The 56,209-nt window shown below is 69.5% G+C and carries 53 protein-coding genes (2 of these 53 running past the window's edge); 18 read left to right on the plus strand and 35 right to left on the minus strand.

Annotation, left to right across the window (positions count from 1 at the left end; all coding sequences use genetic code 11):
- From G3I56_RS26505 to G3I56_RS26565, 13 genes are all read right to left on the minus strand, one after another.
- Positions 1–730, minus strand: the 5' portion of a protein-coding gene (locus tag G3I56_RS26505) for a rhamnogalacturonan acetylesterase (protein WP_164413123.1). It extends 71 nt beyond the left edge of the window; only the first 730 of its 801 coding nucleotides appear in the window; the start codon lies at positions 728–730; its stop codon lies off the left edge, out of view.
- Positions 731–841: 111 nt separating this feature from the next.
- A complete protein-coding gene (locus G3I56_RS26510) occupies positions 842–2,182 on the minus strand; it encodes a sugar ABC transporter substrate-binding protein (RefSeq protein ID WP_164413125.1) in 1,341 nt (446 codons plus the stop codon).
- A 53-nt stretch (positions 2,183–2,235) separates the two neighbouring features.
- Positions 2,236–4,242: a pectinesterase family protein gene (locus tag G3I56_RS26515; RefSeq protein WP_203690697.1), complete on the minus strand. Its 2,007-nt coding sequence runs from the start codon at positions 4,240–4,242 to the stop codon at positions 2,236–2,238.
- 33 nt (positions 4,243–4,275) lie between these two features.
- Positions 4,276–5,847, minus strand: coding sequence for a glycoside hydrolase 43 family protein (locus tag G3I56_RS26520; RefSeq protein WP_164413127.1), 1,572 nt, complete (start codon positions 5,845–5,847; stop codon positions 4,276–4,278).
- Complete coding sequence (locus tag G3I56_RS26525; RefSeq protein ID WP_239135104.1) at positions 5,844–6,701, minus strand: PmoA family protein; 858 nt, start codon at positions 6,699–6,701, stop codon at positions 5,844–5,846. Before G3I56_RS26525 ends, G3I56_RS26520 begins: the two co-directional genes overlap by 4 nt.
- The gene (locus tag G3I56_RS26530; protein WP_164413129.1) at positions 6,701–7,903 is read right to left on the minus strand and encodes a Gfo/Idh/MocA family oxidoreductase; all 1,203 of its coding nucleotides are present in this window, start codon (positions 7,901–7,903) and stop codon (positions 6,701–6,703) included. The genes G3I56_RS26525 and G3I56_RS26530 overlap by 1 nt, the downstream gene beginning before the upstream one ends.
- Positions 7,900–9,198, minus strand: coding sequence for a pectate lyase (locus tag G3I56_RS26535; protein WP_164413131.1), 1,299 nt, complete (start codon positions 9,196–9,198; stop codon positions 7,900–7,902). The genes G3I56_RS26530 and G3I56_RS26535 overlap by 4 nt, the downstream gene beginning before the upstream one ends.
- Positions 9,195–10,091 (minus strand): carbohydrate ABC transporter permease, encoded by an 897-nt coding sequence (locus G3I56_RS26540; RefSeq protein WP_343240056.1) that lies wholly within the window; start codon positions 10,089–10,091, stop codon positions 9,195–9,197. The genes G3I56_RS26535 and G3I56_RS26540 overlap by 4 nt, the downstream gene beginning before the upstream one ends.
- Positions 10,091–11,026: a sugar ABC transporter permease gene (locus G3I56_RS26545; RefSeq protein ID WP_164316283.1), complete on the minus strand. Its 936-nt coding sequence runs from the start codon at positions 11,024–11,026 to the stop codon at positions 10,091–10,093. Before G3I56_RS26545 ends, G3I56_RS26540 begins: the two co-directional genes overlap by 1 nt.
- A 122-nt stretch (positions 11,027–11,148) precedes the next feature.
- Entirely contained in the window at positions 11,149–12,888 is a 1,740-nt protein-coding gene (gene araD, locus G3I56_RS26550; protein ID WP_164413135.1) for an L-arabinonate dehydratase, read from the minus strand.
- A complete protein-coding gene (locus tag G3I56_RS26555) occupies positions 12,885–13,796 on the minus strand; it encodes a dihydrodipicolinate synthase family protein (protein WP_164413137.1) in 912 nt (303 codons plus the stop codon). Before G3I56_RS26555 ends, araD begins: the two co-directional genes overlap by 4 nt.
- Positions 13,793–14,461: a GntR family transcriptional regulator gene (locus G3I56_RS26560; RefSeq protein ID WP_164413139.1), complete on the minus strand. Its 669-nt coding sequence runs from the start codon at positions 14,459–14,461 to the stop codon at positions 13,793–13,795. The genes G3I56_RS26555 and G3I56_RS26560 overlap by 4 nt, the downstream gene beginning before the upstream one ends.
- A gap of 188 nt (positions 14,462–14,649) precedes the next feature.
- The gene (locus G3I56_RS26565) at positions 14,650–15,402 is read right to left on the minus strand and encodes an MBL fold metallo-hydrolase (protein WP_164413141.1); all 753 of its coding nucleotides are present in this window, start codon (positions 15,400–15,402) and stop codon (positions 14,650–14,652) included.
- 271 nt (positions 15,403–15,673) lie between these two features.
- On the opposite strand from G3I56_RS26565, the gene G3I56_RS26570 reads away from it, so the two are divergent.
- Together G3I56_RS26570 and G3I56_RS26575 are read left to right on the plus strand one after the other, a co-directional pair.
- The gene (locus G3I56_RS26570) at positions 15,674–16,411 is read left to right on the plus strand and encodes an alpha/beta hydrolase (RefSeq protein WP_164413143.1); all 738 of its coding nucleotides are present in this window, start codon (positions 15,674–15,676) and stop codon (positions 16,409–16,411) included.
- 195 nt (positions 16,412–16,606) lie between these two features.
- On the plus strand, positions 16,607–17,842 hold the full coding sequence (locus tag G3I56_RS26575) for an MFS transporter (RefSeq protein WP_164413145.1): 1,236 nt from the start codon (positions 16,607–16,609) through the stop codon (positions 17,840–17,842).
- Here G3I56_RS26575 and G3I56_RS26580 read toward each other — a convergent pair.
- Together G3I56_RS26580 and G3I56_RS26585 are read right to left on the minus strand one after the other, a co-directional pair.
- Positions 17,779–18,951, minus strand: a complete 1,173-nt coding sequence (locus G3I56_RS26580) for a hypothetical protein (protein WP_164413146.1) — start codon at positions 18,949–18,951, stop codon at positions 17,779–17,781. The two genes, G3I56_RS26575 and G3I56_RS26580, sit on opposite strands and share 64 nt — an antisense overlap.
- Positions 18,948–19,943 (minus strand): 5-dehydro-4-deoxyglucarate dehydratase, encoded by a 996-nt coding sequence (locus G3I56_RS26585; RefSeq protein ID WP_164413148.1) that lies wholly within the window; start codon positions 19,941–19,943, stop codon positions 18,948–18,950. The genes G3I56_RS26580 and G3I56_RS26585 overlap by 4 nt, the downstream gene beginning before the upstream one ends.
- 251 nt (positions 19,944–20,194) lie before the next feature.
- On the opposite strand from G3I56_RS26585, the gene G3I56_RS26590 reads away from it, so the two are divergent.
- The 8 genes from G3I56_RS26590 to G3I56_RS26625 all read left to right on the plus strand — a co-directional run bounded on the left by G3I56_RS26590 (position 20,195) and on the right by G3I56_RS26625 (position 28,054).
- The gene (locus G3I56_RS26590; protein WP_164413150.1) at positions 20,195–21,004 is read left to right on the plus strand and encodes an NAD(P)-dependent oxidoreductase; all 810 of its coding nucleotides are present in this window, start codon (positions 20,195–20,197) and stop codon (positions 21,002–21,004) included.
- Positions 21,005–21,329: 325 nt separating this feature from the next.
- Positions 21,330–22,097: a DeoR/GlpR family DNA-binding transcription regulator gene (locus G3I56_RS26595; protein WP_164413152.1), complete on the plus strand. Its 768-nt coding sequence runs from the start codon at positions 21,330–21,332 to the stop codon at positions 22,095–22,097.
- 133 nt (positions 22,098–22,230) lie between these two features.
- Entirely contained in the window at positions 22,231–23,601 is a 1,371-nt protein-coding gene (locus G3I56_RS26600) for a sugar ABC transporter substrate-binding protein (RefSeq protein ID WP_164413154.1), read from the plus strand.
- Entirely contained in the window at positions 23,598–24,530 is a 933-nt protein-coding gene (locus tag G3I56_RS26605) for a sugar ABC transporter permease (RefSeq protein ID WP_164413156.1), read from the plus strand. The genes G3I56_RS26600 and G3I56_RS26605 overlap by 4 nt, the downstream gene beginning before the upstream one ends.
- The gene (locus tag G3I56_RS26610) at positions 24,527–25,387 is read left to right on the plus strand and encodes a carbohydrate ABC transporter permease (protein WP_164413158.1); all 861 of its coding nucleotides are present in this window, start codon (positions 24,527–24,529) and stop codon (positions 25,385–25,387) included. The genes G3I56_RS26605 and G3I56_RS26610 overlap by 4 nt, the downstream gene beginning before the upstream one ends.
- A complete protein-coding gene (locus G3I56_RS26615) occupies positions 25,384–26,373 on the plus strand; it encodes a zinc-dependent alcohol dehydrogenase family protein (protein ID WP_164413160.1) in 990 nt (329 codons plus the stop codon). The genes G3I56_RS26610 and G3I56_RS26615 overlap by 4 nt, the downstream gene beginning before the upstream one ends.
- A gap of 174 nt (positions 26,374–26,547) precedes the next feature.
- Positions 26,548–26,769: a hypothetical protein gene (locus G3I56_RS26620; protein WP_164413162.1), complete on the plus strand. Its 222-nt coding sequence runs from the start codon at positions 26,548–26,550 to the stop codon at positions 26,767–26,769.
- A gap of 64 nt (positions 26,770–26,833) precedes the next feature.
- Positions 26,834–28,054, plus strand: a complete 1,221-nt coding sequence (locus G3I56_RS26625) for a TerD family protein (protein ID WP_164413247.1) — start codon at positions 26,834–26,836, stop codon at positions 28,052–28,054.
- 96 nt (positions 28,055–28,150) lie between these two features.
- Here G3I56_RS26625 and G3I56_RS26630 read toward each other — a convergent pair whose 3' ends face one another.
- Positions 28,151–28,642, minus strand: a complete 492-nt coding sequence (locus G3I56_RS26630; RefSeq protein WP_164413163.1) for an FBP domain-containing protein — start codon at positions 28,640–28,642, stop codon at positions 28,151–28,153.
- 70 nt (positions 28,643–28,712) lie between these two features.
- On the opposite strand from G3I56_RS26630, the gene G3I56_RS26635 reads away from it, so the two are divergent.
- Together G3I56_RS26635 and G3I56_RS26640 are read left to right on the plus strand one after the other, a co-directional pair.
- Positions 28,713–29,291, plus strand: a complete 579-nt coding sequence (locus G3I56_RS26635) for a TetR/AcrR family transcriptional regulator (protein ID WP_164413165.1) — start codon at positions 28,713–28,715, stop codon at positions 29,289–29,291.
- A gap of 20 nt (positions 29,292–29,311) precedes the next feature.
- Positions 29,312–30,520: a GDSL-type esterase/lipase family protein gene (locus G3I56_RS26640; RefSeq protein ID WP_164413167.1), complete on the plus strand. Its 1,209-nt coding sequence runs from the start codon at positions 29,312–29,314 to the stop codon at positions 30,518–30,520.
- Here G3I56_RS26640 and G3I56_RS26645 read toward each other — a convergent pair.
- The 5 genes from G3I56_RS26645 to G3I56_RS26665 all read right to left on the minus strand — a co-directional run bounded on the left by G3I56_RS26645 (position 30,517) and on the right by G3I56_RS26665 (position 37,602).
- Positions 30,517–31,533 (minus strand): 1-aminocyclopropane-1-carboxylate deaminase, encoded by a 1,017-nt coding sequence (locus tag G3I56_RS26645; protein WP_164413169.1) that lies wholly within the window; start codon positions 31,531–31,533, stop codon positions 30,517–30,519. The genes G3I56_RS26640 and G3I56_RS26645 overlap by 4 nt on opposite strands.
- Before the next feature lie 20 nt (positions 31,534–31,553).
- Positions 31,554–32,201 carry a GntR family transcriptional regulator gene (locus G3I56_RS26650; RefSeq protein WP_164413170.1) on the minus strand — a complete coding sequence of 216 codons (648 nt, stop codon included), beginning with the start codon at positions 32,199–32,201 and terminating at the stop codon, positions 31,554–31,556.
- Positions 32,202–32,332: 131 nt separating this feature from the next.
- Complete coding sequence (locus tag G3I56_RS26655) at positions 32,333–33,916, minus strand: TROVE domain-containing protein (RefSeq protein WP_164413172.1); 1,584 nt, start codon at positions 33,914–33,916, stop codon at positions 32,333–32,335.
- 470 nt (positions 33,917–34,386) lie between these two features.
- Positions 34,387–35,841 carry an alkaline phosphatase PhoX gene (locus G3I56_RS26660; protein WP_164413174.1) on the minus strand — a complete coding sequence of 485 codons (1,455 nt, stop codon included), beginning with the start codon at positions 35,839–35,841 and terminating at the stop codon, positions 34,387–34,389.
- Between the two features lie 270 nt (positions 35,842–36,111).
- A complete protein-coding gene (locus G3I56_RS26665; RefSeq protein WP_164413176.1) occupies positions 36,112–37,602 on the minus strand; it encodes a hypothetical protein in 1,491 nt (496 codons plus the stop codon).
- A 482-nt stretch (positions 37,603–38,084) separates the two neighbouring features.
- Here G3I56_RS26665 and G3I56_RS26670 point away from each other — a divergent pair, with 482 nt between their 5' ends.
- Positions 38,085–39,914 (plus strand): endonuclease/exonuclease/phosphatase family protein, encoded by a 1,830-nt coding sequence (locus tag G3I56_RS26670; protein WP_164413178.1) that lies wholly within the window; start codon positions 38,085–38,087, stop codon positions 39,912–39,914.
- A gap of 37 nt (positions 39,915–39,951) precedes the next feature.
- Here G3I56_RS26670 and G3I56_RS26675 read toward each other — a convergent pair whose 3' ends face one another.
- From G3I56_RS26675 to G3I56_RS26685, 3 genes are all read right to left on the minus strand, one after another.
- Entirely contained in the window at positions 39,952–40,707 is a 756-nt protein-coding gene (locus G3I56_RS26675) for an SRPBCC domain-containing protein (protein WP_164413180.1), read from the minus strand.
- Between the two features lie 5 nt (positions 40,708–40,712).
- Positions 40,713–41,393, minus strand: coding sequence for a winged helix-turn-helix domain-containing protein (locus G3I56_RS26680; RefSeq protein ID WP_239135105.1), 681 nt, complete (start codon positions 41,391–41,393; stop codon positions 40,713–40,715).
- Between the two features lie 129 nt (positions 41,394–41,522).
- Positions 41,523–42,230: an antibiotic biosynthesis monooxygenase gene (locus G3I56_RS26685; RefSeq protein ID WP_164413182.1), complete on the minus strand. Its 708-nt coding sequence runs from the start codon at positions 42,228–42,230 to the stop codon at positions 41,523–41,525.
- Positions 42,231–42,467: 237 nt separating this feature from the next.
- Here G3I56_RS26685 and dapA point away from each other — a divergent pair, with 237 nt between their 5' ends.
- Positions 42,468–43,370: a 4-hydroxy-tetrahydrodipicolinate synthase gene (gene dapA / locus G3I56_RS26690; RefSeq protein WP_164413184.1), complete on the plus strand. Its 903-nt coding sequence runs from the start codon at positions 42,468–42,470 to the stop codon at positions 43,368–43,370.
- Between the two features lie 158 nt (positions 43,371–43,528).
- Here the strand turns inward: dapA and dapD are convergent, their stop codons facing one another.
- The 3 genes from dapD to G3I56_RS26705 form a co-directional block, all read right to left on the minus strand.
- Positions 43,529–44,518 (minus strand): 2,3,4,5-tetrahydropyridine-2,6-dicarboxylate N-succinyltransferase, encoded by a 990-nt coding sequence (gene dapD, locus G3I56_RS26695; RefSeq protein WP_164413186.1) that lies wholly within the window; start codon positions 44,516–44,518, stop codon positions 43,529–43,531.
- Positions 44,519–44,699: 181 nt separating this feature from the next.
- Positions 44,700–45,239, minus strand: coding sequence for a TetR family transcriptional regulator (locus G3I56_RS26700; protein WP_164413188.1), 540 nt, complete (start codon positions 45,237–45,239; stop codon positions 44,700–44,702).
- The gene (locus G3I56_RS26705) at positions 45,239–45,559 is read right to left on the minus strand and encodes a multidrug efflux SMR transporter (protein ID WP_164413190.1); all 321 of its coding nucleotides are present in this window, start codon (positions 45,557–45,559) and stop codon (positions 45,239–45,241) included. The genes G3I56_RS26700 and G3I56_RS26705 overlap by 1 nt, the downstream gene beginning before the upstream one ends.
- A 212-nt stretch (positions 45,560–45,771) precedes the next feature.
- Here G3I56_RS26705 and G3I56_RS26710 point away from each other — a divergent pair, with 212 nt between their 5' ends.
- Positions 45,772–46,647 (plus strand): AbfB domain-containing protein, encoded by an 876-nt coding sequence (locus G3I56_RS26710; protein WP_164413192.1) that lies wholly within the window; start codon positions 45,772–45,774, stop codon positions 46,645–46,647.
- Between the two features lie 78 nt (positions 46,648–46,725).
- Here the strand turns inward: G3I56_RS26710 and G3I56_RS26715 are convergent, their stop codons facing one another.
- From G3I56_RS26715 to G3I56_RS26750, 8 genes are all read right to left on the minus strand, one after another.
- Entirely contained in the window at positions 46,726–47,058 is a 333-nt protein-coding gene (locus G3I56_RS26715) for a metal-sulfur cluster assembly factor (RefSeq protein ID WP_164316258.1), read from the minus strand.
- Positions 47,055–47,522, minus strand: a complete 468-nt coding sequence (sufU, locus tag G3I56_RS26720) for a Fe-S cluster assembly sulfur transfer protein SufU (protein WP_164413194.1) — start codon at positions 47,520–47,522, stop codon at positions 47,055–47,057. Before sufU ends, G3I56_RS26715 begins: the two co-directional genes overlap by 4 nt.
- A 98-nt stretch (positions 47,523–47,620) precedes the next feature.
- Positions 47,621–48,877 (minus strand): cysteine desulfurase, encoded by a 1,257-nt coding sequence (locus G3I56_RS26725; RefSeq protein ID WP_164413196.1) that lies wholly within the window; start codon positions 48,875–48,877, stop codon positions 47,621–47,623.
- Positions 48,874–49,641: a Fe-S cluster assembly ATPase SufC gene (sufC, locus tag G3I56_RS26730; RefSeq protein WP_164413198.1), complete on the minus strand. Its 768-nt coding sequence runs from the start codon at positions 49,639–49,641 to the stop codon at positions 48,874–48,876. The genes G3I56_RS26725 and sufC overlap by 4 nt, the downstream gene beginning before the upstream one ends.
- 7 nt (positions 49,642–49,648) lie before the next feature.
- Positions 49,649–49,978 (minus strand): non-heme iron oxygenase ferredoxin subunit, encoded by a 330-nt coding sequence (locus G3I56_RS26735; protein WP_164413200.1) that lies wholly within the window; start codon positions 49,976–49,978, stop codon positions 49,649–49,651.
- On the minus strand, positions 49,978–51,165 hold the full coding sequence (sufD, locus tag G3I56_RS26740; protein WP_164413202.1) for a Fe-S cluster assembly protein SufD: 1,188 nt from the start codon (positions 51,163–51,165) through the stop codon (positions 49,978–49,980). The genes G3I56_RS26735 and sufD overlap by 1 nt, the downstream gene beginning before the upstream one ends.
- A 60-nt stretch (positions 51,166–51,225) precedes the next feature.
- The gene (gene sufB, locus G3I56_RS26745) at positions 51,226–52,650 is read right to left on the minus strand and encodes a Fe-S cluster assembly protein SufB (protein ID WP_164413204.1); all 1,425 of its coding nucleotides are present in this window, start codon (positions 52,648–52,650) and stop codon (positions 51,226–51,228) included.
- Positions 52,647–53,423, minus strand: a complete 777-nt coding sequence (locus G3I56_RS26750; RefSeq protein ID WP_164413206.1) for a metalloregulator ArsR/SmtB family transcription factor — start codon at positions 53,421–53,423, stop codon at positions 52,647–52,649. Before G3I56_RS26750 ends, sufB begins: the two co-directional genes overlap by 4 nt.
- A gap of 238 nt (positions 53,424–53,661) precedes the next feature.
- Here G3I56_RS26750 and G3I56_RS26755 point away from each other — a divergent pair, with 238 nt between their 5' ends.
- The 3 genes from G3I56_RS26755 to G3I56_RS26765 form a co-directional block, all read left to right on the plus strand.
- Entirely contained in the window at positions 53,662–54,585 is a 924-nt protein-coding gene (locus G3I56_RS26755; protein WP_164413208.1) for an ABC transporter ATP-binding protein, read from the plus strand.
- Positions 54,582–55,364 carry an ABC transporter permease gene (locus G3I56_RS26760; RefSeq protein WP_164413210.1) on the plus strand — a complete coding sequence of 261 codons (783 nt, stop codon included), beginning with the start codon at positions 54,582–54,584 and terminating at the stop codon, positions 55,362–55,364. Before G3I56_RS26755 ends, G3I56_RS26760 begins: the two co-directional genes overlap by 4 nt.
- A gap of 96 nt (positions 55,365–55,460) precedes the next feature.
- A protein-coding gene (locus tag G3I56_RS26765; protein WP_164413212.1) for a COX15/CtaA family protein crosses the window boundary here: on the plus strand, positions 55,461–56,209 show its 5' portion. Its footprint extends 268 nt past the window's final position; 749 of the gene's 1,017 nt are visible here — the first part of the coding sequence; its start codon is at positions 55,461–55,463; its stop codon lies off the right edge, out of view.

Consider the following 56,209-nt stretch of genomic DNA (forward strand, 5'->3'; position numbering starts at 1 on the left):
GCGCCAGCACCCGGCGTCGCAGCAGCCCGGCGGCGACGAGCCGGGCCACGGCGATGGCACCGGGCGGATTGAAGTGCGTGTTGTCCTGCTCGGTGGCGGTCCAGTTGAAGTACTTCTTCGTCTCCTCGACCCCCAACTCCTGCCAGAGCGCGATCGACAGGGCCTGGATGTCGAGCAGCGCCACGCGCTCCTCCTCGGCGAGCGCACGCATCGCCGCCGGGTAGTCGCCGTGGGTCGCCACCGCGTTGCCGCTCGTGTCGAACTTTCTCCGCTCGACGGAGGTGGCGAGCACCGGCCGGGCACCCCGGGCCCGCGCACCGTCGACATACAGCCGCAGATGGTCCTGGTACGTCGTCCAGGGCTCGGTGTAGCGGACGGGGTCGGCGCTCTTCTCGTCGTTGTGCCCGAACTGGATGAGAAGGAGGTCACCGGGGGCGATCACCTCGAGAATGGCGTCAAGACGCCCTTCGTCGAAGAAACTCTTGGAACTACGCCCGTTCACCGCATGATTGGAAACTTCCAGCCCCTTCCCGAGAAAGAAGGGAAGCGCCATTCCCCACCCGGTCTCCGGGGCGGCGTCAGCGTATTTCTGGGCGGCGGTGGAATCACCGGCGATGTAGAGGGTGCGAGAACGGCGACCGGAATGCGCCGTGGCGCTCCCGGAGGATGCGGCGACAAGAGGAACAGCGGCAATAGCCGCCGCGGTCACTTGTCTACGGCTAAGAGACACGACGTTGTGCCTTTCCAGAGGGGTTGAGGCCCCGCGCCCCTGCTTTCTGGCCTTTAGGGGCGCGGGGAACTGCGCGACAAGCCACGGCGAACCCGCAGCCCAAGAACCGACCTAGCCCGCCTGCTCATTCCACTCAGCCTGCGCAGCGTTCAACTGCTCGGCCAGCGTGTCCAGGAATTCCTTCGCACTCATCTTCCCGAGCAGCACCTTCTGGTAATTGGGCTCGTTGTCCGCCTTGGAAAGGGTGTTCCAGTCAGGCAGGTAGTACGGCAGCTGCACGATCTTGGTGTCGGCCCCGTTCAGCGCCTCCGCGGCCAGCTTCGTCGGCTCGGCCTTCTGGATCCACTCGTCGTTCGCGGCCTCGGTGTTCGCCGGTATCTGCCCTGCGGACTTGTTGTACTTGGAGTTCTCCGCGCGCGAGACGGCGAACTCGACGAACTTCCAGGCGGCCGTCTTGTTCTTGCTGGACTTGAAGACGCTCAGCCCGTCCACCGGGTTGGAGATCTGCACCCGGCTGCCGTCGTCCTGGGTCGGGCTGGGGATGCCCCGGAACTTGTCGGCGCCCAGTGCCTTGAGGTGATCCTGATAGGAGCCGAGATTGTGGCTCAGCATCCCGATGTCACCGCTGTCCCACTGGGCGACCATCTTGGCGAAGTCGTTGTTGACGTCGGCCGACGGAGTGTCCTTCTTGTACAGGGCGACGTACTTCTCCAGGGCCGCCACCATCTTCGGGTCGTTGACGGTGGTCTTGTCGCCGTTCCAGAACGAGCTGATGCCTGACTGGCTGTACGCCGCGTCCAGGGCCGGCGCGATGGAGCCCTCTCCGCCGCGGATGGTGAAACCGAACTCGTTCTTGCCCTTGTTCGTGAGCTTGTCGGCGGCTTCGTAGAACTTCGTCCAGGTGGTCGGGGCGTCCAGGCCGGCCTTCTCGAACAGGTCGGTGCGGTACCACAGAGTGCCGTTGTTGGACGAGGTCGGGATCTGGAACAGGCTCTTACCGCCGCCCGCCGCCCGGCTGCTTTCCACCAGGTTCTGGCTCAACTTGCCGTTCAGCGCGCTCTCCTTGAGCCGGCTGTCCAGCGGCTCCAGTGCGCCCTGGACCGCGACCCCGGCGAGCATCGCTGTGCCCACCCCGCCGACGTCGGGCAGGCCACCGCCCTGGATGGCGGTGTCGTACTTCGACTGAGCACTCGCGGCGGGGATGCCGACGTACTTGACCTTGATGTTCGGGTTCGCCTTCTCGAAGTCCGCGATGATCTCCTTCCAGATGTCGGTGCGGACACCACCGTTGTTGTCCCAGAAGGTGATCTCGCCCTTGCCCGAGCCCTCGTTGCCCTTGTCCCCGGCCGCTCCGCTGCCGTCGTCGCCGCAGGCGGTGGCGGTCAGGGCGAGAACGGAACCGAGGGCCACGGCGATGGCCGCGCGCCTGCTTCTGCGGATGCTGATCTTCATTGGTCGGCACTCTCTCTTCTGGATCAATCGGAGACTATGAAGTTGTGGGGGGGTCAGCGGCGGGCGTGCGGGGCCCAGCCGTCCGTACCGTTCAGGTAGTCGGCGACGGTGTGCACGGCCGCGTCGGCGTCGCTCGACTGCGGGCGGTCGGCGGTCACTTCGGCACCCGGCCCGTAGGTCCGGTACTCGGCGAAGCGCGCGTCCCTCCATGAGAAGCCGCTCATGTCGGTCCATGGCGAGGTCTTGATCGCAGCGGGCAACTCGGTTTCCCGGAACAGGACTTGGGCCACGGCGTTCGGCTCGCCGCCCGGGTGCCAGGGCCGTCCGAGGTGGAAGGAGCCGGCAGGCGCGTCGCTCACGACCTTGGAGCGGGTGATCAGGAAGCCGTACGGATTGCCCGTCCAGGTCGAAGCGGCGGTGATGTAGCCGTTGTTGGTGGTGGATCCGCGGCTCAGCGCGCGGATCACCGACCGCTCGATGACGGTCGTCGCCCGCCCGTAGATGAAGTCGACGTCGCCCTCGATGTACGAGTCGCGGACGTAGACGCGGCTGATCAGGTCCAGCTTGGGGCTGTCGGTCATCAGGGTGTCCTGGTTGCCCAGGAAGGCGGTGTTCTCGAAGACGATCCGGTCGCCGGTCGTCTTCATCGCGAGCGCCTGCTCGCCCTTCAGCTCGACCGCGGCCTCGTCGAAGTCGTTGCTGAAGGTGAGGTTGCGAGCGGTGACGTCGTTCGCGGCGATCCGGACGGTCGCGCTGCCCGTCGAACCGCCGTACTCGGCGGGCGTGTTGTGGACGATGACGGTGTCGGAGCGGTTCCGGCCGGTCCCCTGGAGCAGGATGTGCGCCTTGCCGGCCGGGATGAAGACCTTCTCGCGGTAGGTGCCCGGCGCGACGGCGATGGTCACCGGGCCGGCGTTACCGGCGGGCACGGCGTCGACGGCGGCCTGAACGGTCGGATAGTCGGCGGGGACATGGAGCGTCACCGCGGCGCCGATCCGCTGCTGCGGCCCGGAGAAGCGCTTGACCAGCGCGGGTACGGCGGCGGCCGGGTCCAGCCGGTAGGGGTAGAAGTCGCGGGGCTCGAAGGCGGTGCCCCACGTGTCCGTCCGCCCGCTGACGTTCCTCAGGATCGACCCACGCTGCACCAACTCGGCGGTGGCGTCGGCCTGGTAGGGATGCTGGACACCGTCGTAGTAGCTGTTCTCGATGACCATCCTGGTCCTGCCGCGCGACCAGTTCCCGTACGTCCAGACGGGGTCGCCGTCGGCGACCTGTGCCGCCACGTAGTTGTTGTAGAGGTGCGCGTAGGCGCAGTTGTCGGCGGAGGGGTTGCGCTGCTTCGTGCCGGTGAACCAGTTGTGGTCGATGGTGATCTGGGTGAGCACGTTGGGCGTCCAGCCGATCCCGAACGCCTTGTTGTGGTTGGTGAACTGATTGCTGGACACGGTGATGTACTGGCTGTCCTTGCGGATGTCGAGCAGTCCGTCGCCCATGTGCGTGAAGCGGTTGTGGTCGATCCAGACGTGGTCGACGGTGTCCATCTGGATGGCGTCGAAGTCGGTCGTCTTGCCGTCCCAGTCGCCCTCGACGTACGAGTCACGGATCGTCAGGTTGCGGATGATCACGTTGCTGGTGCCCGGGTTGAGGTGCAGCTCCCCGTGGACGATCTCGCCGGTGTCGTCGACGCCGATGAGCGTCTTGTTCGAGGTGACGACGACATCCGATCCGAAGGGCGCCACGTCGATCGAACCCGCGACCCGGATGACGTACGGCTCCTCGGCCGCCGCGTACTTCACCAGCGAGGCCTGGTCGGTGACCGTGACGACCTTGCCGCCCGCTCCGCCGGAGGTGCCGCCGGCGAGCGAGGCGAAGCCATGGGCCCGGTCGGTCCAGCGGGGGGCCGCCGTGGTCGTGCCCTTGGTCGCGGAGGCAGCGGCCGTCGCTTCACCGGCCGCCCCGAGGGCCAGAGCGGCCACCAGGGCCACAACGGTCGCCAGGGTTCTGCCGACGGCGACTGGGCCACCGGCAGCCGGTAAGCGCTTGCTAGGGAAGTGCGTCATTGCGGCTCCCAACAGGCATACGAATAAAATGAGTTACGGAGAAACGACTCTGAACTGCGTGAACGTGGCCGCGCCTGCGTGTCCCCCGCCGAAGGGCGCGAGCGCGAAGAGGCCGAGCAGGGCGCCGACCCAGCGCCAGGGGGTGGCGGCGAACACCGGCCCGGACGACTCCCAGCCGTCCCCGGCACCGAGGTCGTACGCGAACCGGCAGCGCGCCCCCGCCCCGACCGCGATCCGCAGCCGGACCCGTCCCCCGGGAGCCACCCGCGGCTGACCGGCGTCCCGCTCCCGGTCGGCGACGGACTCCGCGAACCGATGGACGAGCCGGACCGTACCGTCGACCGCCCGCTCCAGGCCGATCCAGCCGAAGGAGTCGCCCAGCACGGCGAGCCCGGCCCGAGCCCCCGGCTCCTCACTGTCGAGCCGCAGCTCCACCTCGACCACGCATTCGATGCCGGGCAGCCGCTGGGTGAGGACGTTCGGGAGCTTCCGCAGGTCATGGGCGTCGCTACTGCGTACGCAGCTCAGCCGTAGCCCGTCCCCCGAGTGCTGGGTGGCCCAGCCGTCCTGAGGGTTGGCCGTCCACTGCCACTGACGGCCGTACCGTCCACCGGGGAAGTCGTCGTCGGTGGCGGGCACGGCGGGCGGCTGCACCGGCAGATCGGGCTTGCGGTGTACGGCGACGGGGGTGCCTGCGTCGCCCATGACGGGCCAGCCGTCCGCACCCGCTGCCCCTTGCGTCTCCTCCGTCCCCTCCGCTCCGCCCCAGCTCATCGGCTGGAGGTGCACGACACGGCCGTACGGGCCGCGCTGCTGGAAGTGGAGGAACCAGTCCTCGCCTGCCGACGTGCGTACCCAGCCGCCCTGGTGGGGCCCGTTGACGTCGGTGTCCCCCTGCTCCAGGACGATCCGCTCCTCGTACGGCCCGAAGAAGTCACGGGAGCGGAAGGCGCCCTGCCAGCCGGTCTCCACTCCCCCGGCGGGCGCCAGGATCCAGAACCAGCCGTCGTGCCGGTAGAGCTTCGGGCCCTCAAGGGTGAACCAGCCGGGGATGCGGTCGCCGTCGACGATCACCTTGCCCTCGTCCAGAAGTCCCGTGCCCTCGGGGTGCATCCGGTGGCCGGTGAGCCGGTTCTTGATGCCCGACCGGGACTTGGCCCAGGCGTGCACGAGATACGCCTCGCCGGTCTCCTCGTCCCACAGCGGGCACGCGTCGATGAGTCCCTTGCCCTCCTTCACCAGGTGCGGACTGGTCCAATGGCCGCGTATCGCCGGGGAGTTGATCTGGAAGATGCCGTGGTCGGGGTCGCCCCAGAAGATCCAGAACCGGTCGTCGTGATGCCGGAGCGAGGGCGCCCAGACACCGCAGTCGTGGCGCGGGACCCTGAACTCGGCCGCCGGCCGCAGGCGTTCGAGGGCATGGCCGACGAGGGTCCAGTTGACGAGGTCCCGGGAGTGCAGGAGAGGCAGACCGGGCGCCCGGCCGAAGCTGGACGCGGTGAGGTAGAAGTCGTCGCCGACGCGGACGACGTCCGGGTCGGACCAGTCGGCGTTCAGGACCGGGTTGCGGTAGGTCCCGTCGCCGAGATCTGCACCGGTGATCACGCGCTCACCGCCTTCCGTACGAGAGCCGCGGCCTCGCCCCGGTCGAGGCGCCCGTCGGCGACGACGGTGACGATCCGGCGGACGACGGTCTCACCCGCGTCGATCGGCAGCCGCTCGTCGAACGCGAGCGACGAGCCGACCCCCGGGTACTCCTCGGCCCGGACGAACCACGGGTCGCGGCGCGTCTGTTCGGTGGCGCCGGCGAAGACGAGCGTCCAGTTGCCGCCGGCCAGGGCGAGCCAGTCGGCGCGGGTGCCGTGGACCGCCGACTCGCCCTCGGTGGCGGCCGTGAAGACGTCGGGAGTGCCCGCCTCCTTGCGCGCCCGCCAGAAGAAGCCGCCGTACGCCGCGCCGGGGCGGCCGTTGGTGGCCGGGCTGCCGATGGACAGGGGGGCGTCGGTGATGTTGGTGAGGGAGAAGGTGAAGTCCAACGCCCAGGCGGAGCTGGTGAGTTCGATGGCGGCGACCGTTCGGCGCTCGCGCAGCAGCTCAGCCCCGCCGACCATCCAGCGCAGTTCCTCGACGAAGCCGTCGGGGTCGCGGAGCTGGTAGGCGCTGTGCCGCTGGGAGCCGTGGTTGTCCAGCTCGGTCGGCCCCTGGTCCCGTACATAGGTGCGCCCGCCCCAGAAGTTGTTCCCCTCGACGTCGGGTATGGCGACACCGACGCCGAGGTGGTGGGTGTGGTCGGCGGGGCTGAGCTCGGTGACAGCGGTGCCGGCCAACGTGGTGACGGGGTGCAGATACGGTCGGGGCGCGTGGCGGAGCGGCAGCTCCGGCCGGCCGGTGTAGCGGCCGACCGGGCGGCCCGCGACCCGCAGGACCAGCGACTCGTTGGGCATCTGGTTCTGGTTCATCAGGTGCTCACCTCTTTCGGGAGCGCCCAGGAGGCGCCCAGCTCGGAGTAGAGGGAGAGGGTGTCGGCGGCGGCAGCGACAAGGCCGTCGATGCCGGGAACCACTCGGCGGGGGGTTCCTCCAGGCGCGAACTCCCAAGCTTCCGACGGGAGTTCAGCCGGGTCGGGGGCCTGCCGGATCGCCTCGACGACCCGCATGAACGCGCCGGTCACATCGGGCACGACCAGCAGTTCGGCGCCCTCGGTGAGGTGGTCGACGAGGTTCTCCAGCAGGTCGGTGCGGTCGTACTCGTACTCCTCCGGGCCGTGTCCGGAGCGCTGGAGGAGCACACGGTCCTGCTTGTACCAGAAGGTGATCCGGCCGCTGGTGCCGTGCACGAGAACGTACGGGTCGTCCGGGTGTTCGGCGCACAGGGTGGCGGCGACGGTGACGGGGACGCCGTTCGCCGTGCTGACGCGGACGCACGAGGTGTCGTCGGACTCGATGTCGTTGGCGCGCAGCAGCTCGGTCTCGATGCCGGTGACGTCCTCGGCGCGGGTGCTGCCGGCGAGGGCGAGTCCGGTGGCGACGGCGTGCGCGAGCGGGTTGGTGAGGGCGCCGTCGATGACGTCCACGCCGTTCAGCCTGCGCTTGCCCGCCCAGGGCGCGCGCCGGTAGTACGCCTCGTCGCGCGCCCACGCGCCCGCCCCGCCGACGCCGGTCACCGTGCCGATGGCGCCCTCGGAGATCAGTTCCCGGATCGCGGGCAGGGCGTGCGAGCCCAGCGACTGGAACCCGATCTGGCAGGCGACCCCGGCCGCCTCGACCCCGTCGGCCATCCGGCGGAACTCCGCGTACGAGGGCGCCGGCGGCTTCTCCAGCAGCAGGTGCACGCCCTTGGCTGCGGCGATGAGCGCGAGGTCGGTGTGGGTGGGGATCGGCGTGCAGATCACGGCGATGGCGGCGCCGGTGGAGTCGAGGAGCGCGCCGAAGTCGGCGGACTGCTCGGGAGTACCGAGGCCGTCCAACTCCTCGTCGGCCAGCGGGGTCAGCTCGCAGACACCCGCCAGCCGTACGAGCCCCTTGTCCTGGAGTCGGCGGATGTTCGCCAGGTGCCAGTGGCCGTGGCCACGCGCTCCCGCGAGAACTACCGGAACCGGCGTGACCAGCGACGAAGTGGCCGTCGGTGTGGCCGTCAATGCGGTCGTCGGTGTCGTGTTCATGTGAGCCTCCCTGCGCCCGCGCCGCGTGCCACCTCTCGGTCGGCCGTGTCGGCGCTGTCGATCTTTGTGTGCAGGGTAGGCGTCCAGCCGACGTCGGCCGTGAGGTCGCGCTCGCTGCCCGAGTTGTAGGCGTTGTAGATGGTCAGAAGATCGACGGGGAAGCCGTTGAAGAGGGTGCCGGTCTGGTGCAGGGCGGTGCCGTTCCAGCTCTTGACCAGGTCGGCGGCCTCGACGTGCCCGGGGGTGGTGAAGGCGTTGTTCTCGGCGTACACGGCGGACTCGGTGGAGACGCCGAGCGAGTAGCGGTAGTCGTCGCCGTGGTCGACCAGGTAGCGGTTGTTGTAGACGTGCACCTGTCCGAAGCGGACGCGCGGGGCGCGCTGGGTCACCGAGCGGAACTCGTTGTGGTGCAGGGTGACGCGGAGCTTCCCGCGGTCGCCGGTGGCCGTGTCGCCGCTGCCGATGAGCATCGCCTTGTCGTGGTCGGCGAACCGGCTCCAGGAGACGGTGACCAGGTCGGAGCCGTTGGTGATGTCCAACAGGCCGTCGTGGCGCAGGTAGTTGCGGGCGAAGTAGGTGGGCTCGTCGGCGTCCGGGTGGCCCTTGTCCGAGGCGGTGACGTGGTCGACCCACACATGGGTGGCGCCGTTCAGCCAGATCGTGTCGTACGCCGTCTTCCAGTCGCCCAGGCCACCGGAGTTGGGCTGCCAGACGGGGAAGCAGTCGTAGGCGTCGCGGAGTTCGAGGTTGCGGACGATCACGTTGTCCGCGTTCCTGATCTGGAGGCTCGCGCCCTTGAGGACGGCGCCCGAACCGAGCCCGAGGATCGTCGTGTTGGACCCGACGGGCAGCACGATCCGCTCGGCCTGCCGGGCCGCCGCGATCTGCCGGGCCTCTTCCTGCACCCCGCTCGGCTTGGCGGAACCCCAGGTGCGGGGGTCGTACGCGGCCAGGTATTTCCGCACCGTGTAGCCGGTCCCGGACGCGTAGTCACCACACCCCAAGCGCCCATCGTCATCAGCGGTGTTGGCATCAATGGCCCCCGCGATGCGGATGATCTTCGGGGTGGCGCTGCCGCCGTCGAGGGCGCGGACGAGTTCGGCTTGGCTGCGTACGGTGAACACGTGGGCGTCGTCCGCCGCCGCGCCGCCGGTGGTGCCTCCGTCGGCGGCGGCCCAGCCGTCGTTCGCGGGCAGGGTGTCGCGGCTGATGTCACGGGCGTCGGCACCGGCCGGGGTGCTCAGTACGGCACCCAACAGGCCTATCGTGGCGCTGACTTGAAGAAGGCGCCTCATCCCTTCACCGCCCCCGCGCTGAAGCCGGTGATCAGCCACTTCTGGATGAAGGCGAAGACGATCACCACGGGTACAGCGGCGATGATGCCGCCCGCCGCGAGGGCGCCCAGATCGACGCTGTCCGCACTCATCAGGGTGTTGAGGCCGACCGGGATGGTCTGCTTGCCCTGGTCGCTGAGGAACATCAGGGCGAACAGGAAGTGGTTCCAGGAGTGCACGAAGGCGAAGGAGCCGACGGCGATCAACCCGGGCCGCAGCAGAGGCAGTACGACGATACGGAACGCGGTGAAACGGTTGCAGCCGTCGACCCAGGCGGCCTCTTCCAGGGTGTACGGCACGTTCTTGATGAATCCGCTGATGAGGATCATCGACAGCGGGAGCTGGAAGACCGTCTCGGCGATGATGACCGCGCCCAGCGAGTTGATCATCTGCAGCTGGGCGAAGATCTGGAACAGCGGCACCAGCAGCAGGGCGCCCGGCACGAACTGGGAGCAGAGCAGGGCCAGCATGAAGGCGCGCTTGACCTTGAAGTCGAAGCGGGCCAGGGCGTAACCGCCGGCCAGCGCGACGAGCGTCGTCATCACCAGCGTGGCGAGGCCGACGAGGATGCTGTTCTCGAAGTACGTGCCGAAGGATCGCTCGGTCCACACCTTGTCGAAGTGGTCGAGGGTCATCGGCCAGGGGAGCAGGGAGGTCGAACCGGCCGGGCGCAGCGCGAAGAGGAGGATCCAGTAGAAGGGGATGAGGGTGAAGACGAGGTAGATCCCGAGGGGGAGGTAGATCTGCCAGCGCGGGGCCTCGTCCCAGGCGCGTCGCTGCTTCCTGGTCGGGCGCGGCGGCTCGGGAACGTCGTCCACGGGCGTGGGCGCGATCAAGGTGGCTTCCTTGGTGATCACTTGCTCTCCCCTCCGAACTTGCTGAGCCGCAGGTAGACGATCGAGAAGAAGAGCAGGATCACGAACGCGACCGTGGTGAGGGCCGACGCGTAACCGAAGTTGTGGGCGTCGACGCTGGTGTTGGCGATGTAGAGCGGGAGTGTCGTGGTCTCGCCGGCCGGTCCGCCGCCCGTGAGGGTGTAGAGGAGGTCGACGTTGTTGAACTCCCAGACCGCGCGCAGCAGCGTGGACAGGACGATGGCGTCCTTGAGGTGCGGCAGCGTGATGTGCCAGAACTGCTTGAACCGGCTGGCTCCGTCGACCTCGGCGGCCTCGTACAGGTCCTTCGAGACGGACTGGAGGTCGGCCAGGATGAGGATCGCGAAGAAGGGCACGCCTCGCCACAGATCGGCGACGATCGCCGCCGGGAACACGGTGGAGGTGTCCGACAGCCAGCTCGTCCCGTAGGTGCCAATGCCCGCGTCGGCGAGGTAACGGGTGATGCCCGTCTGGGAGTTGTAGAGCAGCACCCAGATCGCCGAGGTGAGTACGCCCGAGACGGCCCAGGGCGAGAAGACCAGGGCGCGGCCGATCGACCGACCCACGAAGGTCTGGTTGACGATCAGCGCGAGCGCCAGACCGAACATCAGCTGCAGGCCGACCTCGACGACGACCCACTTGCCGCTGAAGACCAGCGTGTCCCAGAACTGGGGGTCGTCGGTGAAGGCGTGCGTGAAGTTGTCGAAGCCCGCGAAGCCGTTGCGCCACGGCTTGGTGGGGTTGAAGTGCTGCAGGCTGTAGTAGAAGACGCTGATGACCGGGTAGGCGATGAAGCCCACCATGAGCAGGGCGGCCGGTGCGATCAGCAGATAGGGGAGCCTTCGCGGCGTCGCCGAGGCACGCCGCCGCCGGGGAGGCGCGGGCGGTTTCGCCACGACTGCGGCTTGGGCCATGACTGTTCTCCGTTCTCGGTACGTCGTGCGTGCGTCGCGCTGGAAGCGCTTTCTCCCTGCGCAGGGTTGTGCGTGGTTGATCCGGTTGTGCGTTGTGCGATGTCGTGTTGCCGTTGCCGCGGTCAGCCCGCGTACGGGTCGCGCACCTTGCCCGGCCTCGCCAGGAACTCGAAGTCGCAGCCGGTGTCGGCCTGCGTGATCTGCTCGTTGTAGAGCGCGCCGTAACCGCGCTCGTACCGTTCGGCCGGCGGCGTCCACTCCGCCCGCCTGCGCGCCAACTCGTCGTCGTCCACGTTGAGTTGAAGCGACCGTCCCTCGACGTCGAGGGTGATGGAGTCCCCGGTGCGGACGAGTGCGAGCGGTCCGCCGACGTGTGACTCGGGGGCCACGTGCAGCACGCACGTGCCGTAACTGGTCCCGCTCATCCGGGCGTCGGAGATCCGCACCATGTCCCGTACGCCCTGCTTGAGCAGGTGGTCGGGGATGGGCAGCATTCCGTACTCGGGCATGCCCGGGCCGCCCTTGGGGCCGGAGCCGCGCAGCACCAGAACCGTGTCGGCGGTGATGGCCAACTCCGGGTCGTTGATGGTGCGTTGCATGGTCCGGTAGTCGTCGAAGACGACCGCTCGCCCGGTGTGCTTGAGCAGCTGTGGCTCGGCGGCGATGTGCTTGATGACCGCGCCGTCCGGACAGAGGTTGCCGCGCAGGACGGCGACCCCGCCCTCGTTCGCGACCGGCTTGTCGCGCGGGCGGATGACGTCGTCGTTGTGCACCTGCGCGCCGTCGAGCTGCTCGCGCATGCTGTCGTACGACACCGTCGGCCGGTCCAGGTGCAGCAGATCGGTGATCCGGGAGAGGAATCCGGGCAGGCCCCCGGCGAAGTGGAAGTCCTCCATCAGGTACGTCTGTCCACCCGGCCGTACGTTGGCCAGCACCGGTACGGTCCGCGCGATGCGGTCGAAGTCGTCGAGGGTGAGTCGGACGCCGGCCCGGCCCGCCATGGCGATCAGATGGATCACGGCGTTGGTGGAGCCGCCGAGACCGAGGACGGTCGTGACCGCGTCGGTGAAGGCGTCGGCAGTGAGGATGTCGCACAACTTGCGGTCCTGGTGGACCAGTTCGACGATCCTGAGGCCCGAAGCGGCGGCCATCCGGTCGTGCCCGGAGTCGACGGCGGGGATGCTGGACGCTCCCGGCACGGTCACGCCGAGGGCCTCGGCGGCGGCGGTGAGCGTGGACGCCGTACCCATGGTCATGCAGTGCCCGGGGGAACGGGCGAGCCCGCTCTCCAGCTCCGTCATCTCGCAGTCGCCGATGAGCCCGGCGCGCTTGTCGTCCCAGTACTTCCACATGTCGGTGCCGGAGCCGAGGATCTCGTTGCGCCAGTGCCCGGGCAGCATCGGCCCGGCGGGCACGAAGACGGTCGGCAGATCGACGGACGCAGCGCCCATCAGCAGGGCGGGCGTGGACTTGTCGCAGCCGCCCATCAGGACGGCCCCGTCGACCGGGTACGAGCGCAGCAGCTCCTCCGTCTCCATGGCGAGGAGGTTGCGGTAGAGCATCGGGGTCGGCTTCTGGAAGGTCTCACTGAGGGTGGAGACCGGGAACTCCAGGGGGAATCCGCCCGCCTGCCACACGCCCCGCTTGACGGCCTGCGCCCGGTCACGGAGGTGCACATGACAGGGGTTGATGTCCGACCAGGTGTTGAGGATCGCGATGACGGGCTTGCCGAGGTGCTCCTCGGGGAGGTAGCCGAGCTGGCGGGTGCGGGCCCGGTGGCTGAAGGAACGCAGCCCGTCGGTCCCGTACCACTGATGGCTCCTGAGCTCCTCCGGCGCTTTTCGTGCCTGGCCGGGCTTCATATGGACCACCCGGCGGCTATCTCGGCGACCTCGGCGCGTTCACCCTCGGGCAGCGCGCGGCTCGGCGGGCGGACATCGCGGCGGCACAGCCCGAGGGAGGCAAGGGCCTCCTTGACGACGGTCACGTTGTTCGCGGAGGCGTTGGCACCGCGCAGCTCCTCGAAGCGGCGGATCTGCTCCCAGACCTTCATGGCTCCCGGGTAGTCCCCCGATCGAAGCGCTTCGATCATGTTCAGCGAGACGGCCGGGGCGACGTTCACCAGGCCGGAGGTGAACCCGGTGGCGCCGGCCGAGAAGTAGGAGGGGGCATAGGGCTCGGCGAGCCCGGCCACCCACACGAAGCGTTCGAGGCCGGCGTCCCGCGCGAACGCGGCGAAACGGGCGGCGTCCGGGACGGCGTACTTCACACCGATGACGTTCGGGCAGACGTCGGCGAGTTCGGCGAGCCTGAGGCCGCTCAGCGAGGCGTTGCGGATGTACGGGACGACCCCGAGGTCGGGCACGGCCTCGGCGATGGCCCGGTGGTAGTCGACCCAGCCGCCCTCCGAGACGTACGGGTGGATGGGCTGATGGACCATCACCATCGCGGCCCCGCTGTCCTGAGCGTGCCGGGCGGCTGCCACGGCGGTCGGGACGTCGTGCCCGACACCCACGAGGATCACGGCCCGGTCGCCGACCTCGTCGACGGTCAACTCGGTGACGAGGCGCCGCTCTTCGGGGGTCAGGGTGTAGAACTCGCCCGTGTTGCCGTTCGGGGTGAGGGTGGTGATGCCACCGTCGACAAGTCGGCGCAACAGGGCCCGGTGGGCGGACTGGTCGACGGTGCCGTCCTCGGCGAACGGGGTCACCGGGATCGCCACCACGTCGGCCAGGGCCGCCCGTTGGGCCTCGAACGCCACGCCGCTCATTCCTGACCGCCCTCTCCCTGGACCTCGGACTCCCCTGCGGGGTAAGCCCGTTGCACGAACGACTCGATGTGCGCGTGCAGGGCTCGCGCCGCACCGTCCGAGTCCCCGGCGAGGGCGAGCCGCAGGATCTCCCGGTGCTCGTCCGCCTCCCGCTCCCAGGAGGGGTTGGCCGCCCAGGCGACGGCGGAGACAAGGGCGGCCTGGTCGCGCACCTCGTCGAGCATCCGGCCGAGCAGCGGATTGCCGCACCTGACGTACAGCGAGCGGTGGAACTCCCGGTTGGCCAGGGAGCGTTCGGCGGTGTCGGTCGCCTCGTCGGCCCTGGTGAGCGCATCCCGGGCGGCGTCGAGCGAGGCGCCTCTGCGCACGGACCGCTTGAGGGCCTCCGGCTCCAGCAGCAGCCGCACGTCGTAGACCTCGCGCGCCATGTCCGCGTCCACCATGCGCACCGTGACGCCCTTGTACTGGTTCATCACGACGAGCCCGGTGCCGGCCAGCGTCTTGAGCGCCTCGCGCACCGGGGTCTTCGACACCCCGAACTGTGCGGCGATCTCGGTCTCGACCAGGGCCTGACCCGGCGTCAACTGCCCGGTGAGGATGCGGTGTTTGATGCCCTCCAGCACGAACAGCGTGCGGGACGGGATCGGCGTGGGCACAGAGGTCATGCGTGCCTCTCGGAAGCTTGACGGACCGGATCCACCGGATCAGATCTCGCGTATCGGATCTCACATATCGCGTCTCATATATGACGTACGAAGTACGACGGCTTGAAGGTAGGAGGGGTGCCGTGTTTCGTCAACGCTTCCGACAAAGAAAGTAAAGAAGACGCATGATGCGGAGGCCGTCGCGTGAGTCAGATGAGCTTCGTGGTGCCTTCGTACGCGGTGTCGGTGGGCCCGCCGAAGACGGCGGCGGCACGGTCGGTGGCCGCGTCGGGAGTGAGCGTGGGCCCGACGTGCGTGACGAGCAGCGAAGCGGCCCCCTTCGCGTACGCGCCGGCGTCCTCCGGCGTCAGATGCACCTGTTCGCCATCGCCATCACCATGCCGGTCGATGTCGGCCTCGCACAGGAACAGGTCGGCGCCCCGTGCGAGTTCGCCTAGCGCGTCACAGGGTCCGGTGTCCCCGGAGTACGCGAGAACCTTCCCCTGCGACTCGGCACGCAGTCCGTACGCCTCCATGCCGTGGGAGACGGCACGGGTCGTGAGGCGCAGGTTCCAGTGTCGGACGGTGTGGCCGTCGTACAGCGGCCTGAAGTCGAGGATTCCGCTCAGGAAGCCGAGGTTGGGCTGCCCGAAGAACCCCGCGATCCGGCGCGCGCACTCACGCGGCGCGTAGACGGGGATCGGCGCCGGCGGGGTCAGCCCGCCGTACGCGAACCCGTACACGGCGGCGAGCAGATCGGCGTTGTGATCGGCGTGCAGATGGGAGATCCAGATCGCGGTGAGCCGTGCGGGATCGGTGTGCCTCTGCAACTCAGCGAACGTTCCGGGCCCGGCGTCCACCCACACCTCCGCGCCGCCGCCGCGCACCAGATAGCCGGAGCAGGGGCGTCCCGGCTCCGGATGCGGAGAGGCGGTGCCGAGGACGGTGAGGCTCAGGGGCATGCGGGGAGCGTACGGGGCGGTGCGCTCCCCGCGGGGCTGCTCGCCCTTCTTTCCACCTACCCGCTCGTTCATCGCGTCCGGGCACGGAGCCTCCGTGAAAACCCGTTGGCGGGCCACGGCGGCCACTGCTACCTTGCCGGTGGCCGTGCGAGAGAACGAGGAGGTGGTACCCGTGAACACAGTATCGACATGGGTGCTCTCCTCCGGGGTCACGGTCGGGCGATAGGTCGTCCGGGAGCGCCGTTCACGCGCACTCCCGAAAGGCACGACCATGCGATTCACTTCCGAACAGCGTCTCGACGACGGCGTCCTCGAACGCGAATTCACCCTCGGCGACATCCCCGGCACCCTGTGGACTCCCAACTCTGCCGGCTCTTCCGGGGCCGCACCGGCCCCGCTGATCCTGATGGCCCACAACAACGGCCTGCCCAGGAGGGAAGCCCGGCTGGTGGCCCGGGCCCGGCACTCCGCGGCGCACGGCTACGCGGTGGCCTCCATCGACACCCCCGGGTGCGGTGACCGGCCCCGTTCCGCCGCCGACGAACAGGCCCGAGCCGACCTCCGCCGGGCAATGCAGGCCGGCGAGCCGGTCGACGAGATCTTCGAGTCCCTCGTCGGCCCGCTGGTCGAAAAGGCGGTCCCGGAATGGCGGACCACCCTGGACGCCCTCCTTGCGCTGCCCGAGATCGGCGGCCCGGTCGGCTACACGAGCTGGACCGCCCTCGGCATCCGGCTGGCGGCGGTCGAGCCGCGCATCGTCGCCGCCGGTTTCTTCGCCGGGGGTTACGTGCCCCGCGCCCAGCGCGAGGAGGCCCGGCAGGTCACCATCCCGCTGCTGTTCCTGCTGCAGTGGGACGACGAAGGCAACCCCAGGCAGCGGGCCCTGGACCTGTTCGACGCCTTCGGCAGCAAGGAGAAGACGCTGCACGCCAACCTGGGCGGACACACCGGTACCCCGTGGTTCGAGGCTGAGGACGGGAGCCGGTTCTTCGGCCGACACCTGAAGTGAGGCCGGGCCGCCGCTCATCGAGGACGGGTCCCGGCCCACCCCGATGAGCGGCGGCCGGCAGCGCACCACCGCCCCGATCGCGGCGGTATCGGCCATCGGCGGTACCGGCCCGGTCGGGGCGCGGCGGGGGCGGGGGCCGAACCAAGGCACCTTACCGATCCCGACCCCCACCCCTTAGCCCCACGATGACCAGGCATGACGACTCGAAACCGGTCCGCGATGCGCGTCCTCCGGGACCGCGACGCCGGCCTCTACCTCACCGGGGTCGTGATCTCCGGCTTCGGTACGTCGGCCCTGTGGCTGGCGTCCGGGATCTGGGTCAAGGATCTCACCGGCTCCGACGGCCTGGCCGCGCTCTGTCTGTTCGCGATGTGGGCGCCGAGCCTGGCGGGTCCGCTGCTGGGCACGCTCGCCGACCGCACCCGCCGAAAACCGCTCCTGATCCGGACGAACCTGGCCCTGGCGGCACTGTTGCCTGCCCTGTTCGCGGTCGACTCCGCGGGCCGCGTGTGGATCCTCTTCGCCGTCCTGCTGGTGTACGGCGCGGCGGGCGTCGTCCATGACGCGGCCGAGGCTGCACTCATCGCCTCGGCTGTCGACAAGTCTCTTCTGGGCGACTTCAACGGCCTGCGCATGACGGCGAACGAGAGCATGAAACTGATCGCCCCGCTGGCCGGCGCCGGCCTCTACGCGGCGTACGGCGGCCCGTTCGTGGCCCTCCTGGACGCCGTCACGTTCGTCCTCGCCACGCTCCTGTACGCCTGTCTGCGCGTCCACGAGAGCCCCCCGCCGCCCCCGAAGACCAGCTGGCGCACCCGGACCGCAGAGGGCGCCGCCTACCTGTGGCGGCACGAACGGCTGCGCCCGCTCGTCCTGGCGGGCGGCACGACGATGCTCCTGTCGGGCCTGAGCGCCGCCACCCTCTACGCCGTCATCGAGGGGCTCGGCCACTCACCCGCGTACGCCGGTCCGCTGTACGTCCTCCAGGGCGTCGGCTCGGTGGCGGTCGGCCTGGCCTCGGGCCCGCTGCTGCGCCGTCTCGGAGAGCGCGGGTTCGCGGCGTACGGCATCGCCCTGACCGGCGCCGCCATGGCCCTGCGGGCGGTCCCGGCCGACCTCGCGGTCCTCGGCTCCGCCGTGGCCGCCGGGACGGGCCTGCCGTGCGTCCTGATCGCGGGCCTCACCGCCGTACAGCGGGAGACCCCGCAGGAAATGCTCGGCCGTACCGCCGCGACCGCCAACACCCTGTTGTTCGCGCCCACGGCGATCGGGCTGGCCGTGGGCGCGGCGCTGATCGAACCCGTCGGCCACCAGGTGCTTCTCGTCGGCTGCGCCCTCGCTCTGCTGCTGACCGCGCTCCCGCTGTCTCAGCGCCGGGCCAGCGCGTCCCGTACGGAGTCCAGGTCGGCGTCCGACGCCAACCCGGCGTGATAGAGCCGCAGTTCGGTGGCCCCGAGCCCGGCCGCGCGCTCCGCGTCCGCCGCGAGGGTGCCCGGCCTGCCGCCCATCCCCGAGACCACGACGAAGTTGGCGGCCAGGACACCCCCCTTCCGCTCCACCTCCGCGAACGGCGTCAGCAGGCCCGCCCCGCCCGCGCACGGCACGACCACACCGTCCGCGACGGACAGGATGTGCGCGGGGTCCACACCCGCGTTGGCGCCGACGTGGTACGAGACGGGGTCGGCGTGCAGCAGTACCTGGAAGCCGGCCGGGGCCGCCGCCCGCACGGCCGCGACGGCCGCCTCCTGGAGCGTGCGTGCCGTTTCCTCGCGCCACGCGCACGCGCGGGCCGCCTTCTCGTCACCGAGGGACTTCTCGACCCCGGCCCAGCCCCCGTGATCCGGCTCGCCCCGCCAGAGCGGCTCCAGCGCGGCGCGTACGGCCGCCGCCAGCTCGTCGGGGTCGAGACCCTGGCCGCCGTACCCGGCCCGGCAGGACGGGCAGAAGCACAGGGCCATCAGATACTGGCCGGCCTCGCCGAGACCGATGGCGCCGGTCTTGTCGTGGGCGTGCAGATGCGCGAGCCCGTACCAGCCGAGGGACTCCAGTTCCGTACCGCGCGCCCCGGGCCGTACGGCGGCCTCGACGGCGAGATCGACGAGGTACGCGCGCGTGGCGGGCTGCGCGATGCAGGGCGCCCACGGGTAACGGTCCCCGTAGGCGTTGACCACTGAGGTGTCCGGACGGTCGGCACCCAGGCGGGAGTTGTGCGCGAGGACGACCCAGGTGTGCACGTCGAGGCCCGCCTCGGCGAGGGCGCCGGCGGCCTCTCCGTACGCGTCCCCGGGGGCCCAGGCCCCGGCGGCGTACGGGCGCAGTTCGCGGCCCGCCCAGCGCCCGTCCGTGGGGTCGGTGGGGTACAGCACGGCCGCGTGCTCGGCGGTGACGATGCGGTGACGCGGGTGACGGGGGGTCAACGCGCGCGTGGAGTGGTACGCGGAGGCGAGGGTCACCTGTTCCACGCCGAGCGCGGCGATCCGGCGGGCGGCGTAGGGGTCGCCGTTGACGTCCCAGGGATAGACGAACGCGGACGCCTTCACACGCTCTCCCCGAACTCGGAACCGACAACAACCGCGGACTCGGGCTCGGCGTCCAGCAGCGCGTGGCCGCGCTCGACGAGCCGCACGAGCTGCTTGACATGGTCCTCGGTCGGCTCGTGCAGCGGCGGCCGGACCTCCCCGACGTCGAGCCCCGCGTGCCGTACGCCGGCCTTGACGAGCGAGACGGCGTACCCGCGCCCCTGCGCCCGCAGCTCGACGAACGGCCGGTAGAAGCCGTCCAGGAGCCGGTTCGCGGTCACGTCGTCACCGGTGTTGAGCGCCTTGTGGAAGGCGAGCGCGATCTCGGGCGCGAAGCAGAAGACGGCCGACGAGTAGAGGGTCACGCCGATGCCCCGGTAGGCGAGCCCGGTCAGCTCGGCGGTCGGCAGCCCGTTGAAGTACAGGAAGTCGCCGGGATGCTCGGAGCGTACGGCGCTCACGATCCGCTGCATCAGGTCCAGGTCGCCGAGCCCGTCCTTGAGCCCGATGATCCCCTCGGTGCGCGCCAGCCCGACGACGGTCTCGGGCGTGAACACGGCGTTGTCGCGCTGGTAGACGATGACCGGCAGAGCGGTGGCCGCAGCGAGCTCCCGGTAGTGGCGCAGCAGCCCCTCCTGCCCGGCCACGACCAGATACGGCGGCATGGCGAGCAGCCCGTCGGCCCCGGCCTCCTCGGCGAGACGCGCGTAGCGCACGGCGAGCGCGGTGCCGTATCCGGCGCCCGCGACGACGGGCACGCGCCCGGCCGTCTCCTCCACCGCCGCCCGTACGCAGTCCTGGAACTCCTCGGGCGTCAGCGCGTGGAACTCCCCGGTGCCGCAGCACGCGAAGACGGCCGCGGCCCCCGCATCCACGCCCTGGCGCACATGCGTGCGGAAGACGTCGAGGTCGAGCGAGCCGTCGGGGCCGTACGCGGTGACCGGGAAGAACAGCGGACCGCTCGGGACGGTGAGCCGGGCGGCAAGGGCGGCGGTGAGAGGGGCTGGCGTCACGGGCTCTCCCTGGCATGCACTCGTGCACGCTTCTGATTAGCGTCTACATTTCTGAACACTTTCACGCTAAGGGCCCTCCACGGGGCGGGTCAAGCCGACCGGCAGCCAACTACGGGGCAGAATCCGCAGCTCTGCGTCACACTTGACGACACCGGTCACCCCTCCATAGCGTGTCCATGAATGTGAATGCCGTACACACATGCGACTTTCCTCTCAAGAGACCCGTCCAGGAGCCCCAAGGAGACCCGAGGATGCCCGCTCCCCGCACCGTTCTGCTCACCGGCGCCGCCGGCGGACTCGGCACCCTGATGCGGGACCTGCTCCCGTCCTACGGCTACGAACTGCGCCTGTTCGACCTGCTCCCCATCGAGGGCGAACCCGACGCGATCACCGCGGACCTCACCGACAGCGCGGCGCTGCGCGAGGCCGTGCGGGGCGTCGACGCGGTCATCCATCTCGCCGGCATCTCGCTGGAATCGTCTTTCGAGAAGATCCTCAGGGCGAACATCGAGGGCACGTACAACCTGTACGAGGCGGCCCGCCAGGAGGGGGTGGGACGCATCGTCTTCGCCTCCTCGAACCACGCGGTGGGCTTCACCCCCCGCCCCCAGGGCGCCGATCCCCTGATCCCGGTCGACACCCCGCGCCGCCCGGACACCTTCTACGGCCTCTCCAAGTCCTTCGGCGAGGACCTCGCCCAGCTCTACTGGGACAGGCACGGCCTGGAGACCGTCTCCGTCCGCATCGGCTCCTGCTTCCCCGAGCCGACCAGCGTGCGCATGCTTTCGCTGTGGATGAGCCCCGCCGACGGCGCCCGCCTCCTCCACGCGGCCCTGACCGCCGAGGAGGTCGGCCACACCGTCGTCTACGGCTCCTCCGCCAACACACGCCTGTGGTGGGACCTGAGCACCGCGCGGGCGCTCGGCTACGCACCGCAGGACGACTCCGAGCCGTACGCCGAGAAGCTGATCGCCGAGCAGGGCGACCTCGACCCGGAGAACGTGGCCCACGCCCACCTGGGCGGCCACTTCGTGAACGACCCGCCGATCTGGCCGTACTGAGCGCACTTCGGAGGCGGGCGGGCACCGAACGGGCCGCCCGCCACCCTGTTCGGGCACACGAAGACCCCGCTGCCGCGCCCCTGGAATGGGCGCGGCAGCGCCCTTCCAGGGGCGCGGGGAACTGCGCGACCAGCCACATCGTGCCCGCGGCCACCACCCGACAGCACCCACCGAGCTCGTAGGTCCCACCCGAACCCCGACAGGCCCGAACGGGCACACCCGGGCACTATCACCCCCGTAACAGACCTGGTCACCATCCCGCGCCCGCTGTAGAACTTGCCCCACAGGGCCCGAACGGGCAACGCGGCAGGAAGCGGGCGACGACATGGCCAACACCGCCGAAGACCGCCAGCGGCACATCGTGCGCGCCGCCCGCGCCACCGGCTCGGTCGACGTGACCACGCTCGCCGCTGATCTGGGCGTGGCCAAGGAGACCGTACGGCGCGATCTGCGCGCCCTGGAGGACCACGGCCTGGTCCGCCGCACCCACGGCGGCGCCTATCCCGTGGAGAGCGCCGGTTTCGAGACGACGCTCGCCTTCCGCGCCACCAGCCATGTGCCCGAGAAGCGCCGGATCGCCGCCGCGGCGGCGGAACTGCTCGGGGACGCCGAGACGGTCTTCGTCGACGAGGGTTTCACCCCACAGCTCATCGCCGAGGCACTGCCCAGGGACCGGCCGCTGACCGTGGTCACCGCGTCCCTGCCCGTCGCGGGCACGCTCGCCGAGGCCGAGAACACCTCGGTCCTGCTGCTCGGCGGCCGGGTCCGCCCCGGCACCCTCGCGACGGTCGACCACTGGACGACGAAGATGCTGGCCGGCTTCGTCCTCGACCTGGCCTACATCGGCGCCAACGGCATCTCCCGCGAACACGGCCTGACCACGCCCGACCCCGCCGTCAGCGAGGTCAAGGCACAGGCGATCCGGGCCTCGCGTCACACGGTGTTCGCGGGCGTGCACACCAAGTTCGGGGCGGTCAGCTTCTGCCGGTTCGCCGACATCGGCGACCTGGACACGATCGTCACGAGCACCCTGCTGCCCACGGCGGAAGCACACCGCTACTCGCTGCGCGGCCCACAGGTCATCCGAGTCTGAGACCGAGACCGAGACCGAATCCGAGACCGAAACCGAGACCCCAACCCACCCGCCTCACCCACCTCGCACCCCCTACCGGCACCCCCACACCCCACGCACGCCCGTTATGCCCCCATACCTCCAGGAGCGATCCATGCGAACCCCGAGCCGACGGAGGCCGCGAGCCACACTCGCCCTGGCCGCCGCAGGGACGCTGCTCGCCCCGCTGCTCTCCGGCTGCTGGGCCGGAGCGGGCGGGTCCGGTTCCGGCGGCGACGCCGTCAACGTCCTGATGGTGAACAACCCGCAGATGGTCGAGCTGCAGAAGCTCACCGCGGCCCACTTCACCAAGGAGACCGGCATCAAGGTCAACTTCACCGTCCTGCCCGAGAACGACGTCCGCGACAAGATCAGCCAGGACTTCGCCAACCAGGCGGGCCAGTACGACGTGGCGACCCTCTCCAACTACGAGATACCGATCTACGCCCGCAACGGCTGGCTGCACGAGATGAACACGTACGTCGCGAAGGACGGCTCGTACGACGAACAGGACGTCCTCACCCCGATGCGCGTGTCCCTCACCGGCGACGACGGGAAGCTGTACGGCCAGCCCTTCTACGGCGAGTCGTCCTTCCTGATGTACCGCAAGGACGTGTTCGACGCGAAGGGCCTCACCATGCCCCCGCACCCCACCTGGACCCAGGTCGCCGACCTGGCGGCGAAGGCCGACGGCGCCGAGCCGGGCATGAAGGGCATCTGTCTGCGCGGACTACCGGGCTGGGGCGAGGTCATGGCGCCGCTCACCACCGTGGTGAACACCTTCGGCGGCACCTGGTTCGACAAGAACTGGAAGGCAAGGCTCGACTCCCCCGAATGGCAGCGGGCCGTGACGTTCTACGTCGACCTGGTCCGCGACCACGGCGAGTCCGGCGCCCCCCAGTCGGGCTTCGCCGAGTGCCTCAACAACATCACCCAGGGCAAGGTCGCCATGTGGTACGACGCCACGTCCGCGGCCGGCTCCCTGGAGTCGGCGAACTCCCCGGTCAAGGGCAAGATCGGCTACGTACCCGCCCCCGTCGAGAAGACGGAGTCCTCCGGCTGGCTCTACACCTGGGCCTGGGGCATCCAGAAGGCCTCCCGCAACCCCGACGACGCCTGGAAGTTCGTGTCCTGGGCGTCGAGCAAGCAGTACGAGCAACTGGTCGGCGACGAGATCGGCTGGTCCAACGTCCCGGCGGGCAAACGCGCGTCGACGTACGAGAACCCCGCCTACCGCCAAGAGGCCGCCGCCTTCCAGGAGATGACGAAGGAGGCCATCGAGGGCGCCCGCCCGGACGACCCCGGAGTACAGCCGCGCCCGGCACCCGGCATCCAGTTCGTCGGCATCCCCGAGTTCACCGATCTCGGTACCAGGGTCTCGCAGGAGATCAGCGCGGCCATCGCCGGACGTCAGTCCGTCGAGTCGGCCCTGAGGAAGTCCCAGAAGCTGGCAGAGGAGATCTCCGAGGAGTACGAGGGCCGATGACCGCGACCACGACAGCCGCCGCACCATCCGTCCGCGCCGAGAAGCGCCCCTCGAACCGCATGCGCGCCTGGGCCACCCGGGCCCCGCTGCTCCCCGCCCTGATCTTCATGATCGCCGTGACCCAACTCCCGTTCGTGGCCACACTGGTGATCTCGTTCTTCGACTGGAACGCGCTCTACCCGAACGCCCGCCGCTTCACGGGCTTCGCCAACTACACGGAGGTCCTGACCGACGCCGACCTGCGTCACTCCGTATGGACGACGGTCCTGCTCACGGCGGCGGTGGTGCTGGCCAGCCTGGTCCTGGGCCTGGCCCTGGCGCTCCTCCTGGACCGCAGGTTCCGGGGCAGGGGCATCGTCCGCACCCTCCTCATCGCCCCCTTCCTGGTGGTCCCGGTGGCGGCGGCCCTCCTCTGGAAGCACGTGCTCTACAACCCCGAATACGGCCTGTTCAACGGCCTGTTGCACTACGTGGGAGGCCCCCAGCCGGACTGGATCTCCAACACCCCGCTGCTCGCGGTGGAGGCCTCGCTGGTCTGGCAGTGGACGCCGTTCATGATGCTGATCCTGCTGGCGGGACTGCAGAGCCGCGACCAGCAGCAGATGGAGGCCGCCCGGGTGGACGGCGCGAGCGACTGGCAGATCTTCCGGTATCTGACGCTCCCCCACCTGCGCCGCTACCTCGAACTCGGCGCGTTGCTGGGCTCGATCTACATCGTCCAGAACTTCGACGCGGTCTTCACGATCACGTCGGGCGGCCTGGGCACGGCGAACCTCCCCTACACCGTCTACCAGAGCTTCTACCAGGCCCATGAGAACGGTCTGGCCTCCGCCGCCGGCGTCCTGGTGGTCATCGGCTCGATCATCATCGCGACCTTCGCCCTGCGCGTGGTCTCGTCCCTGTTCCGCGAGGAGGCGTCCCGAGCATGAGCGCCACGGCAGAAACGGCAGTACGCGTGCATCCCCGCCGGACCCGAGGAGCGGGCCTGGGTCTGCTGGCCTGGCTGGCGGGCATCCTCTTCTTCCTCCCGATCGCGTGGATGGCCCTGACGTCCTTCCACTCGGAGGAGAACGCGGCGACCAATCCCCCGTCCTTCGGCGCCGCGCTGACCCTCGACGGCTACCGCGAGTTCTTCGGCACGGGAGGCGGCGCGAGCCCCTGGCCGTCCCTGATCAACTCGACGGTGGCGTCGTTGGTGTCGACCCTGTGCGTCCTGCTGCTGGCCTTCCCGGCGGCGTACGCCCTCTCCATCCGCCCGGTGAAGAAGTGGACGGACGTCCTGTTCTTCTTCCTGTCGACGAAGATGCTGCCGGTGGTGGCGGGCCTGCTCCCGATCTACCTGTTCGCGAAGAACACGGGCATGCTGGACAACATCTGGCTGCTGGTCATCCTCTACACCTCCATGAACCTGCCGATCGCGGTGTGGATGATGCAGTCGTTCCTCTCCGAGGTCCCGGTGGCGATCATCGAGGCGGCCCAGATCGACGGCGCGAGGCTGCCGACGATCCTGGCCCGGGTGATCGCCCCGATCGCGCTCCCCGGCATCGCGGCAACGGCCCTGATCTGCTTCATCTTCAGCTGGAACGAGCTGCTGTTCGCGCGAGTGCTGACGGGTGTGGTCGCGGAGACGGCTCCCGTCTTCCTGACCGGCTTCATCACCAGCCAGGGCCTGTTCCTGGCGAAGGTGTGCGCCGCGTCGCTCGTCATCTCCCTGCCGGTGCTCGCCGCGGGATTCGCCGCCCAGGACAAACTGGTCCAGGGCCTGTCACTGGGAGCCGTGAAGTGAAGGCAGCCGTCATCGAGTCCGCCGGCAAGGCCGTCGTCGTGGAGGTCCCGGACCCGACACCCGGCCCCCGAGAGGTCGTCGTCGAGGTCGCGGCCTGCGGCCTGTGCGGCACCGACCTGCACATCCTCCAGGGTGAGTTCGCCCCCACGTTGCCGATCGTGCCGGGGCACGAGTTCGCGGGCGAGGTGGTGGGCGTGGGTACGGCGGTCACGGAACTGGCGACAGGCGACCGCGTGGCCGTGGACCCCTCCCTCTACTGCCACGAGTGCCGCTACTGCCGCACGGGCCACAACAACCTCTGCGAACGCTGGGCGGCGATCGGCGTGACCACGGCGGGCGGCGCGGCACAGTACGCGGTGGCCCCGGTCGCGAACTGCGTACGTCTGCCGGACCACATCCGCACCCAGGACGCGGCGCTGGTGGAGCCGCTGTCGTGCGCGGTACGGGGGTACGACGTGCTCCAGTCCCGCCTGGGCGCCCACGTCCTGATCTACGGCTCGGGAACGATGGGCCTGATGATGCTGGAGCTGGCCAAGCGGACAGGCGCGGCGAGTGTCGACGTGGTGGACATCAACGCGCAGCGCCTGTCGACGGCCCAGTTGCTCGGGGTGACGGGGTCGGCGACGAGCGCGGACGAACTGGAGCGTCCGCAGGGCTGGGACGTGGTGGTGGACGCGACGGGCAACGCGGCGGCGATCCAGGACGGCCTGGACCGAGTCGCGAAGGCGGGCACGTTCCTCCAGTTCGGCGTGGCGGACTACGCGACCCGGGTCACGATCGACCCGTACCGCATCTACAACCAGGAGATCACCATCACGGGTTCGATGGCGGTACTGCACAGCTTCGAACGGGCGGCGGAGCTGTTCGCGGCGGGTGTCCTGGACCCGGAGATCTTCATCAGCGACCGCCTGCCACTGGCCCAGTACCCCCAGGCCCTGGACCAGTTCGCCGCAGGGATGGGCCGAAAGATAGTTGTGGTGCCGTAGTTCACCTTCTCGGTACCGACCGGCCCCCTCCAGCCCGTCCGGCGTTTGAGGACGAGGCCCCTTCAGGGCCGAAGCGGGGGTCTGGGGGCGGCAGCCCCCAGGGATGGGACGGGTAGGGGCGGCGGGGGCGAAAACCCTTGGGCGGAACCCACCCCACCCGCCTACCATCCCCCCATGCCCCGCCCCACCGGCTTCGCCTACACCCACCACCCCGACGGCACAGTCAAGATCACACACGGCACCCACCCCGCCACCACCCTCCGCGGCCCGAGAGCCACCGAGTTCCTCGCGGAAGTGGAATCCGGCGACCCCCAGCTGGTCATGGCCCGCTGGACCGGCAATTACAAGCGCGGCAACGAGCGAACGGCCCGCAATCACCCCCGCAACCGGCACTGAACCAATTCACCGCAAGGTAAGGGAACGGCAAAGCGGGTCCGCTCGTTCTCCGGTCATGACAGCTATGACCCCCGGCTCGAACATCCCTCTCCCCGTCGCCCGAGTGACGGTGGACGTCGCTGCCCCGGTGCGGCTCGACGTATCGAGCCTGCTGCTCACCGCCGACGGCAAAGTGCGCTCCGACGACGACTTCATCTTCTACAACCAGCCGACCGGCCCGGGTGTGACATACCGCTCCGGCGGCGGCACCACCCCCGACTCGATCACGGTCGACACCGCCGCCGTCCCCCCGGGCATCGAGAAGATCGTCGTCACGGCGAGCCCGGACGCCGCGGGCCAGACCTTCCAGGGCATCGAACCGACGGCCACGATCCGCAACGCGGACGACAACTCCGTACTGGCGACGTTCACCCCGCCCCAGCTCGGTTCGGAAACGGCCCTGGTCATCGTCGAGGTCTACGTCCGCAACGGCGCCTGGAAGGCCCGCGCGGTGGGCCAGGGCTACGCGAACGGCCTGTCCGGCATCGCCACGGACTTCGGCGTGAGCGTGGAGGAACCGACACCGGCACCGGCCGCGACACCGGCCGCGCAGCCGACCCCGGTCCAGCCCCCCGCGCCCCCGGCGGCACCGCCCGCCCCGGTCGGGTCGTTCTCCGCTCCCCCCGCCGCCGCACCCCCGGCTCCCCCCGCCCCGACCCTCGGCGCCGGAAAGATCAACCTCGACAAGGGCCGCGTAAGCCTCCAGAAGAACCAGACAGTCTCCCTGGTCAAGGGCGGCCGGCCGCTGCTCTCCCAGGTCAAGATGGGTCTCGGCTGGGAGCCGGCGTACCGGGGCAAGGACATCGACCTGGACGCCTCGGTCATCGCGTACGGCCCGCAGCGCAACCACATCGACAGCTGCTACTTCGGCAAGCTCTCCATCGTGAACGGCGCGATCAAGCACTCCGGCGACAACCTCACGGGCGAGGGCGGGGGCGACGACGAGGTCATCGTGGTCGACCTGGGCCGTCTCCCCCAGGAGGTCACCGGTCTGGTCTTCACGGTCAACTCCTTCTCCGGGCAGAAGTTCACCGAGGTGGCGAAGGCGTACTGCCGACTCCTGGACGCGGCGACGGGCGAGGAACTGGTCCGCTTCGACCTGACCAGCGCCGAACCGCAGACGGGCGTGATGATGGCGAAGATGATCAAGCAGTTCTCGGGCGAGTGGGAGATGACGGCGATCGGCGACTTCGTCAAGTCCCGCACGGTCAGGGGAATGGTGAAGCCGGCCGCCCAGACGCTGTAACCACGCACAGCCGCACGACCCCCACCGAGCCACCCGAGCCCACCCACCGAAGCGGACCGTGGAGCAACACCGCTACCCCGTCACCCCGTTCCACCGTCAAGCCGTCACCTTGGCGACGAACGCGGCGACGTTCCCCACGGTCCGCCGGATCTTCTCCTCCAGAGTGATCGTCTCGTGGAGGCGTGAACCGGCGCCCGCGTCCTTCCTGCCCCGCACATACAGCGAGCAGCAGAGGTCGCCGCATATGTACGCGCCCACCGAGTTGCCCTGTTTCCCGGACTTCCCCGCCTTCGGCGCGACCATCAGGGCCACGCCTCCGGTGTGGGACGTCAGGCACATCGAGCACATGCTGCGCCGGGTCTGCCCGAAGGCGGGCGCGGAACTGCGCAGCGCGAGGCCGGTCACACGGCCGTCCAGCTCGGTGACGAGGTAGGCGCGGTCAGGGGCCTGGGCGTCGCGCCAGCCCAGGTAGTCCAGGTCCTCCCAGGGCCGGTCGGCCAGGTCACGCGGCACGGACAGGCGCTGCGCCTCGCCCTTGGTGCAGTTCACGAACGCGGCACGGATCTCTTGCTCAGTCAGCGGCTCCATAACGGCAGGCTAATTTGCCTAAATCCTTTAGGCAAATCTATATTCGCCTTAGCCAAACAGGAGGAGGGTCATGGCACGCGTCGGACTCACCGCGGATCGCCTGACCAGAGCCGGAGCGGAACTCGCCGACGAGGTCGGCTTCGACCAGGTGACCGCCTCGGAGCTCGCCCGGCGGTTCGACGTCAAGGTCGCGAGTCTGTACTCGCACGTCAAGAACACCCATGACCTCAGGACCAGGATCGCCCTGCTCTCCCTGGAGGAACTCGCCGACCGGGCCGCCGACGCCGTGGCTGGACGGGCAGGCAAGGACGCCCTGACCGCCTTCGCGAACGTCTACCGCGACTACGGCCGGGAACACCCCGGCCGCGCCGCCGCCACCCGGATGAGGCTCGACCCCGAGACGGCAGCCGCCAGTGCGGGCGTCCGCCACGCCCAGATGACGCGGGCCATCCTGCGGGGCTACGAGCTGACGGAGCCCGACCAGACGCACGCGGTCCGTCTTCTGGGCAGCGTCTTCCACGGTTACACCAGCCTGGAATCGTCAGGCGGCTTCAGTCACAGCGCCCCCGACTCGGAGGAGAGCTGGACCCGGATCCTGGACGCCCTCGACGCCCTGCTGCGCAACTGGCCGACCCTGCCCACCCGTTGACCGACAGGCCGAGGACTGACATGCGCACCGAGCCCGAGTGGACGACCCCGCACATCACCACGCACATCACCGCGGACCTCGTACGCGGAGCCCTCGACCTGGAACACACCCCGCACGGCGTACTCCCCCACCGCCTGCCCGCCCGGGCCCGCGCCCAGTGCACGGACCCCCAGCTCGCCGCGGCGGAATCCCAGCCCTCCGGCGTACGGCTGGTCTTCCGCACCCGGGCGACCTCCGTCGAGCTGGACGCGCTGCCCACCAGACGGGTCTATGTGGGCGCCCCACCCCGCCCGGACGGCGTGTACGACCTCCTCGTCGACGGCCGACTGACCGCCCAGTCCACGGTGACCGGGGGCGGCAGCACACTGACCGTCGACATGACCGCCGGCACCGCCACGCACGAACCCGGCCCGCCCGGCACCGTCCGCTTCACGGGCCTGCCGGACCACATGAAGAGCATCGAGATCTGGCTCCCCCACAACGAGACCACCGAGCTCGTCGCCCTGCGCACCGACGCCCCCGTCGAACCGGTACCCGCAGGCGACCGTGGCCGCAAGGTCTGGCTGCACCACGGCAGTTCGATCAGCCACGGCTCCGACGCCGCGAGCCCCACCGTCATCTGGCCCGCCCTCGCCGCGGCCCTCGGCGGCGTGGAACTGATCAACCTGGGCCTGGCCGGCAGCGCCCTGCTCGACCCGTTCACCGCCCGCGCGATGCGCGACACCCCCGCCGACCTGATCAGCGTCAAGATCGGCATCAACCTGGTCAACACCGATCTGATGCGTCTGCGCGCCTTCGGCCCGGCCGTCCACGGCTTCCTCGACACCATCCGCGAGGGCCACCCGACCGCACCGCTCCTGCTCGTCTCGCCCCTCTACTGCCCGATGCACGAGGACACCCCGGGCCCCACCGCCCTGGATCTCTCCACGATCGGTGCCGGTGAAGTGCGCTTCCAGCCCATGGGCGACCCCGCCGAACGCGCCGCGGGCAAACTGACGCTCAACGTCATCCGGGAGGAACTGTCCCGCATCGTGAAGCAGCGGTCGGCGGACGATCCGAACCTCCATCACCTCGACGGCCGCGCCCTGTACGGGGAGTCCGACTTCGCCGAACTCCCCCTGCCCGACCAGCTCCACCCGGACGCAGCCACCCACCGCCGCATAGGCGAACGCTTCGCGGAACTCGCCTTCACCGCACCGGAACCACTCTTCCCGAACCCGCAGGCCTAGAACAGCGCGCTGTACGCGTTCAGCGCGGGCTGCCCGCCCAGGTGCGCGTACAGCACGGTGGAGTCCCGCCCGATCTCGCCCCGCGCCACCAGATCGACCATCCCGGCCATCGACTTCCCCTCGTACACGGGATCGGTGACCATCCCCTCCGTACGGGCGGCGAGCCGCATCGCGTCCAGGGTGGCGTCGTCGGGGATCCCGTACGTGCCCGCGTGGTAGCGCTCGTCCAGCTCGACGTCCGCCTGCGTCAACTCCCTTTTTACCCCGATGAGTTGGCCGGTGTTGTGGGCGATCCGCGCGATCTGTTCCTTCGTCCGGGCGGGCGCCGCCGACGCGTCGATGCCGAGCACGCGCCGCGCACGGCCGCCCGTCTCCTCCAGCGCCGCGAACCCGGCGACCATGCCGGCCTGGGTCGACCCGGTCACCGAGCACACCACCACGGTGTCGAAGAAGACCCCCAACTCCCTTTCCTGCTGGGCGACTTCGTACGCCCAACCGGCGAACCCGAGGCCGCCGAGCGGATGGTCGGAGGCGCCCGCCGGAATCGCGTACGGCTTACCGCCCCCTTCCTCCACCTCCCGCAGCGCCAGTTCCCAGCTCTCCTTGAACCCGATACCGAACCCGGCGCGCACCAACCGCACATCGGCTCCGGCGAGCCGGCTGATCAGGATGTTGCCGACCTTGTCGTAGACGGAGTCGGGCCACTCCACCCAACTCTCCTGCACGAGAACGCACTTGAGCCCGGCGCGGGCGGCACAGGCGGCGACCTGACGGGTGTGGTTGGACTGCACACCACCGATCGACACGAGCGTGTCGCAGCCCTGGGCGAGCGCGTCGGCGACGAGGTACTCCAGCTTGCGGGTCTTGTTGCCGCCGTACGCGACACCGGAGTTGCAGTCCTCCCGCTTGGCCCAGAGGGCGGCACCGCCGAGATGCGCGGTGAGCCGCTCCAGGGGGTGCACGGGCGAGGGCCCGAAGAGGAGGGGGTAACGCTCGTACGAGTCAAGGGACATGGGTCCTCCGTGGGTCGGGATCAGTCGCTGTCGGCAAGCTCGGCGAGCCCACGCCAGATCTCCGCGGTGACACGGACCGCCTCGTCCACGTCTCCGGCCGCGCAGGCATCGAGGAGCCGCTCGTGCAGGCCTGCCGAACGACAGTTGCCGCCCTCGCTGAAGCGTCGTCGCTCCAGCCGGCGGATGAGCGGTGTGTAGCGCGCGGCGGTGGCGGCAGCCGCGCGATTGCCGCTGACCCGGACGAGGACGTCGTGCAGTTGGTCGTCGGCGCGCAGGGCGGACTCCACGTCACCGGCCCGGACGGCCGCCGCGAACCGCTCGTTGGCCGTGCGCATCGCCTCCACGTCCGCGGCGAACAGCCGGGGTACGGCGACCCGGGTGACCAGCTCATGCATGGCCCCGACCACGGCCGCCGCGTCCCGCACGTCGGCGGCCACGACCGGCGTCACCTTCGTGTAGCTCTGGGGCTTGCTCTCCAGCAGCCCCTCGTCGACAAGCCGCGCGAACGCCTCCCGCACCGGCGCCCGGGACAGCCCGAGCCGCTCGGCGAGCTCGGCATCACGCACCACCGCACCGGGTTCGATCTCGCCGGAGACGATGGCGTCGCGGATCGCTTCGTACGCGCGATCCCTGAGCAGGGTCCGGGGGACGGGTCGTATCGCTTCCACAACTGAAATGTTAGATGTCAGAGAGGCGGGCGCACAAGGGTGCGCTGAGCGCGCGGACAAAAGTGTGGCCCGCACCGAAGTACGGGCCACACCCCACTCATCTCACTCGACTCGGCTCGACTCTGATCAGCTCAGCCTGCCCACGGCCAGTCCGAGTCGAGCGCACCCTCCAGCAGCGGAATCATCCGGAAGGCCGCGTCCGAGAGACCGCCGAACGTGTGCCGGTTGCCCGTGCCCGACGGGCCGTGGCCCGCCCGGTAACCGGCGAGGTTCCAGGTGTAGACCGGTACGTCGGCCGGCACCTGCTCGGTCGGGTCGCCGTGCACGCTGTGCGTGTACTGCTCGTCCGTGACGATCAGGACCCGGTCGTGCCCGCGGTAGTGGCGCCGGACCGCCTCGGTGGTGTCGGTGCCGCCCAGGTCGCCGAAGCGGTCCAGGATCTTCAGCACCGACTCGCCCTCGCGGAACGGCACCCGGTTGCTCGACGTACCGAACTCGACCAGATCCGCGTCCGCCGCCCGCAGTGCGAGCGCCGAGCCGAAGATCGCCGCCGCGTCGGCCCGGCTGAGTTCCGAACGGTCGGACAGCCGGGAGTAGAACATCGAGCCCGAGCGGTCGACGAGGACGAGCGTCCGCCCGCCCAGGGCCGGCACATTGGCCAGCGAGTGCCCGAGCGCCTGCTCCAGCGGGTACGACCAGCGCAGCGAGGGCGCGTGCCGGTAGGCGGCGAGGTACCGGAAGGGGAACTGTCGCGAGCGCGCGACCTCGGCCGGGTCGCTGATCTTCGTTGCGACCCGCACCGCGACCTCGTCACTCACCCCCGCCTCGTCGAAGTTCCGCAGGTTGCGCACCAGTGCCATCGCGCCCATGGACGGAATCACCGCCTCCCAGGCCGCCTTGTCCATCGGCCCCTGCAGCCAGCCCGCCAGCGCCTCCCAGGTGATCCCCGCGTCCGCGAGCCGCTCGGCGCCGCGCGCTCCGGTCACGACCTTGCGCCGCTTGGCCGGCCGCAGCGCCATCAGGTCACGGTGTGCGGCGAGCACGGGCAGCGACTTGGGGACGACGGCCGTGTCCGGGTTGTGGCGCCGGTCCAGCGCGTACTGGAACAGCTCGCCCTGCCACGGCTTGTCCGGGTCCGGCGCCGCGTGCACGAGGTTGAGGATGTCGCCGAAGCGGTAGCCCTTGGACGCGGTGTCGTACTTCAGCAGCGACTTGCCGCTGTAGAGCCGTCGTACGGCGTCGGCGATGCCACGCTTGACGGGCTTGGGCACGTTTCGGCCGTACCGGGAGGTCCAGTAGGCGAGCAGTTCGCCGGGCTCGTCCGGGCGGCGCAGTACGGAGTCGATGACCTGGCGGTTGGTGGGGCCGTCGGTGGCGTTCGCGTCGAGGCGCGCCTTCACGTACTCGGCGGCACCCACGATGGCGGCCGTACGGAGGTTGCCCTCGCCGCGCAGCCAGCCGAGCAGGCCGGCCGTCCACGCCGGGTCGGTGACGGCGAGCCGGCGTACGAGCGCGGCGAACCGGTCGTCCCGGTCCTCGCCGCTCTCGTAGAAGGTCTTCTGCGCGACGAAGTTGGCGATCGACAGCAGGAACAGTTCCGAGCGCTCGTCCCGCTCACGGCCGCGGCCACCCTGGTACGTACGGAGCACTCGCCCCGTCGAGGTGACCCGCGAGGTGGGCTGCGCCTTGGCGGCCTTGGTGTTGAATCGCGCCATGATGAATTTCCCCCCATTCGCCAGCACTTCGTGCGTGGAACGGTTTTATGGAGGGAGGCGCAGCAAATGGAGGGTGCCCGAGGTCGAAATCGGCGACGGTCGCTTATAAACTGGCGCGTCTTCCGTTCCGCCACACCGACCCGAGGTCGATGACGGGATTCGAACCCGCATGAGGAGTTACCCCCACCAGTTCCCGAAGTATCCGCTGCCTTCGCACCGGGCACCCACCATTTGCTGCGCCTCCCGAGATCGAATCGCGCACCGGGAGGTGCATGAAGTTCTGGGTGTCCAGAGATCGAAGCCGGCGGAACCGACGTAGGCGCTCTAACCCCTGAGCTACACCGGCGTGTTGTACCGGTGACGGGACTCGAACCCGCGGCCGCCCCATTATGAGTGGAAGTAGGTCCTGCCTTCGCACCTGGACGTTCATCACTCTAGGAGGCGTACCGCGGGACGAGCGACCCAATTAATCAGCCGCGCTTCTGCCTCTTCCAGGGTCCCGTGATCGCCAGCATGATCCCCGGCGTCTGAATGTTCGCGTACAGCGTCTTCCCGTCGGGTGAGAAGGTCACGCCGGTGAACTCGCTGTATTCGGGCGCCTCTTCGGTGCCGGCGTTGAGTTCGTTGCGGGCGATCGGGTAGGTGCGCCCGCTGTCCGTCGCGCCGAACAGGTGCTGGACGCCTTCGCCGTCCTCGGCGATGACCAGGCCGCCGTACGGGGAGACGGTGATGTTGTCGGGGCCGTCGAAGGCGCCGTCGGCCGACGGGTCGGGGTTCACGCCCAGCAGGACCTTCAGGGTGAGGGTGCGGCGCTTGGGGTCGTAGAACCAGACCTGGCCGTCGTGCTGGACGGGGCTCTCGGAGCGGGCGTACGAGGAGACGAGGTAGGTGCCGCCGTCGCCCCACCACATGCCTTCGAGCTTGCGGGCCCGGGTGATCTCCCCGGCGCCGAACTGCTTGCGCACGTCGACGGTTTTGGCGTCGCGGTCGGGTACGTCGACCCAGTCGACGCCGTACACCGTGCCGATCTTCGTGGCGCGGGAGAGGTCGTCGACGAACTTGCCCGCGGAGTCGAAGCACTTGGGCGCCTGGAGGGTGCCCGCAGTGTCGGAGAGGGTGCGGAAGTTGCCGTGGCCGTGGTGGCAGTGCTGCGGCGGGGTCCAGCGGTAGAGGAGGCCGTTGGGGGACGCGGCGTCCTCGGTGAGGTAGGCGTCGCCCCGCTTGGGGTCGATGACGACGGCCTCGTGGTTGTAACGCCCGAAGAACTTCAGGGGCTTGGGGTTCCGGTTGGCGCGCTTGTCGCTGGGGTCGACCTCGAAGACGTAACCGTGGTCCTTGGTCATGCCGTTGACGCCGGCGCGGTCGGAGTTCTCCTCGCAGGTGAGCCAGGTACCCCAAGGGGTGCTGCCGCCCGCGCAGTTGGTGGAGGTGCCCGCGATGCCCACCCACTCGGCGACGCGACCGTCGGGGCGCACCTCGACGACCGTGCAGCCGCCGGACGCGGCGGGGTCGTAGACGAGACCCTCGGTGAGCGGCACCGGGTACGTCCAGTCGGCCCGCGGGCCCTTCAGCTCGTGGTTGTTGACCAGGAGGGTGGTGCCGCGCGGGCCCGCGAATGCGGCAGTGCCGTCATGGTTGGACGGGGTGATCTCGCCGGAGTCCAGTTTGGTCTTCCCACTGTGGGTGATCACGCGGTACGAGAATCCGGCGGGGAGTGCCAGCAGCCCCTTGGGGTCGGGCAGGAGCGGGCCGTAGCCGACTCCGTGGTGCCCGTGCCGGTCCGTCGCCTCCCCGGCCGCGTCCCCGGTCTCGGTGGACGCGAGGGCGTTCGGCGCGGTGGCGAGGGCGCCGACGGTGCCGGACAGCGCGACCCCGGCCGAGGTGATGGCGGACTGTCTGCCGAAGTCCCTGCGGGTGAGCGACATGATGTCTCCTGTGACGGGGGGCGTGCCAAGGCAGTGGAGGGCGGCGCACTCGGTTCGCCGCCACCGTCCCGCCCCCGCCTGAACACAAGTTGAACGGGGAGCGACTTCACGGACCCCGCTTCAGCCAAATCACCCCGCCCCCAAGGCCGCTGCCTCGAGGCTGCTGCCCCGAAGGGGCAGCACCGAAGGGGCGCGGGGAACTGCGCGACCAGCCACAACGCACCCGCAGCCGGGAGCCGACCCGCAGCACCCCTACGGAATCCGCACCGCTCACCCCCCTTGCTGCGACCGCGCCTTGAACGCAGCCTTCCGCGCCTCCTTGGCCACCCGCTTGTCCGGGTGCAGCCGTCCCATCGCCTCCAGCACGTCCGGCGTCGCCGGATGGTCCACGCGCCAGGCCGCCTCGAAGAAGCCGCCGTGCTGCTGCGCGAGTCCCTCGACCAGTCCGCGCAGTTCCGCCGAGTTGCCCTCGGCCGCCAGCTGGGCGGCCACCGTGTCGATGGTCAGCCAGAACACCATCGCCTCGGACGGGGCCGGCACGTCCGGCGCGCCGTACTCGCTGAGCCAGACACGGGCGAGGCCGCCCAGTTCGGCGTCGTCGAGGACCTCGCGCAGCGCGGGCTCGGCCTCGCCGCCGACGAGGGACAGGGCCTGCTGGCAGTGCAGCCGCCGCAGTGGCGCTCCGGCGTCACCACCCCGGGCCGCCGCCAGCAACTCCCTTGCTGCGGCGAGGGGTTCGCGGCGCGTCAGCCACTGTTCGGTCTCGGCCCGCGCGGCGGTCGCGGGGAAGGCCGCCATACCGTCGAGCAGTGCGTCCGCGCCCTTGTCGGCGAGGTCTCCGACGGCCGGCGCCTCGAAACCGGACTCCAGCAGCCGCGCCCGTACGCCGTACAGGCCGAGCGGGGTGAGCCGCACCATGCCGTAGCGGGAGACGTCGGTCTCGTCGCCCGTCGGCGCACCTTTCTCGGCGGGGTCGTCGGTGTCCGCCATGAGCGCCTCGTCGACGGGCCGGTAGGCGACGAGCCCGACGGGTTCGAGCAGCCTGAACTGGTCGTCGAGGCGCATCATCATGTCCGAGACCTGCTCCAGGACGTCGTTGGTGGGCTCGCCCATGTCGCTCGGTACGACCATGGACGCGGCCAGCGCCGGCAGCGGTACCGGGATGTCGGCGGGGCCGCCCTCACTGACGCTCAGCAGGTACAGGTTGGCGAGCACACCGTCGAGGAAGTCGGCCTCCGCGTCGGGGTCCCAGTCCAGCCGGGAGAAGTCGACCTCGCCGCTCTCGCCCATGGAGTCGACGAGGTCGTCGAGGTCGGGCACGCTCGCGTCGGCGAGGACGGTCTCCAGCGCCCCGAGCCACACCCCGAGCACCTCGTGCGGCGCCCCGGAGGTGAGCAGGGCCAGATCCTCGCCCACCGTGACAGTGCCCTCGTCCTCGTCGACGACCTCGACGAGCCCGGTGTCCACAGCGATCCGCCAGGCCTCACTGGCGTAGGCGAGCGCGTCCTCGACACTCACGTCACCCGCATTCACGTCACCCACGCCCGCGCCGTCGCCGTCGCCGTCGATCAGCCCCAGCGCCCGAGCCGCCGCCGGGAGTTGCTCCTCGACGAGTACGCCCCCGGTCTCGACCCGGGTGTCCGGACCGGCCCAGCGGGCGAGGCGGGCGGCGCGGGAGACCAGCGGGGCGGCGAGCGCGTCCCGCGCCAACTCCGCTTCGGAGTGCAGTCGCACCGGCGGCAGGGGGGAGCTGTCTGACATCGGCTGTTTTCTCCTCAGGCGCCCGAAAGGCCGTACGGCGGCACCCGGTAAGCGTCCGGAGTCCGACGACGGCGTCTGACGACCGTACGACGTTGCGTTGAAGGCCGTACGACTCAACCGCTCAGCCTAGACGGATTTGGCACCATGCCACCCGGTTCATGTACCTGTCAGGGGCGACAGATGGCTGAAACCTTGACAAGTGGCCTGACCAGGCAGGAGATTGACGCGCGTAGAAGTGGAGGGGACGCCGATTCACCGCATCCCCTCGCCTTCCACCGTGCTCCATCGTGTTCACTGTTCTCCCAAGCCGGGCGTTCACTGCCGATCGCCTGGTGCCGAACCTTCGGCGCGGAGCCTTCCGTGCCGAGTGTTCACCGGATGTCTACGCGCGTCGCCAGTCGCCCAGCGGGTCGCGTTCCCCCCATGGCACCACCCTTATCACTTTCGTCCCGGCACCCATGTTTGTCCCCGGAGGGATCCCGTTGCCGAGCAAGTCTTCTGCGCGTCTTGCCGCGCTCACTGTCGCCGCTGTCTGTTCCACGGTCGCCACCATGGTCGTGGTCCCGTCGGCCGCACACGCCGACACAGTGCACATTCATGACATCCAGGGCACCACGCGCCTGTCCCCGCTCGCGGGCCAGAAGGTCACGGACGTGGCGGGAATCGTCACCGGCGTCCGTACCTACGGTTCGTCGCGCGGTTTCTGGATCCAGGACACGGCCCCGGACGCCGACCCGGCCACCAGCGAGGGCGTCTTCGTCTTCACCAGCACCAAGCCGACCGTCGCGGTCGGCGACTCGGTCACCGTCACCGGCACCGTCTCGGAGTTCGTGCCCGGCGGCACCTCGACCGGCAACCAGACGGTGACGGAGATCGTCAAGCCGACGATCACCGTCGTCTCCAGCGGTAACGCGGTCCCGGCCCCGGTCGTCGTCGACGCCCGGTCCGTACCGGCCGCCTACACCCCGGCCGGCGACACCGCCGCGAGCGGTTCGGTCAACGCGCTGACGCTGCGACCCAAGAAGTACGCCCTGGACTACTACGAGTCCCTCGAGGGCATGAACGTCCAGGTCAAGAACGCCCGCGTGGTCACCGCCACCGACCCGTACACCGAGCTGTGGGTCACGGTGAAGCCGAACGAGAACGACAACCGGCGTGGCGGCACGGTGTACAACGCGTACACCTCGCAGAACACCGGCCGGCTCCAGATCCAGTCCCTGGGCGCGGTCGCCGACTTCCCGACCGCGAACGTCGGCGACAGCCTCAAGGGCGCCACGACCGGCCCGCTGGACTACAACCAGTTCGGTGGCTACACGCTCGTCGCCAACGAGCTCGGCACCCTGAAGCAGGGCGGCCTCAAGCGCGAGACGACCCGCAAGCAGTCGCGGAACGAGCTCGCGGTGGCGACGTACAACGTCGAGAACCTCGACCCGTCGGACGGCACCTTCGCCGCGCACGCCGCCGCGATCGTGAACAACCTGCAGTCGCCCGACATCCTGTCCCTGGAGGAGATCCAGGACAACAACGGCGCGACGAAGGACGGTACGGTCGCCGCCGACAAGACGGTCAAGAAGCTGATCGACGCGATCGTGGCGGCGGGCGGCCCGGCGTACGACTGGCGCTCCATCAACCCGGTCGACCTCGCGGACGGCGGCGAGCCCGGCGGCAACATCCGTCAGGTGTTCCTGTTCAACCCGGCGCGGGTCTCCTTCACCGACCGGCCGGGCGGCGACGCCACGACCGCCGTCGGCGTCACCAAGGACCACGGCAAGGCGGCCCTGACGCTCTCGCCGGGCCGAATAGACCCGGCGAACGCGGCCTGGACGAACAGCCGCAAGCCGCTCGCGGGCGAGTTCGTCTTCCGCGGCAAGACCGTCATCCTGATCGCCAACCACTTCGCCTCGAAGGGCGGCGACCAGGGTCTCACCTCGCAGTTCCAGCCGCCGGCGCGCAGCTCGGAGACCCAGCGTCACCTCCAGGCGACCGCGGTGAACACGTTCGTCAAGGACATCCTGAAGGTCCAGAAGAACGCGGACGTGATCACGCTCGGCGACATCAACGACTTCGATTTCTCCGGCACCGCCAAGCTGCTGGAGAACGGCCACGCGCTGTGGTCGGCGATCAAGTCGCTGCCGAAGCGCGAGCGTTACACCTACGACTACCAGGGCAACAGCCAGGTCCTGGACCAGATCCTGATCAGCCCGTCGATCAGGCGCGGCCGCAACTTCGACTACGACTCCGTGCACATCAACTCGGAGTTCAACGACCAGATCAGCGACCACGACCCGCAGGTGCTGCGGTACCAGCCGTAACCCCTGACCGCTGGTTCCGGTAGTCGTACACGGCCGCTCAGGACTGGCTGAACACGCCGTTCAGCCAGTCCTGCCAGGCGGTCTCGCACTCCTTGATCTCGGAGATCTCGGCACCCGGCGTGAAGTCGTGCAGGGAGACACCCACCGGGTAACCCCAGTGGTTGCGCCCGAAGAAACGGGTGAGGCCCCGGTCCGTGCGCAGCCCGATGAAGTACGGGTTGCGGAAGTCGACCACCGCCTCGAACTCGTCGGGCCCCCGGACCGTCACTCGCGCCCCGACAGCCACGTCCTCCCCTACCCCGAGCGCCCGCCCGACGACAGCCAGGGCGTCGGCGGCCTTGGACGCCTCGGGCCCGTCGAAGGTGGCGAAGGCGACCGGGCGGGGCGCGAAGTGGGTCAGGTACTCGCGCAGAGTGTGCAGATAGAAGTCGGTGTGCCGGGCGGCGCCGTCGTACTGGTTGTCCCAGTCGTCGACGAAGATGCCGCTGTGCACGTAACGCACCCACGCCCGGCGGCCCTCGTCGCGCGGTTCGACGGTGTAGTCGAGCTGGTTGAGGGTCTGCTCGGAGATGCCCTCGACGTCCTCGACACGGTTGGTGTAGCGGTGCGGCGGGTCCCAGGCGATGACCTTGGATCCGAAGGGCCCCTTGCCGCCGACCCGCGGCTCAGGGGGCTCCATCGGCCACAGATAGCCTCCGGTCCCAGTGGTGATCGCCTCCCAGACCTCCGCCGGACTGGCGTCGACCTCGAACTCACGCGCGATCTCGAATTCCCTGGAAACTTCCTTGGACATGGCGCTCACTCCTGGATTTCCGTAGTGCCCGTGGTGCCGGTGATGTCTGGGGTGCTTGTGATGGCTTCAGTACTCGCCGTACTCGAAGCCGGTTCGCCGGGCTGAGGTTTGACCGTCGGGTGCACGGCCACGACGATGCGGTGATCGCGCCCGCCCTCGACACCGGGCGAGTCGTACTTGCGCAGCAACGCGCTGACGCCCGCCGTCAACTCCTCGATGAACGCGGCCCGGTCGCCGGCGGAGGCGAACCGCACCTCGCCGTCGAGCGCGTAGGTGGCGAGCCGCTTACGGGCCCGGGTGGCGCCGGTGATCAGCGTGCCGACGTCTCGCACCAACCGCGCCCCGACCGCCAGCAGCCAGCGCGCGGAGAGCTGGTCCCGGAAACGGTCGGGATCGGGCTGTACGGCGGCCAGTGCAAGCGGTGAGATGACGTACGACGCGGCGGTCGCCCGCATCAGACGCTCGGTGACGTTGCCCTTGCGGCGCTCCCCGGCCAGCTCGACCAGGCCGTGCCGCTCCAGCGCCTTGAGGTGGTAGTTCACCTTCTGCCGGGGCAGTCCGACCTTGCCGGCCAGCATGGCGGCCGACGCGGGCCCGGCGGCCAGCTCGGCGAGCAGCCGGCCCCGTATGGGGTCCAGCGAGACGGCGGCAGCCGCCGGGTCCTCGATCACGGTGACGTCCAGCATGGCTCCACCGTCTCACCGAACACATTTTTTGTCCAGGGGAGAAAAGTATTCGGCGAACGAGGCTCCGGCGAAGCCGACCAGATCATTCAGCCCGGTTCACTCGGGGATCACTGGGGGATCACTGGGCGATCACTCAGGGACGAGTCCGAGGACGTACGAGTACTGACTGCCGGTGATCGACTTCACCCCGGGATACGTCCGTACGCGCTCCCACTCCGCACCGGCCGCCACCTCGGCACCCTCCACCGGCTCGGCGATGGCCGCCTCGTAGGACTCCGGGCTCTCCCACTCGGCGTAGTTCAGGACGTGGGTGCCGTCCTGGCTGAGGTGGAAGTGGGCGGAGATGAGCCCGCGGTCACCCTCCGCCGACCGGGCGAGGGCGGCGAGCACCAGGTCGACCCACTCGCGCCGCCGCTCCGCTGCCCCCTCCTCGCAGTCGATCCGGACGGTCACGACGAGCCCGGGAACGCGCACGTCCCCGGCGGCCCGCTCATGGCTGCGGTACCGCCGGTACCGGTCGAGGGCGACCCGTTCGATCCCCGGTACGGCGGTGTCGATCTCGTCGACGCGCGCCTGCCGCTGGGTCTTGAGAAACGCCTCGTAGTCCTGCTCGCGGGCCCACTGGGAGTGATGGAGCAGAGTGGTCCCGTCCTGACCGGCGTAGACGAAGTAGCCGAGCCCTCCCCCCACCGGCCAGGCCTGACGCTCCCAGGTCGCGGCGATCGCGTCGACCGTCTCCCGCTGCCGCTCGGGTGTGCCGACCCGCCAGGTACTGAAGAAGGGCGCTTCGACGTCAGGGCGGGTGAGGTCGGGGTATGTGTCGGTACGACGGGTCATGGCGGCCTCCGTTGATCGGCGTCGATGGGGTACGCCGACCAGCCTCCGACCTCGACTGTGGTTGAGGTCAAGCCCTACCGGAGGCCAACTCCCCCACCTGACAGGTCCGTTGCCAGGACCCCTTCTTCAGGGAGTTGAACGCCATCACCCCAACACTCCAACCCGGAAGCATCACTTACGAATACCAGGTACAAGAATTAAGTGGAGCTTCACCAACACCTTGCCGAGACTACTCGCATGACAACACCACCCGCGCCGCCCTCTCCCCCCTTCGGCCGCGCCCTGTGCGCGATGGTCACCCCCTTCACCGCCGAGGGCGCCCTGGACCTCGACGGAGCCCAGCGGCTCGCCGACCAGCTGGTGGCGGGGGGCTGCGACGGCCTCGTTCTCTCCGGTACGACGGGCGAGTCCCCGACCACGACGGACGCGGAGAAGTCGGCGCTGGTACGGACCGTGCGGGAGGCGGTCGGTGCGCGGGTGTCGATCGTGGCGGGCGTCGGCACCGCGGACACGCTGCACTCCGTCGAACTGGCGCGGGCGGCCGAAAAGGCGGGCGCGGACGCCCTGTTGGCGGTCGCCCCCTACTACAGCCGCCCCCCGCAGGACGCGATCGAGGCCCACTTCCGCGAGCTGGCGGACGCCTCCGCCCTGCCCCTCGCGCTCTACGACATCCCGGGCCGCACGGGTGTTCGCATCGAGCCGGAGACGATGATCCGCCTCGCCGCCCACCCGAGGATCGTCGCCGTGAAGGACTGCGCCTACGACCTGATGGGCACCCAGAAGGTCCTGCTCCGGACCGACCTGGCGTTCTACACGGGCTGCGACGAATACGTACTGGCGCTGTACGCGCTGGGCAGCGCCGGATACATCAGCACCGTGGCCAATGTGATCCCCCGTCACTTCCGTTCCGTCATCGACAGGTTCGACGCGGGCGACACCAGCGAGGCCGCCCGCCTCCAGCAACGGGCGCTTCCACTCACCGAGTTGATGATGGCGTCCGGACTGCCGGGCGCGGTCACGGCCAAGGCCCTGCTCGGCGGACTGGGCCTGCCCTCGGGCCCGGTGCGGGCACCGCTGCGATCGGCCGACCGGCCGACGACAGACGAACTACTCGCGGCGTACGAGGAGTTGACCGCGTAGCCACCCTGCCGAAGCCCGGCGAACCGGCACCTGGAACCGAGGAAGGGCCGGGACCCGTACCGTCACGTCAGCGCGCGATACGACCCACGACCCTCCCGGAACCGCTCCCGCCGTGCACCAGCCGGGACCCGCAGACCCCGGCCGGCACACGGCGTAGGTCAGTTGTGGCTGTGCAGGACCTCGTTCAGGCCGCCCCAGACCGCGTTGTTCGGGCGGGCCTCGACCCGGCCCGTGACGGAGTTGCGGCGGAAGAGGATGTTGGAGGCGCCGGAGAGTTCGCGGGCCTTGACGATCTGTCCGTCGGGCATGGTGACGAGAGTGCCGGCGGTGACGTAGAGCCCGGCCTCGACCACGCACTCGTCGCCGAGGGCGATCCCCACGCCGGCTTCGGCGCCGACCAGGCAGCGCTCGCCGATGGTGATACGGACCTGGCCGCCACCGGACAGGGTGCCCATCGTCGAGGCACCGCCACCGATGTCGGAACCGTCGCCGACCACGACACCCGCGGAGATACGGCCCTCGACCATCGACGTACCGAGCGTGCCCGCGTTGAAGTTGACGAAGCCCTCGTGCATGACGGTCGTGCCCTCGGCGAGGTGCGCGCCGAGACGCACCCGGTCGGCGTCGGCGATGCGGACGCCCTTGGGGGCCACGTAGTCGGTCATCCGGGGGAACTTGTCGATGGACGTGACCTGGAGGTGCAGGCCCTCGGCGCGGGCGTTGAGCCGTACCTTCTCGACGTCGTCCACGGCGACCGGGCCGAGCGAGGTCCAGGCGACGTTGGCGAGGTGGGCGAACATGCCGTCCAGGGACTGCCCGTGAGGCTGCACGAGCCGGTGCGAGAGCAGGTGGAGGCGGAGGTAGACGTCGTGCGCGTCGAGCGGCTTGTCGTCGAGGGAGGCGATGACCGTACGGACCGCGACCACCTCGACGCCCCGGCGTGCGTCCGGACCGATCGCTTTCGCCGCACCCGCGCCGAGCGCCTCGACGGCCCGCTTGACGGACAGCCGCTCGGTACCGGCGGGGCCGGGCTCGGCGGACAGCTCGGGAGCGGGGAACCAGGTGTCGAGAACGGTGCCGTCAGCGGCGACGGTGGCAAGCCCGGCGGCCACGGCGCCGGTGGTGCGGGGAGCAGTCGTGTCGGTCATGGAGAAAACCTAACTTGCCCAGGCCTGCGGGGGCGAACCAGCACGGAACGGATCTCAAGGGCCGGTCACAGTCCCCGCCAGGCACAATCCAGCCCCCTCCGGCGCTTGAGGAGCGGGGTCTGGGGCGGAGCCCCAGAAGGACGGGACGGGTAGGGGCGGCGGGGGCGAGAAACCTCCCTCGTCAACCCCGCAGCACCCTCCCGAACACCTCCCGAGCAAACCCCTCGTCATAAGCACCGCCTGTAAGCAGCACCTGCAGACAGATCCCGTCCATCACCGCCACCAGCGCCCGCGCGGTAACCGCGTCCGTCCGCCCACCCAGCAACTCCACGACCCCTTCCGCCCACTCGGCGGCGACAGGCCGCAACGCCGGCCGCCGAAGCGCCGCCAGATACAACTCGCACTCCAGCTCGACCCCGGCCCGGTCCCCCGAAAGCCACTCCCCAAACAACCCGGCGAGTTCCCCCGCCAGGTCGACCCGGTCGTCCCGCAGCCCGCCTCGCGCGGCCACCACCTTCGCGAACCCCTCGTTCGCCTGCCGCAGCGCGGCGACGAGAAGCTCGTCGAGAGTGCTGAAGTGATACGTCGTGGACCCCAACGGCACATCGGCCTCCGCGGCGACCGACCGATGGCTCAGCCCGGCGATCCCCTTCTGGCCCACCACCCGGATCGCCGCGTCGATGATCCGCTGGCGCCGCTCGGGGTCGTACCGCCGCACCATCAGTGCGCACCGCCCATGTTCAGCACGACGACACCGCCGATGATGAGCACGATTCCCGCGACTTTGGTCACACTCATGCCCTCCCCGAGGAACACCGCGCCGATCGTCGCGACGGCCGCCGTCCCGATCCCCGACCAGATCGCGTACGCCGTGCCGACGGACACGGTCCTCAGCGTCTGCGCGAGCAGCACGAACGCGACGGCATACCCCAGTCCGGTCAGCACGGAGGGCCACAACCTGCTGAAACCGTCGCTGTACTTCATGGCGGTCGTGGCGCCCACCTCGGCGGCGATGGCTCCGACCAGCAACACATATCCCATGTGTACGATTGTACGCATCGATACGTACAGCTGTACACAGCAACCGCCCAAATCCACCCTCACTCCGCACCCCGCCACCAACTCCCCCGGTCGCCGGTCTCATTGAGGAAACAACCCTTCTCACGGCACTGGACGTCCCCTAGCCTCGCGTCCATTACTGTTTCAACCACACGTTCACACGTTCGCCACAGGCGACGCCGGAGGAACAGCGCATGACAGAAGAAAAGCCCCGGCTCATCCCAACTCAACCGTGGGAGAACGGCTGGGCCCCGGACACCTCGCGTGTGCCCGGGACGCGGCGGCTCTGGATGGCGGGCACCCTGGCCCTGTCGGTCGTGGCCGCCTGTGTGACCGCGATCATCGTCACGGACCGGCAGACCGAGGACCCGGTACCCGTGGCGAAGGCACCCGTGCCTTCGCCCGGTTCGACGTACCCCGGCCTCCTCACCTTCGCGTCCCCGGTTCCGTCCGGAGACACGCCTCCGGACGGAAAGAGCGGCCTGTCGTCGGCGCAGCAGTCCACGCCGACCGCTTCGACCGCCGCCACAACCCCCGCCCCCGCCCCGGACGTCAAGGGCTCCGCATCCGCGCCCGTCAAGGAGGCTCCCGGAAAGCCCGCCGCCTCCCCGTCCCCCAGCAAGTCCGCAGCCGCGCCCTCGAAGCCGGGCAACTCCTCGCTGAGGTCAGTCGAGTCGGTCAACTACCCCGGCCGCTACTGGCACGTGTCAGGGGACCTGGTGAAGCTCGATCCGGTCGCCGGCTCGGAATCCCGCGAGGACTCCAGCTTCAACGTGGTCCCGGGGCTGTCCAACGGCTCCTGCTACTCGTTCAAGACGCACGACGGCAAGTACCTGCGTCACCGGGACTTCGTCCTGCATGCCGACCGCAACGACGGCTCGTCCCTGTTCAAGCAGGACGCCACCTTCTGCGCCGGGTACTCGGGGAATTCGGGCACCGTGATCCAGTCGGTGAACTACCCCAACTACGCGCTGCGTCACAAGAACTTCCAGCTGCGCCTGGACCCGTACGGCTACAACACGACCAACCGGCAGGACTTCTCCTTCCGCGTCGTTGCCCCGCTGGCCTGAGGCGCACACGAAAGCGGCGGCACCCGAGCAGGGTGCCGCCGCTTTCGCGTACAGCGTGCGGACGGAATCGCCACAACCTCAGACGTTGAACCCGAGCGCCCGAAGCTGGTCCCGTCCGTCGTCCGTGATCTTGTCCGGGCCCCACGGCGGCATCCATACCCAGTTGATGCGCAGTTCGTTGACGATGCCGTCCGTGGCTGACTTGGCCTGGTCCTCGATGACGTCCGTGAGCGGGCATGCCGCCGACGTCAGGGTCATGTCGATCGTCGCGATGTTCGCGTCGTCGACGTGGATGCCGTAGATCAGGCCCAGATTGACGACGTCGATGCCCAGTTCGGGGTCGACGACGTCGTACAGCGCCTCGCGGACCTCGTCCTCCGAGGCCGGCTTCATCTCAATGGTCTCGCTCATGCCGTCTTCCTTTCGGCGGCGTCCGAGCCCAGGGCCTGGGCCGTCGCGTCCTTCCACGCCATCCAGCTGAGCAGCGCGCACTTCACCCGGGCCGGGTACTTGGAGACACCGGCGAACGCGACAGCGTCCTCCAGCACCTCCTCCATCGCGTCGTCCGGCTCCAGCTTGCCCTTGGACTGCATCAACTCCAGGAAGGTCTCCTGGATCTTCTGCGCCTCGGACAGTTCCTTGCCGACCAGGAGCTCGTTCAGCACGGAGGCCGACGCCTGGCTGATCGAGCAGCCCTGGCCCTCGTACGAGACATCGCTGATCGTCGTACCGTCGTACTTCACGCGCAGGGTGATCTCGTCGCCGCATGTCGGGTTGACGTGGTGCACCTCGGCGTCGCCGTCCCGGAGACCGCGCCCGTGCGGGTGCTTGTAGTGGTCCAGGATGACTTCCTGGTACATCGAATCAAGTTTCACGACGACTAACCTCGCGTCCCGTCTTCCGTTGCGTGGTCTTCCGGCCGGGGGTCCGGGGGGTGTCCCCCGGGATAGCACAGCACGACTCAGCCAGCTCCTCAGCCGAAGAAGTTCCGTACGTGCTCCAAGCCGTCGATCAGAGCATCGATCTCGGTCGGCGTGGAGTACAGATAGAACGACGCTCGCGTGGTCGCGGGAATTCCGTAGCGCAGGCAGACCGGCCTGGCGCAGTGGTGGCCGACCCGGACCGCTATGCCCTGCTCGTCGAGGACCTGGCCCACGTCGTGCGGATGGATGTCACCGAGCGTGAAGGAGATCGCCGCCCCCCGGTCCTCGGCCGTGGACGGGCCGATGATCCGCAGGCCGGGGACCTCGCCGAGCCGCTTCACCGCGTACTCGGTGAGCGCGTGCTCATGGGCGAGGATCTTGTCCATGCCGATCGCGGAGAGATAGTCGATCGCCGCACCGAGACCGACCGCCTGCGCGATCGGCGGAGTGCCCGCCTCGAACTTGTGCGGGGCGGGAGCGTACGTCGACGAGTGCATCGACACCGTCTCGATCATCTCGCCGCCGCCCAGGAACGGCGGCAGGTCCTCCAGGAGCTCCTGGCGGCCCCACAGCACCCCGATGCCCGTCGGGCCGCACATCTTGTGGCCGGTGAAGGCCACGAAGTCGGCCTGGAGGGCCTGGACGTCCAGCGGCATGTGCGGGGCGGCCTGCGAGGCGTCGATCAGGACCAGGGCCCCGACCTCCTGCGCCCGGCGCACGATCTGCTCGACCGGGTTGACCGTGCCCAGGATGTTGGAGACCAGCACGAAGGAGACGATCTTCGTCTTCTCGGTGATGACCTCGTCCATGTTCGACAGGTCCAGGCGGCCGTCGTCGGTCAGGCCGAACCACTTCAGCTTCGCGCCCGTGCGCTGCGCGAGCAGCTGCCACGGCACGATGTTGGAGTGGTGCTCCATCTCCGTGATGACGATCTCGGTCTCGTGGTCGACCCGGTAGGGCTCGTCGGCCCAGCCCAGCATGTTGGCCACGAGGTTGAGCGACTCGGAGGCGTTCTTGGTGAAGATCACCTCGTCGCGGCTGGGCGCGTTGATGAACGCGGCGACCTTGTCGCGCGCGCCCTCGTACAGCGCCGTGGCCTCCTCCGCGAGCACATGGATGCCACGGTGCACGTTGGCGTTGTGCTGCTCGTAGTACTCGGAGAGAGTGTCGATCACCTGGCGGGGCGTCTGCGAGGTCGCCGCGTTGTCCAGGTAGACGAGCTTCTTGCCGTCGTGGATCACCCGGTCGAGGATCGGGAAGTCCTTACGGATCGCCTCTGTATCGAGGAGGCCCGGCAGCTGTGTCACGCGGATGCGCCACCCTTCACTTCGTACGACTCGTAACCCTCGTTCTCCAGCTTGTCGGCGAGCTCGGGGCCACCCGACTCCACGATCCGGCCGGCCGAGAACACGTGAACGTGGTCGGGCTTGATGTAGCGCAGGATGCGCGTGTAGTGCGTGATCAGCAGGGTGCCGACCTCGCCGCTCTCGCGGACGCGGTTGACGCCCTCGGAGACGATGCGCAGGGCGTCGACGTCCAGACCGGAGTCCGTCTCGTCGAGGATCGCGATCTTCGGCTTGAGGAGCTCCAGCTGGAGGATCTCGTGGCGCTTCTTCTCACCGCCGGAGAAGCCCTCGTTGACGTTGCGCTCGGCGAAGGTGGGGTCCATGTTGAGGCGCTGCATGGCCTCCTTGACCTCCTTCACCCACAGGCGCAGCTTCGGCGCCTCACCGCGGATGGCGGTGGCGGACGTACGAAGGAAGTTGGAGACGGAGACACCGGGGATCTCGACCGGGTACTGCATCGCCAGGAACAGGCCCGCGCGGGCGCGCTCGTCGACGGACATCTCCAGGACGTCCTCGCCGTCGAGCAGCACGATACCGCCCGTGATCGTGTACTTCGGGTGACCCGCGAGCGAGTAGGCGAGGGTCGACTTGCCGGAGCCGTTGGGGCCCATGATGGCGTGGGTCTCGCCCTGCTTCACGGTGAGGTCGACGCCCTTGAGGATCTCCTTCGTGGCGTTGTCGGCCTCGACGGTGACGTGCAGGTCGTGGATTTCAAGCGTTGCCATGGGTTCCTCAGGACTCCTGGTGGAGGGAGACGAGCACATCGTCCCCTTCGATCTTTACGGGATATACAGGGACGGGGCGCGTCGCGGGAAGGCCGGACGGCTTGCCGGTGCGGAGGTCGAAGCTGGAGCCGTGCAGCCAGCACTCGATCTGACAGTCCTCCACCTCGCCCTCGGAGAGCGAGACGTTCGCGTGCGAGCAGACGTCGTGGATCGCGAACACCTCGCCCTCGGTACGGACGACCGAGACCGGCGTGCCGTCGAGTTCCACCCGCTTGGGGGTGTCCTCGTCGAGCTCGCTCAGCCCACAGGCGCGTACGAACGTCGGAGCGGCAGTCATCAGACGGACGCCTCCAGCTCCTCGTCGATCTTCGCAAGAAGGCGCTCCTGGATGTCCGCGACGCCGATCTGCTGGACCAGTTCGGCGAAGAAGCCGCGGACAACCAGCCGGCGGGCGTCGTCGGCCGGGATACCGCGGGCCATCAGATAGAACAGCTGCTCGTCGTCGAACCGTCCGGTGGCACTCGCGTGCCCGGCGCCGACGATCTCACCGGTCTCGATCTCGAGGTTCGGTACGGAGTCCACGCGGGCGCCGTCCGTGAGAACCAGGTTGCGGTTCATCTCGTACGTGTCGGTGCCCTCGGCCTTGGCCTCGATGAGCACGTCGCCGATCCACACCGCGTGGGCGCCCTCGCCCTGGAGCGCGCCCTTGTAGACGACGTTCGACTTGCAGTGCGGGGTGTTGTGGTCGACCAGGAGGCGGTGCTCCTGGTGCTGGCCGGCGTCCGTGAAGTACAGGCCGAACAGCTCGGCCTCGCCGCCGGGGCCGGCGTAGGAGATGCGCGGGTGCAGTCGTACGAGGTCGCCGCCGAAGGTGACCACATAGGACTTGAATGTGGCGTCGCGGCCGATCAGCGCGTTGTGCTGGGCGACGTGCACGGCCTGGTCGTCCCAGTCCTGGACGGAGACGACGGTGAGCTTGGCGCCGTCACCGAGGACGTACTCCACGTTGGCGGCGAGCACGGCGTCACCGGTGTGGTCGATGATGACGACCGCTTCGGCGAAGGCGCCCAGCTCGATGACCTGGTGGCCGTAGGCCACCCCGCCCTCGCCGTGCACGGCGACGCGGATCGGCTCGGTGAGGACCATCTCCTTGGGGACGGTGATCACACCGGCCGCCTCGAAGGAGCTGTACGCCTGGGCGGCGACGCGGTCCACGGGAGTGCCGGCCCGCCCTAGGCGCGCGTCGTCACGGCCGACGGCCTCGACGGTGACGCCCGAGGGTGCCTGGACGTCCACCTTCACACCGGCGCCGGTGGCGACGGCGGTGCCGTCGTGCAGCCCGCGCAGGCGCTCCAGCGGGGTGAACCGCCACTCCTCCTCGCGGCCGTGGGGGACGGGGAAGTCCGCCACGTCGAAGGACGGCGGCGCGCTCATGCGCGTCGCTACGGTCGACTCGGCGGCAGCGGCCACCGCGATCGAGCCGGCGGTGGTGCTGCCCACCGGAATGTTCTGAGCCTCAGCCATGGCTGTCGGTCTGCTCTCTTCCCTGCGTAAGTGACTTGATGGGGGGACGGCGACCGGCACTCAGCCGACCGAGCCCTCCATCTGGAGCTCGATCAGCCGGTTGAGTTCCAGCGCGTACTCCATGGGCAGTTCCTTGGCGATCGGCTCGACGAAGCCGCGCACGATCATCGCCATCGCCTCGAACTCGGACAGACCGCGGCTCATCAGGTAGAAGAGCTGGTCGTCGGAGACCTTGGAGACGGTCGCCTCGTGGCCCATGGACACGTCGTCCTCGCGGACGTCGACGTACGGGTACGTGTCGGAGCGGGAGATGGTGTCCACCAGCAGCGCGTCGCACAGCACGTTGGACTTGGAGCCGTGGGCGCCCTCGGCGATCTCAACGAGACCGCGGTAGGACGTACGGCCGCCACCGCGCGCGACGGACTTCGACACGATGTTCGAGGAGGTGTTCGGCGCCATGTGGACCATCTTGGAGCCGGCGTCCTGGTGCTGGCCCTCGCCCGCGAAGGCGATGGAGAGGGTCTCGCCCTTGGCGTGCTCACCCATCAGGTAGACGGCCGGGTACTTCATCGTCACCTTGGAGCCGATGTTGCCGTCGATCCACTCCATGGTCGCGCCCTCGTACGCCACGGCGCGCTTGGTGACCAGGTTGTAGACGTTGTTCGACCAGTTCTGGATGGTCGTGTAGCGGCAGCGGGCGTTCTTCTTGACGATGATCTCGACGACCGCGCTGTGCAGGGAGTCCGACTTGTAGATCGGCGCCGTACAGCCCTCGACGTAGTGCACGTAGGCACCCTCGTCAACGATGATCAGGGTCCGCTCGAACTGGCCCATGTTCTCCGTGTTGATACGGAAGTAGGCCTGGAGCGGGATCTCGACCTGCACGCCCTTGGGCACGTAGATGAACGACCCACCGGACCACACGGCACTGTTCAGCGACGCGAACTTGTTGTCGCCGACCGGGATGACGGTCCCGAAGTACTCCCTGAAGAGCTCCGGGTGCTGCTTCAGCGCGGTGTCGGTGTCGAGGAAGATGACGCCCTGCTCCTCCAGGTCCTCACGGATCTGGTGGTAGACGACCTCCGACTCGTACTGGGCCGCGACACCGGCGACGAGGCGCTGCTTCTCCGCCTCGGGGATGCCGAGCCTGTCGTACGTGTTCTTGATGTCCTCGGGCAGGTCCTCCCAGGACTCCGCCTGCTTCTCCGTGGAACGCACGAAGTACTTGATGTTGTCGAAGTCGATCCCCGACAGGTCCGAGCCCCAGTTGGGCATGGGCTTCTTGCCGAAGAGGCGCAGGCCCTTGAGACGGAGCTTGGTCATCCACTCGGGCTCGGACTTCTTCGAGGAGATGTCGCGGACGACGTCCTCGTTGATGCCGCGCTTGGCAGAGGCACCGGCCACGTCGGAGTCGGCCCAGCCGTATTCGTACGTGCCCAGACCCTCGAGCTCGGGGTGGGCGGTCTCCTCGATGGGCAGCGTCATGCTGGGTTCCTCCCGGCGGTACGTGCAGATGCTTTATGAGTGGTGGTCGACAACGGTGGAGCAGGTGGGGCCGAGGCGTGCGAGGCCTTGGGGATGAATGTCGTGCACACACCGTCGCCGTGGGCGATGGTCGCGAGCCGCTGGACATGCGTTCCGAGCAGCTGGGAGAAGATCTCGGTCTCCGCCTCGCAGAGCTGCGGGAACTTTTCCGCGACATGGACCACCGGGCAGTGGTGCTGGCAGAGCTGCTCTCCGACCGGTGCGCTGCGCGCCGTAGCAGCGTACCCGTCCGCGCTCAGGGCCTTGGCCAGGGCTTCGGCGCTCTTCTCGGGGCCGGCGGCCTCGACGGCCTCCCGGTAGTTCACGGCCTGCTCGGCGAACCGGGCGCGCGCGAAGGCGAGCACCGCCTCGTCGCCGCCCTCACGCTCGGCGATCCAACTCAGCGCGTCCATGGCGAGCTTGTCGTAGGACTGGTCGAAGGCGTCGCGTCCGCAGTCGGTGAGCGCGAAGGCCTTGGCGGGCCGGCCACGGGTGCGTGCCCCGTAGACCCGCTGCTCACGCGGTTGCACGACGTCGTCGGCCACCAGCGCGTCCAGGTGACGGCGTACGGCCGCATGGGTCAGGCCCAGGCGCCCGGCGAGCTCGGCGGCGGTCGACGGACCGTGGTCCAGGATGGATCGCGCGACCCGGTTGCGCGTCGAGCGCTCACCGGTCGCGATCTCCTCCTGGGGGGCGCCCGTGGGGGCCTCCCGATCCTCGCCGTCGTATTTCACAACACCATTGTTGCGTAATTCCCCAGAGCGCGGCAAGCCGCGTCCGCCCCACTCGACGGTGCCCTGCATCACTTAGGCTCACCTAACCTGACCTGCGAAAACGATCTTTGATCGATCGGAGACCGCCCCCGAGCAGCACGGGAGCACGCCCGGAGCCGGGCCGCACCAGGCCCCCACCGGGCCCGGATCCGGCCCCCGCGCATCTGGGCAGGCCCTCCCGTACCTAGACTCTCGACCCATGCGAAGCGAGCCCGTGGTCCAGGTCCAGGCCCTGGTGAAGCGGTACGGCACGAAGACCGCGGTGGACGGCCTCGACCTGGTGGCCCTGGCGGGCATCACCGCCGTACTGGGTCCCAACGGCGCGGGCAAGACGACCACCGTCGAGACCTGCGAGGGTTACCGCAGACCGGACTCCGGGACGGTACGGGTCCTGGGCCTCGACCCCGTACGGGAAGCCGCCGCCCTGCGTCCACGGGTCGGCGTGATGCTCCAGTCCGGCGGCGTCTACTCGGGCGCCCGCGCCGACGAGATGCTCCGCCACGTCGCCAAGCTGCACGCGCACCCGCTGGACGTGGACGCGCTGGTCGAACGCCTCGGCCTCGGCAGCTGCGGCCGCACGACCTACCGCCGCCTCTCAGGGGGCCAGCAGCAGCGCCTGGCGCTCGCGATGGCGGTCGTCGGCCGCCCTGAGCTGGTGTTCCTGGACGAGCCGACGGCCGGCCTGGACCCCCAGGCCCGCCGCGCCACGTGGGGCCTGGTCCGCGATCTTCGCGCCGACGGCGTCTCCGTCATCCTCACCACCCATCACATGGACGAGGCCGAGCAGCTCGCCGACGACGTCGCGATCATCGACGCCGGCAAGGTCATCGCCCAGGGCAGTCCCGAACAACTGTGCCGTGGCGGCGCCGAGAACACGCTGCGCTTCATGGGCCGGCCGGGTCTGGACGTGCACTCCCTGCTGAAGGCCCTCCCGGCGGACTGCACGGCCGCCGAGCTGACCCCGGGCGCCTATCGCGTCGGCGGCAAGATCAACCCGCAGCTCCTCGCGACGGTGACGTCCTGGTGCGCCCAGCACGGGGTGATGCCGGACCGGATCTCGGTGGAACGGCACACCCTGGAAGACGTCTTCCTTGAGCTCACCGGCAAGGAGCTGCGCTCATGACCGCCACCCCGACCGCCCCCGGGACCTACACCCCGCAGCCCGGCGCCGCCCCGCTCCCCCGCATGATCGGGGCGCAGGCGGCTCTGGAGACGAAGATGCTGCTGCGCAACGGCGAGCAGCTGCTGCTGACGGTGGTGATTCCCGCCCTGCTTCTGCTGCTGTTCGGCTCGGTGGACATCGTCGACACGGGCGCCGGCAAGGCGGTCGACTTCCTCGCCCCGGGCATCCTCGCGCTCGCCGTGATGTCGACGGCGTTCACGGGCCAGGCCATCGCGACGGGCTTCGAGCGCCGCTACGGCGTCCTGAAACGGCTCGCCTCCTCGCCACTCCCCCGCTGGGGCCTGATGACGGCGAAGACGGCATCCGTACTGGTCACCGAGGCCCTCCAGGTCGCCCTGCTGACGGGGATCGCCTTCGCGCTCGGCTGGTCCCCGCACGGCAACCCCTTCGCCGTGCTTCTCCTGCTCCTCCTCGGCACGGCCGCCTTCTCGGGCCTCGGCCTGCTGATGGCGGGCACCCTGAAGGCGGAGGCCACGCTGGCCGCCGCGAACCTGGTCTTCCTGGTGCTCCTGGTGGGCGGCGGGGTGATCGTCCCCCTGGACAAGTTCCCCTCCGGCGTCCAGGACGTACTGGCCCTGCTCCCGATCTCGGCCCTGTCGGACGGCCTGCGGGACGTACTGCAGCACGGCGCCGGGATGCCCTGGGGCGACCTGGGGATCCTCGCGGTGTGGGCGGTCGTGGGGCTGGCGGCGGCCGGCCGGTTCTTCCGCTGGGAGTGAGCCGGGGATGAGCCGGGGATGAGCCGGGAGCAAGTGGGGAGTGGCCGAGGAGCCCCGGGGACCCCTCGTGAAAGCGTGCACAAGCAGCCGCCTACGATGGGACGCGTGCCAAAGATGACCCCCGCCGAGGCCCTGTCCGCCGTGCGGAACCCGCTCGCCTTCATCGCCGCCCGCTGGACGCCGACCCCCCGTACCGTGCGGCGTGCGGCGCTCGCCGCGCTCGTCATGTCGGTGGTCATCGTGGTAACCGGCGGTGCCGTACGGCTGACCGGATCGGGCCTCGGCTGCCCGACCTGGCCCAAGTGCACCGACGACTCGCTGACGACGACCGGCGCGATGGGCGTGCACGGCGTCATCGAGTTCACCAACCGCATGCTGACGTACGTGCTGTGCGCTGCGGTCGGCTGGGCGATCATCGCCGCCCGCTCGGAGAAGCCGTACCGCCGCAGCCTGACCCGGCTGGGCTGGGCGCAGTTCTGGGTCGTCATGAGCAACGCGGTCCTGGGCGGCGTCGTCGTCCTGGTCGGCCTCAACCCGTACACGGTCGCGGCCCACTTCCTGCTGTCCTCTGCCCTGATCGCGGTCGCCGCGGTGATGTGGCAGCGCACCCAGGAGGGCGACGGCGCGCCTCAGCCCCTGGTCGGCAAGGCCGTACAGCAGTTGGTGTGGTTCCTGGTGGTCGCCACGGTCCTGCTGATCGCGGTCGGCACGGTGGTGACCGGGTCGGGCCCGCACGCGGGTGACTCCAACGAGATCGAGCGCATGCCGCTGAACTGGGAGAACGTCAGCAAGCTGCACGCGGTGCTCGCCTGGATCGTGGTGACACTGACGTTCGCCCTGTGGTT

The sequence above is a fragment of the Streptomyces sp. SID12488 genome (genome assembly GCF_010548275.1).
Taxonomy (GTDB): domain Bacteria; phylum Actinomycetota; class Actinomycetes; order Streptomycetales; family Streptomycetaceae; genus Streptomyces.

Excerpts from the sequence above, each read along its gene's own strand:
- G3I56_RS26510 (WP_164413125.1), bottom strand. The coding sequence starts at position 2,182 with ATGAAGATCAGCATCCGCAGAAGCAGGCGCGCGGCCATCGCCGTGGCC.
- G3I56_RS26515 (WP_203690697.1), bottom strand. The coding sequence starts at position 4,242 with ATGACGCACTTCCCTAGCAAGCGCTTACCGGCTGCCGGTGGCCCAGTC.
- G3I56_RS26525 (WP_239135104.1), bottom strand. The coding sequence starts at position 6,701 with ATGAACCAGAACCAGATGCCCAACGAGTCGCTGGTCCTGCGGGTCGCG.
- G3I56_RS26530 (WP_164413129.1), bottom strand. The coding sequence starts at position 7,903 with ATGAACACGACACCGACGACCGCATTGACGGCCACACCGACGGCCACT.
- G3I56_RS26535 (WP_164413131.1), bottom strand. The coding sequence starts at position 9,198 with ATGAGGCGCCTTCTTCAAGTCAGCGCCACGATAGGCCTGTTGGGTGCC.
- G3I56_RS26545 (WP_164316283.1), bottom strand. The coding sequence starts at position 11,026 with ATGGCCCAAGCCGCAGTCGTGGCGAAACCGCCCGCGCCTCCCCGGCGG.
- araD (WP_164413135.1), bottom strand. The coding sequence starts at position 12,888 with ATGAAGCCCGGCCAGGCACGAAAAGCGCCGGAGGAGCTCAGGAGCCAT.
- G3I56_RS26555 (WP_164413137.1), bottom strand. The coding sequence starts at position 13,796 with ATGAGCGGCGTGGCGTTCGAGGCCCAACGGGCGGCCCTGGCCGACGTG.
- G3I56_RS26560 (WP_164413139.1), bottom strand. The coding sequence starts at position 14,461 with ATGACCTCTGTGCCCACGCCGATCCCGTCCCGCACGCTGTTCGTGCTG.
- G3I56_RS26565 (WP_164413141.1), bottom strand. The coding sequence starts at position 15,402 with ATGCCCCTGAGCCTCACCGTCCTCGGCACCGCCTCTCCGCATCCGGAG.
- G3I56_RS26570 (WP_164413143.1), top strand. The coding sequence starts at position 15,674 with ATGCGATTCACTTCCGAACAGCGTCTCGACGACGGCGTCCTCGAACGC.
- G3I56_RS26575 (WP_164413145.1), top strand. The coding sequence starts at position 16,607 with ATGACGACTCGAAACCGGTCCGCGATGCGCGTCCTCCGGGACCGCGAC.
- G3I56_RS26590 (WP_164413150.1), top strand. The coding sequence starts at position 20,195 with ATGCCCGCTCCCCGCACCGTTCTGCTCACCGGCGCCGCCGGCGGACTC.
- G3I56_RS26595 (WP_164413152.1), top strand. The coding sequence starts at position 21,330 with ATGGCCAACACCGCCGAAGACCGCCAGCGGCACATCGTGCGCGCCGCC.
- G3I56_RS26600 (WP_164413154.1), top strand. The coding sequence starts at position 22,231 with ATGCGAACCCCGAGCCGACGGAGGCCGCGAGCCACACTCGCCCTGGCC.
- G3I56_RS26605 (WP_164413156.1), top strand. The coding sequence starts at position 23,598 with ATGACCGCGACCACGACAGCCGCCGCACCATCCGTCCGCGCCGAGAAG.
- G3I56_RS26610 (WP_164413158.1), top strand. The coding sequence starts at position 24,527 with ATGAGCGCCACGGCAGAAACGGCAGTACGCGTGCATCCCCGCCGGACC.
- G3I56_RS26620 (WP_164413162.1), top strand. The coding sequence starts at position 26,548 with ATGCCCCGCCCCACCGGCTTCGCCTACACCCACCACCCCGACGGCACA.
- G3I56_RS26625 (WP_164413247.1), top strand. The coding sequence starts at position 26,834 with ATGACCCCCGGCTCGAACATCCCTCTCCCCGTCGCCCGAGTGACGGTG.
- G3I56_RS26630 (WP_164413163.1), bottom strand. The coding sequence starts at position 28,642 with ATGGAGCCGCTGACTGAGCAAGAGATCCGTGCCGCGTTCGTGAACTGC.
- G3I56_RS26635 (WP_164413165.1), top strand. The coding sequence starts at position 28,713 with ATGGCACGCGTCGGACTCACCGCGGATCGCCTGACCAGAGCCGGAGCG.
- G3I56_RS26640 (WP_164413167.1), top strand. The coding sequence starts at position 29,312 with ATGCGCACCGAGCCCGAGTGGACGACCCCGCACATCACCACGCACATC.
- G3I56_RS26645 (WP_164413169.1), bottom strand. The coding sequence starts at position 31,533 with ATGTCCCTTGACTCGTACGAGCGTTACCCCCTCCTCTTCGGGCCCTCG.
- G3I56_RS26655 (WP_164413172.1), bottom strand. The coding sequence starts at position 33,916 with ATGGCGCGATTCAACACCAAGGCCGCCAAGGCGCAGCCCACCTCGCGG.
- G3I56_RS26660 (WP_164413174.1), bottom strand. The coding sequence starts at position 35,841 with ATGTCGCTCACCCGCAGGGACTTCGGCAGACAGTCCGCCATCACCTCG.
- G3I56_RS26665 (WP_164413176.1), bottom strand. The coding sequence starts at position 37,602 with ATGTCAGACAGCTCCCCCCTGCCGCCGGTGCGACTGCACTCCGAAGCG.
- G3I56_RS26675 (WP_164413180.1), bottom strand. The coding sequence starts at position 40,707 with ATGTCCAAGGAAGTTTCCAGGGAATTCGAGATCGCGCGTGAGTTCGAG.
- G3I56_RS26680 (WP_239135105.1), bottom strand. The coding sequence starts at position 41,393 with ATGCTGGACGTCACCGTGATCGAGGACCCGGCGGCTGCCGCCGTCTCG.
- G3I56_RS26685 (WP_164413182.1), bottom strand. The coding sequence starts at position 42,230 with ATGACCCGTCGTACCGACACATACCCCGACCTCACCCGCCCTGACGTC.
- dapA (WP_164413184.1), top strand. The coding sequence starts at position 42,468 with ATGACAACACCACCCGCGCCGCCCTCTCCCCCCTTCGGCCGCGCCCTG.
- dapD (WP_164413186.1), bottom strand. The coding sequence starts at position 44,518 with ATGACCGACACGACTGCTCCCCGCACCACCGGCGCCGTGGCCGCCGGG.
- G3I56_RS26700 (WP_164413188.1), bottom strand. The coding sequence starts at position 45,239 with ATGGTGCGGCGGTACGACCCCGAGCGGCGCCAGCGGATCATCGACGCG.
- G3I56_RS26705 (WP_164413190.1), bottom strand. The coding sequence starts at position 45,559 with ATGGGATATGTGTTGCTGGTCGGAGCCATCGCCGCCGAGGTGGGCGCC.
- G3I56_RS26710 (WP_164413192.1), top strand. The coding sequence starts at position 45,772 with ATGACAGAAGAAAAGCCCCGGCTCATCCCAACTCAACCGTGGGAGAAC.
- G3I56_RS26715 (WP_164316258.1), bottom strand. The coding sequence starts at position 47,058 with ATGAGCGAGACCATTGAGATGAAGCCGGCCTCGGAGGACGAGGTCCGC.
- sufC (WP_164413198.1), bottom strand. The coding sequence starts at position 49,641 with ATGGCAACGCTTGAAATCCACGACCTGCACGTCACCGTCGAGGCCGAC.
- G3I56_RS26735 (WP_164413200.1), bottom strand. The coding sequence starts at position 49,978 with ATGACTGCCGCTCCGACGTTCGTACGCGCCTGTGGGCTGAGCGAGCTC.
- sufD (WP_164413202.1), bottom strand. The coding sequence starts at position 51,165 with ATGGCTGAGGCTCAGAACATTCCGGTGGGCAGCACCACCGCCGGCTCG.
- sufB (WP_164413204.1), bottom strand. The coding sequence starts at position 52,650 with ATGACGCTGCCCATCGAGGAGACCGCCCACCCCGAGCTCGAGGGTCTG.
- G3I56_RS26755 (WP_164413208.1), top strand. The coding sequence starts at position 53,662 with ATGCGAAGCGAGCCCGTGGTCCAGGTCCAGGCCCTGGTGAAGCGGTAC.
- G3I56_RS26760 (WP_164413210.1), top strand. The coding sequence starts at position 54,582 with ATGACCGCCACCCCGACCGCCCCCGGGACCTACACCCCGCAGCCCGGC.